Below are 56236 nucleotides of genomic sequence, written 5' to 3' on the forward strand. Positions count from 1 at the left end.
ACCCCACCGTGATCCGCGCCGGCGAGCGCGTGCCTCTCATCGACCTGGAAAAAGCCAGGACAAGAACCGGAGCCTCCGCATGAGCATCATCACCAAGGCAGCTGCAATCGGCGGCGGCGTCATCGGCGCCGGCTGGGTGGCGCGACTGCTCTTGAACGGCATCGACGTGTCGATTTTCGATCCCGACCCCGAAGCCGCGCGCAAGGTCGGCGAAGTGATGAAAGGCGCGCGCCGCGCCTACAAGCAGATGCTGCCCGACGGCCTGCCAAAAGAAGGCAAATTGACCTTTGCCAAGACCATTGCCGACGCCGTCGCCGATGCCGATTTCATCCAGGAAAGCGTGCCGGAACGGCTCGACCTGAAACACCGCGTGCTGGCCGAGATCGACCTCTATGCGCCGGCCAATGCCATCGTCGGCTCCTCGACCTCCGGCATCAAGCCGACCGACATGCAGGTGGCGATGAAGAAGCATCCGGAACGGCTGGTCGTCGGCCATCCATTCAACCCGGTCTATTTGCTGCCGCTGGTCGAGATCGTCGGCGGCGAGCAGACCTTTCCCGAGGCGATCGAGGTCGCCAAGGAGATGTACGCCTCGATCGGCATGAAACCGGTGGTGATCCGCAAGGAGATCGAGGCGTTCGTCGGCGACCGCCTGCTGGAGGCGGCATGGCGCGAGGCGCTGTGGCTGATCAAGGACGGCATCTGCACGGTCGAGGAACTCGACGACATCATGCGCTATGGCTTCGGCCTGCGCTGGGCGCAGATGGGCATGTTCCAGGTCTACCGCGTCGCCGGCGGCGAGGCCGGCATGCGCCATTTCATGGCGCAGTTCGGGCCGTGCCTGAAATGGCCGTGGACCAAGCTGATGGATGTGCCGGAGTTCAACGACGAACTGGTCGACCTGATCGCCACGCAGTCGGACGATCAGGCGGATGGCCTGTCGATCCGCGAGCTCGAAAAGATCCGCGACGACAATCTGGTCGCCATCATGGATGCGCTCTCGAAGCAGAACAAAGGCAGGGGCTGGGGCGCCGGCGCCTTGCACAAGGACTATACCAAGCAGCTCGCCAAGCTTGCGGCGAAGAAGCCCACCGCCTCCAAGGCGGCCGAGAAGGCCAAGGCCGATAAGCCGAAGAAAAAGAAGAAAGGCTGAGACCATGGATTTTGGCCTCTCCGAGGAACAGAAACTGATCGTCGAGACGACGCGCGCCTTCGTCGAGAACGAGCTTTACCCGCATGAGCGCGAGGTCGAGCGCACCGGCGTGCTGCGCCGCGAGCTGATCGAGGAGATCAAGGCCAAGGCGATCGAAGCCGGGCTCTATGCCGCCAACATGCCTGCGGAGGTCGGTGGCGCCGGCCTCGATACGGTGACCTGGCTGCTTTACGAGAAGGAACTCGGCCGCGCCAATTACGCACTGCACTGGACCTGCGTGGCGCGGCCATCCAACATCCTCTTGGCCGGCACGCCGGAGCAGCGCGAAAAGTATCTCTATCCCTGCATTCGCGGCGAGAAGTGGGATTGCCTGGCGATGACCGAGCCGGGTGCCGGCTCCGATCTGCGCGGCATGAAGGCGACCGCGGTTCAGGATGGCGACGACTGGGTGCTGAACGGCACCAAACACTTCATCAGCCATGCCGATCTTGCCGATTTCGCCATCGTCTTCATGGCTTCGGGCGAAGAGGAGACGCCGCGTGGAAAACGCAAGAAGATCACCGCCTTCTTCGTCGACAAGGGCACCAAGGGTTTTACGGTGCGTGACGGCTACCGCAACGTCTCGCACCGCGGTTACACCAACGCCATCCTCGAATTCGACGATTGCCGGCTGCCCGGAGCCCAGGTTCTGGGCGAGGTCCACAAGGGTTTCGACGTCGCCAATTCATGGCTTGGTGCAACCCGCCTACAGGTCGGCGCCACCTGTCTCGGCCGGGCCGAGCGGGCGGTTGGCCATGCGATCGAATACGCCGCGCAGCGCCAGCAGTTCGGCCAGCAGATCGGCAAGTTCCAAGGCGTTTCGTTCAAGCTTGCCGATATGGCGACCGAACTGAAAGCGGCCGACCTGATGGTGTTCGAAGCCGGCTGGAAGTACGATCAGGGCACCGTCACCGATCAGGACATGGCCATGGCCAAGCTGAAGGCCACCGAGATGCTTGCCTTCGTCGCCGACGAGGCGATCCAGATCCATGGCGGCATGGGGCTGATGGATGATCTGCCGCTGGAGCGCATCTGGCGCGACGCCCGCGTCGAGCGCATCTGGGAAGGCACGTCGGAAATCCAGCGCCACATCATTTCACGGGCGCTGCTGCGCCCGTTTGGGGGCTGATAAATGCACAAACTTGAGCGCCTCTTGCGCCCGCGAACGATCGCCGTGTTCGGCGGCGCGCAGGCCGCCGCCGTCGTCGCGCAGTCGATCAAGATGGGCTTTGCCGGCGCGATCTGGCCGGTGCACCCGACCAAGGACGATGTCGCCGGCCGCAAGGCCTACCGCTCGGTGGCCGACCTGCCCGGCGCCCCCGACGCCGCCTTTGTCGGCGTCAACCGGCATTCGACCATCGAGGTGGTCAAGGCGCTGGCCGAGCGCGGTGCCGGCGGCGCCGTCTGCTTTGCCGCCGGCTTTCTCGAGACCGAGGCTTATGACGAGCATGGCGAGCGATTGCAGGCGGAACTGGTCGCTGCGGCGGGCCAGATGCCGATCATCGGGCCGAACTGCTACGGGCTGATCAATTATGCCGATGGCGCGCTTTTATGGCCCGACCAGCATGGCGGCATCAGGCTGGCCGAGGGTGGCCGCGGGGTCGCCATCATCACCCAGTCGTCGAACATCGCCATCAACATGACGATGCAGAAGCGCGGCCTGCCGATCGCCTTTCTGATGACCGCCGGCAACCAGGCACAGACCGGCCTTTCGGAAATGGCGCTCGGCCTGATCGAGGACGATCGGGTCACTTCGCTCGGCCTGCATATCGAGGCGTTCGATTCGGTAGCCGGCTTCGAAAGGCTGGCCGCGCGGGCGCGAGAGCTGAAGAAACCGATCATCGCCATGAAGGTCGGCCGCTCCGAGCAGGCGCGGCAAGCGACGGTGTCGCATACCGCGTCGCTGGCCGGCTCGGACGCTGCCTCGGGCGCCTTCCTGAAGCGGCTCGGCATCGCCCGCGTCGATTCCATCCCTGCCTTCATCGAGGCGCTCAAGCTGCTGCACGTCACCGGGCCCCTGCCCGGCTACCGGCTGTCGTCGATGAGCTGTTCGGGCGGCGAAGCGTCTGTCATGGCCGACAGCGCCGAAGGCCGCTGGGTCAATTTCCCGGCGCTGACCGACATCCACCGCGCCAACGTCAAATCGACGCTCGGGCCGCTGGTTGCGGTGGCCAACCCGCTCGACTACCACACCTTCATCTGGAACAACGAGCCGGCGATGACCGCCACCTTCACCGCCATGGTGTCGGGCGGCTTCGACCTCAACATGCTGGTGCTCGATTTCCCGCGCCCCGACCGCTGCTCCGACACCGACTGGTGGACGACGCTGCGCGCCTTCGAATCGGCGCTGAAGACCAACAAGGCGCAGGGCGCGATCGTCTCCTCGCTGCCGGAAAACCTGCCCGAGGAATACACCGCCGGGCTGATGGGACGCGGCATGGTGCCGTTGTTCGGCATTTCCGAAGCCATGGACGCCGCCCAGGCGGCCGCCTTCATCGGCTGGGCCTGGCGCGAGCCGCAGGCGCAGCCGATCGACACCTCCGCTTCCGGGGCGCCGGCCGGCGACCACGTCACGCCTGATGAGGCCGAGGCGAAAGCGCGGCTGATCGAGGCCGGGCTCCCCGTGCCGAGCGGTGAACGCGCCGGCAATGCGGTCGAGGCGGTCATCTCCTCGATGGCGCTCGGTTTTCCGGTTGCGCTGAAGGCTTTGGGCGTCACCCACAAATCCGAGCTTGACGCGGTTCGGCTCAACCTCAGGGACGCCGAATCCGTCAGCACGGCCGCCCATGATCTCGATGCGCTCGGCACCGGCCTCTATGTCGAGCGCATGGTGCGCGACGGCGTCGCCGAACTGCTCGTCGGCTTCACCCGTGACCCGATGTTCGGCGCGGTGATGACGCTGGGCACCGGCGGCGTGCTGGTCGAGCTGCTGCGCGACAGCGTCACGCTGATGCTGCCGGCGACCCGCGACGACATCGAGGCGGCATTGCGCGGGCTCAAATTGTTCCCGCTGCTCGAAGGCTATCGCGGCCGGCCCAAGGCCGATCTCGCGGCGGCCATCGAGGCGATATCGGGCATCGCCGCCTTCGTGCAGAAAAATGCCGGCGAGATCGAGGAGCTCGACGTCAACCCGCTGATCGTCTGCGCGCAAGGCAAAGGCGCCTGGATCGCCGACGCGCTGCTGGTGCTTGGAGAAAACTAGAATGTCTGACGTCATCACCACCCGCCGCGAGGGCACGATCCTCGAAATCACGCTCGATCGGCCCAAGGCCAACGCTATCGACCTCAACACCTCGCGGCTGATGGGCGAGACCTTCAAGGCGTTCCGTGACGATCCGGATCTGCGGGTCGCCATTGTCAAGACCGCCGGCGACAAGTTCTTCTGCGCCGGCTGGGACCTGAAAGCCGCGGCCGGCGGCGATGCTGTCGACGGCGACTATGGCGTCGGCGGGTTCGGCGGGCTGCAGGAGCTGCGCGATTTCAACAAGCCGGTCATCGCCTGCGTCAACGGCATGGCGGTCGGCGGCGGCTTCGAGCTGGCGCTGTCCTGCGACCTCATCTACGCGTCGGATCACTCCTCCTTTGCGCTGCCGGAAATTCGCGCCGGCACGCTGGCCGATGCAGCGACGATCAAGCTGCCGAAGCGCATTCCCTATCATGTCGCCATGGACCTTTTGTTCACCGGCCGCTGGATGGATGTCGCCGAAGCGCATCGCTGGGGTCTGGTCAACGAGGTTCTGCCCAAGGAGAAGCTCGACGATCGCGTCTGGGAGATCGCACGACTGCTCGCCGGCGGTCCGCCGCTGGTCTTTGCCGCGATCAAGGAGACGGCGCGGGTCGCCGAAGCACTCACCTTCCAGGACGCGATGAACCGGGTGACGCGCCGCCAATTGCCGACGGTTGACGCACTGTACGGCTCGGAGGACAATCTCGAGGGTTTTCGCGCCTTTGCCGAAAAGCGCGACCCAGTGTGGAAGGGGAAGTGAAGGTATTGTTGAAATGACGGCACTCCGTCACACCCCCCTCTGGCCTGCCGGCCATCTCCCCCTCAAGGGGGGAGATCGGATGTCGCTTCGATTTTCGCCAATCTCCAACGTTGCAAGATGGGCTGCAAGGCCGAAGCTGCCAATCTCCCCCCTTGAGGGGGAGATGCCAAATTCTGTCAAACAGGGCAGGCCAGAGGGGGGTGTCCAGGCGAATTCGTTGCGATCCGGTCAGCGTCCATGACCGACTACAAAAAACTGATCGACGCCGAGACCTGGGCCTTCATCGAGCGGACCAATTCCTACTATCCGCCTGATGCGATCGACTACACGATCGATCAGCAGCGCGACATCTACGACCGCATGTGCCGTGAATTCTCTGCCGGCCACCCAGACAACGTTACGGCGGAGACCACCGCCATTGCCACGCCTTCGCATCCCATCCCGATCCGCATCTACCGCACACCCGCGCCGGAAGCGGCGGCGATGGTGCTTTATTTCCATGGCGGCGGTTATATCCTCGGCGGGCTCGACAGCCATGACGACCTCTGCGCCGAGCTTTGCAGCCGCACCGGCTATGAGGTGGTTTCGGTCGATTACCGGCTGGCGCCGGAACATCTGCATCCGGCCGGCTTCGACGATGCCATCAGCGCCTTCGAATGGGCGGCGACGACCTACAAGCGCCCGATCCTGCTTTGCGGCGACAGCGCCGGCGGCAATCTTGCCGCCGCGGTCAGCCATGCGACGCGCGGCCATGCACGAAGGCCGATCGGCCAGGTGCTGATCTATCCCGGCCTTGGCGGCGACCGCTCGCAAGGCTCTTACGTGACCCATGCCGAGGCGCCGATGCTGACGGTCCGCGACCTCGATTTCTACACGAATATCAGGACCGGCGGCGAAGACCGCACCGGCGATCTCACGCTGTCGCCGCTGGCCGATGCCGATTTTGCCAATCTGCCGCCGACTGTGCTGATCACCGCCCAATGCGACCCGCTGTCGTCAGACGGCGAGGCCTATCGCGACCGCCTCGTCGCGGAGGAGGGTCACGCCTACTGGTTCGAAGAGCCGGGGCTGGTGCATGGCTATCTCAGAGGCCGGCACACGGTCGGTCGTGCGCGCTCGAGCTTTACCCGGATCGTCGACGCGGTATCGGCTCTGGGACGCGGCGAATGGATCTGGTGAGGGTCCTACCCCACTGCCCGCGACGCCGCCCGGCCGGCGCTGCGGCCTGAAAAAATGCAGCCGCCAAGAAACGTCCCTTCCAGCGCCGCATAGCCATGCATACCGCCGCCGCCGAAACCGGCGACTTCGCCAACCGCGTACAATCCTTCGACCGGTTGGCCATCGGTACCCAGGACGCGGCTGTCGAGATCGGTCTGCAAACCGCCCAGCGTCTTGCGGGTCAGGATGTTGAGCCTGACCGCGATCAGCGGCCCATTGGCAGGGTCGAGCATCTTGTGCGGCTTGGCCGTGCGGATCAGCCGGTCGCCGAGATAGGCTCGGGCGCCGCGCAAGGCGGTGATCTGCATATCCTTGGAGAACGGATTGTCGAGCTGCCGGTCACGGGCGCGGATTTCGTGCTCGACCTGCGCCAGTTCGAGCAGCGGCTCGCCGCCGACAAGCGCGTTCATGCGGGCGACCAGCGCCGGCAAATCAGGCTCGACGATGAAATCCTCGCCCTTCTCCATGAACGCCTTTACCGGACCGGGAACGCCCGATGTGGCGCGGCCAAGCACTTGGCGCCAGCTTTTTCCGGTGAGGTCGGGGTTCTGCTCGGAGCCCGACAGCGCGAACTCCTTCTGGATGATCTTTTTGGTCAGGATGAACCAGGAATAATCGAAGCCGGTGCTCATGATGTGGCTGAGCGTGCCCAGCGTGTCGAAGCCGGGATAGAGCGGCACCGGCAGGCGCTTGCCGCGGGCGTCGAGCCACAGCGACGACGGGCCGGGCAGGATGCGGATTGCATGGTCGGTCCAGAGCGGCGCCCAGTTCCTGATGCCTTCGACATAGTGCCACATGCGGTCGCGGTTGATGATGCTGCCGCCGGCCTGTTCGGTGATCGCCAGCATGCGGCCGTCGACATGGTCGGGAACGCCAGAGATCATGCACTTGGGCGGCGTGCCGAGCCGCTGCGGCCAGTTTTTGCGGACAAGCTCGGGATCGCCGCCGATGCCGCCGGAGGCGACGATGACCGCTTGCGCCTTGAGCTCGAAATCGCCGGCGATATCGCGCGAACTCCTGCGGCCGCGCTCGACATCGCTCGGCTCAAGCATGTCGCCGCGCACGCCATTCACGGCGGCGCCTGTCTGCGTCAGTTCGTTGACCCGGTGGCGGAATTTGAATCGGATCAGCCCGCTATTCTCGGCCTCGCGCACGCGCCGTACGAACGGGTCGAGCACGCCCGGCCCGGTGCCCCAGGTGACGTGAAAGCGCGGCACCGAATTGCCGTGGCCGACGGCGTTGCCGCCGCCGCGCTCGGCCCAGCCGACGATTGGGAAGAACTTCATGCCGCGCTGCGTCAGCCAGGAGCGCTTCTCGCCGGCGGCGAAGCCGACATAGGCCTCGGCCCAGCGGCGCGGCCAAAAATCTTCCGCACGGTCGAAGGCGGCGGTGCCAAGCCAGTCCTCGAGCGCCAGATCATGCGAATCGCGGATGCGCATGCGCCGCTGTTCGGGCGAATCGACGAGGAAGATGCCGCCAAGCGACCAGAACGCCTGGCCGCCGAGCGACTGTTCAGGCTCCTGGTCGACAACGATGGTCTTCTTGCCGGCCTCGGCCAGCTCGGCCGCCGCGACGAGCCCGGCAAGGCCGGCGCCGACAATGATCACATCCGCATCGTCAGCCACTTTCTCCCCCCGGCTCTCCTCCCCGGCTGACGATTGTCAGACCGTCTCCCAGCCTTCCTTCTCGCCGGCGCGGAAGATGGCGTCGATGACCTTCTGGTTGAGCACGGACTCTTCCAGCGTGAAGACGCGGTCGGTGCCGCCCTGTGCCGCCCGCGCGAAGGCCTCGACCTCCAGCCGGTATTGCTGCATGCCGGGGAAGCGGAACACTTGCGCCTCGCTGTGGTTCTGGTTGTGCAGCTCGATGCGATGGTGGTCGTAGATGCCGGCGTTGAACGGCGAAAGCACCTCGATGAAGCCCTTCTCGCCGTGGAACACCATCACCTGCCGCGCCGCCATCTGCGTCGACAGATAGAACGACAATTCGAAGTCGCCGAAATCGGCGCGGATCGAGGAGTAGATGTCGGTGCCGAATGTCTTGTCGCGCTCGATCGTCGCCTGGACGCGCAGCGGCTCCTTGCCCGTCGAAAAGCGCGTCGACACCGTCGGGTAGACGCCGATGTCGGGCAGCGCGCCGCCACCGAGGTCGAGCTGGTTGCGCATGTTCTTGGGATCGACATTGTAGTAGGAGAACGCGCCCTGGACATGGCGCAGCCGGCCGATGGCGCCGTTGGCGATCAGCTCGCGCACCTTGACCCATTGCGGGTGGTAGACGACCATGAAGGCTTCGCAGACCAGCACGTTTTTGGCGTCGCGCAGCTTGATCAGCGGCGGAATGTCCCTGGCGTCGAGCGCCAGCGGCTTTTCGACCAGAACATGCTTGCCGGCCTCGATCGCCTTGGCGGTCCATTCGACATGCTGGGCGGTCGGCAGCGGGATGTAGACGCCGTCGACATCCCTGGATGCGAGCAGCTCGTCATAGGAGCCGAAGGCATGGGGGGCGCCGAACCGATCGGCCAGGGCACGGGCTTTCGACAGGTCGCGGCTGGCGATCGCCGACAGCACGCCGTTCTCCGCCTCGACCATTGCAGGCAAAAGATGCTCGCGGCCGATCTTGGCCGTCGACAAAACACCCCATCGGAACATCAGGCTTCTCCCTCTTCAAATTGCAGGCGTGGAGGTTTGCCTGAAATCGGCAAAAAAGCCAATGCGAAGCATGGCAGCGAGCAAGCCGATCGTCTGCGGCTTGTTCGGATGCCGGCGCTGCCCTCCGCAGAGCTTGGGTTCCTCGTCTCCGCAAAGGGGGAGGAAACCAGGTCCTGCAAAGGCTATCCCCTTCTACCTGTATGTGTCATGTCGAAGCCGACGACGCTCCTACAAGCCGGCTTTCTATCTTGAAGAAATCGACAAAGGCTCGCAGCGCCGGCCGCATCTGGCGGCGGCTCGGGTAGTAGGCGAAGAAACCGTCGAAGGGCGGGCACCAGTCTTCCAGCACGCGAATGAGCCGGCCGGTGGCCAACGCCTCGCGGACATAGTCCTCGAACAGGAAGGCAAGCCCAGCGCCGTCGGCCGCCGCATTGGCGATCAGATGGTCCTCGTCGAGGATCAGCGGCCCTTGCACCGCCAGTTCGATCTCCTCGCCGTCCTTCTCGAATTCCCAGCGGTAGAGGATGCCGCTGGAGAAACGGAAGCGGATGCAACGGTGACCGACGAGATCGTGTGGATGGCGCGGCCTGGGCATGGTCGCGAAATAGGATGGCGCGCCGACGACGGCGCCGCGAAGGTTTGGACCGATGCGCACAGCGATCATGTCGCGTTGCAGGCTCTCGCCGAGCCGGACGCCGGCGTCGAAGCCGCCTTCGACCACATCGGTGAAGCGGTCTTCGATGACGATCTCCAGCACGATGTCGGGATAGGCCGATGCAAAGGCACCGAGCCGCGGCGTCAGCGCCAGGTGGGCGGCGGTGCGCGGCACGGTCAGCCGGAGATTGCCAGCCGGCCGGTCGCGCGCCTCGACCGCCGATTCCAGCGCCAGATCGATTTCCGACAGCGCCGGCCTCAGCCGCTCGAGCAGCTGCGCGCCTTCCTCGGTCGGGGCGACGCTGCGCGTGCTGCGCGCCAGGAGCCGCACGCCAAGACGCGCCTCCAGGCTGGAAACCGCATGGCTGACTGCGGAGGGCGCTATGCCAAGCTCCTTGGCCGCACCGCGAAAGCTGCCGCACTGGGCGACGGTTGCCAGCACCGCAAGTTGGGAGAGATGCGTTCGGTTCATTGATCTATCTTTTAGAACAGCCCGTGCGAGTAAGAGCCGATTATAGAACGCGGTGCAAGGCGCTATCTCTGTCGCATCACAACAAGGAGACGCGTGATGCAAACCCGCAAGCTTGGAAATGAACTTGACGTCTATCCGGTCGGCCTCGGCTGCATGGGGATGAGCTTCGGCTATGGCGGCCAGCCGGAGGTGGACGCGATCGCCACACTGCGCCGCGCCGTCGATATCGGCGTCAATTTCTTCGACACGGCCGAGGTCTATGGCCCGTACGAGAATGAGATCCTGCTCGGCAAGGCGCTGAAGCCGGTGCGTGACCAAGTGACGATCGCGACGAAATTCGGTTTCAAAATCCTTGAAGAAGGCAACGGCGTCGAGCGCATGGCGGGTGTCGACAGCCGCCCCGAACACGTCAAGGCGGTGTTCGAAGCGTCATTGAAGCGGCTGGGCACCGAGGTGATCGACCTGTACTACCAGCATCGCGTCGATCCCAATGTGCCGATCGAGGATACGGTCGGCGCCATGGCCGAGCTGGTGCGCGAGGGCAAGGTGCGCGCGCTCGGCCTGTCGGAGGCGAGCGCGGTGACCATTCGCCGGGCGCATGCGGTGCATCCGATATCAGCCGTGCAGAGCGAATATTCGCTGTGGAGCCGCGATCCGGAGGAAGAGGTGTTCGCCGTCTGCCGCGAACTCGGCATCGGCTTTGTCCCCTACAGCCCGCTCGGCCGCGGCCTGCTGACGGGAACGATCGCCAAGCCAGAGGTGCTCTGTGCCGATGACTGGCGGCGTGGACCACCGCGCTTCCAGGCCGACGCCATGGCCGCCAATGCGGCCGTTGTCGCCACGCTGGAGACAATGGCGGCGGACAAGGGCGTGACGCCGGCGCAGCTGGCGCTCGCCTGGGTGCTGCATCAGGGCGATTTCATCGTGCCGATCCCCGGTGCGCGAAAAATCCGCCATCTCGAGCAGAATGCGGCAGCAGCACAGATTGCGCTGAGCCAGGCGGAGGTGGCGGCCATTGGCGACGCCCTGTCGCCGGAGAAGGTCGTCGGCAAGCGCTACACCGAAGAAATGCTGGCGCTGGTCAATGGATAAACGGTGATCTACGGAGTAATCGAAACGGGGCGTTTCGATGCGCCTTTTTCGAGCCCCGCGTAACAATTGCGAGACGTGGGCGCGAGACACCCCCCTCTGTCCTGCCGGACATCTCCCCCTCAAGTGGGGAGATTGGATCTCTCCCACTTTCGCCAACTGCCAACGCCGTAAGATGGCGGGACGGCGAAACAGCCATCTTCACTCCTGTCGGAGGAGATGTCCGACAGGACAGAGAGGGCGCTGTCCCCCCAACTTCTGCGGAGAATACTCGGCTCACCACGGCACGACAGTGATCGCCATGTGTTCGCAGCGTCAGGCTCTGAGCACGCCACCAGTCTGCTTATGCACATTCTCGACGATGCGCTTGGCCAGCGCCTCGAAATCCTCGTCGGTCAGCGTCCTTTCGACCGGCTGGATCGACACTTCAATGGCGATCGATTTCTTGGCGCCGCCGAGTGACGTCCCTTCGAACACGTCGAAGACCGAAACGTTGGTGATCAGCTTCCTGTCAGCCGCAAGGGCTGCGCGGGTCAGCGTGCCGGCTTCGACCGCCTTGTCGACGACGAAGGCGAAATCGCGCTTGACCGCCTGGAACCCGGACAGTTCCAGTCTCGGTTTCGTCCGGGTCGGCTTGGCCTTCGGCTCGGGCACGGCATCGATGAAAACCTCGAAGCCGCAGAGCGGCCCGGAGACGTCGAGTTCCTCCAGCGTCTTCGGGTGGAACTCGCCGAACGTGCCCAAAATGACCTTCGGCCCGAGCTTGATCGTGCCGGAGCGGCCGGGATGATACCAGGCCGGGCCGCCGGCCTCGATCTGCAGCCGCTCGACCGGCGCGCCGCAGGCTTCAAGTGCTGCGATCGCGTCGGCCTTGGCGTCGAACACGCCGACCGGACCGGCATTGCCGGCCCAGTGGCGGCCGGAACCGTCGAGCTTGGCCGTGCCGCGCCGCACGCCGGCGGCGACGCGCCGCTGCTGGTCGGCCGCATCGCCCTCATAGGTGCCGGACACTTCGAACAGCGCGACATCGCCGATGCCCCTGTCGGCATTGCGCTGCGCGGCGGCGATCAGGCCCGGCAGCAGCGACGGCCGCATATCGGACATGTCGGCAGCGATCGGGTTGGCGAGCTTCAGTGCGGTCTGGCCGCCGCCGAACAGTTCGGCATGTTTTGCCGGAATGAACGACCAGGTGACCGCCTCCATCATGCCGCGCACCGCCAGCGCCCGCTTGGCGGCGCGGGTGCGGACCTGCAGGACAGTCAGGATCTTGGCGTTGACGGCATCGTGCGCGCCGAGCGGCTGCGGCGCGATGTTGTCGACGCCATGGATGCGCATGACCTCCTCGACCAGATCGGCCTTGCCGTCGACATCCGGCCGCCAGGACGGCACTGCCACATCGACGACATCGCCCGCGCCTTCCGGCTTGAAGCCGAGGCGCGAAAGAATGGCGAGGCTCTCCTCCATGGGCACCTCTGTGCCGGTCAGCCGCCTCACTTCCGACAGCGGGAAGGAAACGATCTTCGGCGCGTGACCGGCATAGCCGACGACCTCGGTTTCGGTCGGCGTCCCGCCGCAGAAGTCCAGCACCAGCTTGGTCGCCAACTCCACGCCGGGCACCATGAATTCCGGGTCGACGCCGCGCTCGAAGCGGTAGCGCGCATCGCTGATGATGCCGAGCGTGCGGCCGGTGCGGGCCGTGGTGATCGGATCCCACAGCGCCGATTCGATCAGCACGTCGGTGGTGTTCTCGTCGCAGCCGGAATGTTCGCCGCCCATGATGCCGGCGATCGATTCGACGCCGTCCTGGTCTGCTATCACGCACATGTCAGGCGTCAGCGTGTATTCGCGGCCGTCAAGCGCCAGCACCTTTTCACCGTCACGCGCCCGGCGCACGGTAAGGTTGCCGGCGACCTTGTTCGCGTCGAACACATGCAGCGGCCGGCCGCGATCGAAGGTGACGAAATTCGTGATATCGACCAGCGCGCTGATCGGCCGAAGCCCAATGGCGATCAGCCGCTGCTGCAGCCATTTCGGCGACGGACCGTTGTTCACGCCTTTCACCAATCTCAGGGCGAAGGCGGGGCAGAGCTCCGGGGCTTCGATCGTCACCTTCACCGGGCACATGCCGCTGCCGGCATGCGGCATGATCGCGCCGCCGACGAGGCGGCCGAGCCCGCTCGCCGCCAGATCGCGGGCAATGCCGTAGACGCTGGTCGCGTCCGGACGGTTCGGCGTCAAATTGATCTCTATGACCGGATCGTCGAGATGCGCATAGGCGGCGAAGCTGGTGCCGACCGGCGCATCGGCCGGCAGATCGATGATGCCGTCATGCTCTTCGGAAAGCTCAAGCTCGCGCTCGGAGCACATCATGCCGTGGCTTTCGACGCCCCTGATCTTGCCGACCGTCAGCGTCACGTCGATGCCCGGAATATAGGTGCCGGGTGCTGCAAAGGCGCCTATCAGGCCCGCGCGGGCGTTCGGCGCTCCGCACACAACCTGCACGGGTGCCTTGCCGTCGCCGGTATCGACCGTCAGCACGCGCAACCGATCGGCATCGGGGTGCTGCACCGCCGCCAGCACCTTGGCGATGACGAAGGGTTTTAGGCTCGATCTGTCGTCGACATGCTCGACTTCGAGGCCGATCGAGGTCAGCCGCTCGACGATCTCGTTGAGCGAGGCGTCGGTCTCGAGGTGGTCCTTGAGCCAGGAGAGGGTGAATTTCATGACTGTGTTCCGTCTGGTCTGGGCACGCTGGTCTTCAGATGTCTCGGCAAGTCATCCGGCATGTGCACGAAGGGAAGCTGCTCGCGCACATGGGCGTGGTGCGTCGGCTTGAAATAGGCCGGCATGTCCATGGCGCCGAGCATGAAGTAGATGTGGTCGGCCAGCCGCTCATCGACATAGGCGATCGGCGAGCCGCAGATGCCGCAAAAGGAGCGCGTCACCGGCCCGTTCTCGAACATCTTCAGCGCCTTACCCGTGAAGGCGACCTGCTCGGTGATGAAGCCGACGAAGGCCGATACCGGCGCGCCGCTGGCCCGCCGGCAATCGCCGCAATGGCAATAGCTGACATGGTGCGGTTCGGCCGAAGCCTCGAACCGCACGGCGCCGCAGCGGCAGCCGCCGGTGTGGGCCGCTGTCATGTGCTCAAGCCTGCGAACAGCGTCGGCATGTCGAGCGGCCGGAAGCCGTAATGCGACAGCCAGCGCACATCGGCGTCGAAGAAGGCGCGCAGGTCCGGCATGCCGTATTTCAGCATGGCGATGCGATCGATGCCCATGCCCCAGGCAAAGCCCTGATATTCGTCGGGATCGAGCCCGCCATATCTCAGCACATTGGGGTGGACCATGCCGCAGCCGAGGATCTCCATCCAGTCGGAGCCTTCGCCAAAGCGCACCTCGCCCGGCCGCGAACGGTCGCACTGGATGTCGACCTCCATGCTGGGTTCGGTGAACGGGAAGAAGCTCGGCCGGAAGCGCATCTTGACCTGGCGTACCTCAAAGAAGGCCTTGCAGAACTCCTCCAGCACCCATTTCATGTTGGCGACGTTGGCTGATCTGTCGATCACCAGCCCTTCGACCTGATGGAACATCGGCGAGTGCGTGGCATCGGAATCCTGGCGGTAGGTTTTTCCGGGAATGACGATTCGGATCGGCGGCTTCTGCACCTCCATGGTGCGGATCTGCACCGGCGAGGTGTGGGTGCGCAAAAGCTTGCGCTCGCCCTTCTCGTCCGGCTGGAAAAAGAAGGTGTCATGCATCTCGCGCGCCGGATGGCCTTCCGGGAAGTTCAGCGCGGTGAAATTGTAGTAATCGGTCTCGATATCGGGACCTTCGGCGATGGCAAAGCCGAGGTCGCCGAAGATCGCGGCAATCTCGTCGCTGACCTGGCTGATCGGATGGATGCGGCCGCGCTCGGCCGGCGATTGCCGCACCGGCAGTGTGACGTCGACCTTTTCCGCCGCGAGCCGTGCCGCGATCGCTGCGTCCTTGAGTTCGGCGCGGCGCACGGTAAGCGCCTCGGTGATGCGGTTCTTGAGACCGTTGATCGCCGGGCCTTTTATCTGGCGCTCTTCTGCGCTCATCGAGCCGAGCGTCTTCAGCATTTCGGAGACCGAGCCCTTCTTGCCGAGCGCTGAAACACGCACGGCTTCGATCGCCTGCTCGTCGGCGGCCGACGAAATGTCGCTCATCAGGGAATTTTCGAGAGTTTCCATGTCACTCATGTTTCAGACTCGATTGAAGGCAAAGAAAAACCCGCGCCAGCCCTGCCAGCGCGGGTTTCCCAAATCAAGTGTCGATGTGCTTGGGAAGGCGCTGGTTAGGCTACAGCGCTTTCAAAAGCGTTCGGCGTGGTGTTCTTGAGGTACTCGAGCGCGACCTTGGCCTTGGCCACAAGGGCGGCAAATGCCTGCGGCTCGTGGATGGCCATGTCCGACAGGACCTTGCGATCGATCTCGATGCCGGCCTTGTTGAGACCGTCGATGAACCGGCCATAGGTCAGGCCATGCTCGTGGGTCGCGGCATTGATGCGCTGGATCCACAGAGCGCGGAACGAACGCTTACGGTTCTTGCGGTCGCGGTAGGCATACTGCAGCGACTTCTCCACCGCCTGCTTGGCGATGCGAATGGTGTTCTTGCGGCGGCCGTAGAAACCCTTGGCGGCTTTCAGGACCTTTTTGTGCTTGGCGTGCGAGGTGACGCCTCTTTTTACGCGTGCCATGTCATGATCTCCTTAAAACTTGTCCAGACCGAATGCCTTAGAGGCCGTTCGGCAGAAAATTCTTGATGACCTTCTTGCCATCCGGTTCAGCCAGAACCATCGTGCCGCGGGCATTTCGAATGAACTTGTTGGAACGCTTGATCATGCCGTGACGCTTGCCGGCCGCAGCCGACAGGACTTTTCCCGTACCTGTGATCTTGAACCGCTTCTTGGCGGCTGACTTGGTCTTCATCTTGGGCATTTTGCTACTCCGTTTATGTGCGCATCATCGCGCTTTTTGTTCGCTTCAGGCCGACCAAAGCCCGAAAAGCAAATGAAACCGCCACGGCATGCCCTGCCGGGCGGTTTTTGGGAACGGCGGTGCTATACGTCAAAGCGGGCCGGCGTGCAACACCTCGTGCCGACACACAATGGGCCTATGGGAAACGGAACAGCACCGGCAGTATGCCCGATTGCTGGGCGGCGTCGATCGATTCGAAAAACGGCATGGCAACGAGGAACACCAGTCCGTCCAGCAGCGTCGTCCGCAGCAGGCGCGGCTTGAAGCTGCCGGTGTTGCCTTCCTGATACAGCGAAAGCTTCGGGAAGAAGCGCGGCACTCGCGCCATATAGGCCTGGAATGGCGTTCCGAAGGCCTCCTTCAGGAACGTCTCTTCGCGCAGGATGACGACGTGAAAGGCGGCGGCGCAAATCACCGCGAAGCCGATCGCCGCAGTGATCGAGCCCATCTGCGCGCCGACGCCGGCGGCAGCTATCGAGGAGAAGACATAGAGCGGATTGCGGGTGATCGAATAGGGTCCGCCGGTAACCACCTCGGAGGATTTGCGTCCGCCGATATAGAGCGTCGACCACAAGCGCCCGACAATGCCAAGAAAGATCAGCAGGACGCCGACCATTTCGATCGTTTCGTGCGGCACGCTTTCGGGAGGAAAAGCAGACTGGCCAAACAGCAGCGCTGCGAACATGACGACCACGAGGGCGGCAAGCACCATCCTGCGCGCGTGCTGATACCTGCCCAGCGCACGCCTGGCCTGCGCTTGTTCGGCCTGCGCCGATTTTACTTCATTGAGCATGTCGGGAATCCAATCGTCGAGGAACTTGCCGGCGATCGCGGCATCCGCAGTTCAATACAGCCAGAAGAGGACGGGAATTACACCGCTTTCCTGTCCGGACTCGATGAGTTCGAAAAACGGTACGGAAGCCACGAACATCAAGCCGTCGCGCAGCGTGTGATTAAAAATGCGCGGTGTGAAGGTGACCTCGGCCTGATCGCGATAAAGCCGGGGATTGGGAAAAAACCGCGGCACCCGTGCGATGTAGTCCTTGTACGGCGCCCCGAGCACGGTCGTCAAATGCCGTTCCTCGCGCAGCGTGACGATGTAGAACGCGGCCGCGCACAAAACCGCCGACGCCACCGAGACGATCACGCTGCCGGTCTGGGCGCCGATGCCGGCGGCCCCTATGGTGGAGAAAAAATACAGCGGGTTGCGCATCACCGAATATGGGCCGGTAGCAACCAGTTCGGCCGACTTGCGGCCGCCGATATAGAGGATCGACCAGAGCCGGCCGCCAATCCCGATCAGTATCAGGGCGATGCCGTACTGCCCCTCTATGCGTTCGTGGCCTAGTTCATCGTGGGTGGAGCCGCCGAAGATCAGCAAAGCGCAAAAAGCACCGATCAGCAGCGCCAGCAGGACGCGCCGGCGCCGCTGATAGCGGCCCATTTCGTCGAACGATCTTTCAATCGGGGAACGTGCCGCAGCGGCCATGGACAATCCTTTCGCCGCGAGGACCGGCAACCGGAATCCTTGTCGATGCAACTTGCGGAGAAATCATGGCGAAGACAAAAACAAACAAAAGGCCGCCGAAGCGGCCTTTGCTTTGACGGGACCCGCTTTAGCGGAATCGCCTAGCGGGGCGCCAGCACCATCATCATCTGGCGGCCTTCGAGCTTCGGTTCGGCTTCGACCTTGGCGATCGGTGCAACTTCCTCGCGAACCTTGTTCAAAAGCTGCATGCCGAGTTCCATATGCGCCATCTCGCGGCCGCGAAAGCGCAATGTCAGCTTGACCTTGTCACCTTCCTCGAAAAACCGCCGGACCGCTTTCATCTTGGTCTCGTAGTCATGGCTGTCGATGTTCGGGCGCATCTTGATCTCTTTGATCTCGATGACCTTCTGGTTCTTGCGCGCCTCGGCCGCCTTCTTCTGGTTGGCGTATTTCAGCTTGCCGAGATCGAGAATTTTTACGACGGGCGGCGCTGCGTTGGGCGATATCTCGACCAGATCGAGCCCAGCCTCTTCGGCGAGCAGCAATGCGTCGTTGATGGAGACATCGCCATGGTTGTGGCCTTCGGCGTCGATAAGCTGGACCCGGGGAACCCGGATGTCACGGTTGGAGCGCGGGCCCTCCTTGGTGGGCGCCGTTGCTTTGAAAGGTCTGCGAATGGTCGTGGTCTCCTTGAGCCGTTTCGTTCGGGGTTTTCAATTCAGAATTGCGAACGCGCCAATGTGGTGAGCGCGCGGCCGGAGTCAATAGCACAGCGCTCACAGGAAATCACCTGTTCCCTGACTTCTGCCTGCACCAAACGAAGAAAGTTGCCGAGCACTTTTCGTTGAGCCGTCCGCCGTGTCAAAAGACCTGCGTGAGGAGTGAGCCATGACCGCACCGGTTTTTCTCGACGTCGACGGAACCAGCATCGCTGTCAGGCGCGCTGCGGGTGCCGAGCCAGGCATTGTCTGGCTCGGCGGCTACAAGTCGGACATGCTGGGCACCAAGGCCGAGAAGCTGGCGGAATGGGCGAGCGGGCAAGGCCGGGCTTTCCTGCGTCACGACTATTCCGGTCACGGCGAATCGGGCGGCGCCTTTGCGGACGGCACCGTCTCGAACTGGCTTTCGCAAAGTCTCGCCGTCTTCAATCATTTCACGCAAGGCAGGCAAATCCTGGTCGGCTCCTCGATGGGCGCATGGATCGCGCTGCGCATGGTCCAGGTATTGCGCCAGGAATTGCACACGCCAGGCGAGAACCGCATCGCCGGTCTGGTGCTTCTAGCGCCGGCGCCGGATTTCACCGCCGAGTTGGTCGAGCCGGCGCTGACCAAAGCGCAGAAGCGCGATCTTGCCAAAAAAGGTTTTTTCGAGGAGCCGTCGGACTATTCGGCCGAGCCTTACATCTACACCCGAGCGCTGATCGAGGACGGCCGCAACAACCGGGTGCTGACCGGGCCGATCGACACCCACTGCCCCGTCCACATATTGCAAGGGCTGGCCGATGCCGACGTGCCGCCGAGCCATGCGCTGAAACTGGTCGGCCTGCTGCCGGCCGACGACGTCACGCTGTCGCTGATCCCCGACGGCGACCATCGCCTGTCGCGGCCTCAGGATCTCGACATGCTGGTGCGGGCGGTCAATGCCATCGTGCGGCAGGCAGGCTAGGACATGCGCATTTCCATTCCGGTATCCGCCTTCGTTGCAGCGATTGTCGGCTTCGGCGGCACGTTGGCCATCGTCATCGCCGCCGCCAAGGCAGTCGGCGCGACGCAAGTCGAAACCGCGAGCTGGGTGACGGCGATCTGCCTCGCGATGGCGATCGAGAGCCTGTGGCTGTCGTGGCGCACCAGGATGCCGGTCATCGCCGCATGGTCGACGCCGGGGGTGGCGCTGATCGCGGCATCGAGTGGCTTTTCGATCAACGAGGCCGTCGGCGCCTTCATCGTCACCGGGATTTTGCTGATTGCCACCGGCCTGTTCAGGCCCTTGACCAAGCTGATCGCCAGGATACCGGCCTCGGTCGCGTCGGGGATGCTCGCCGGCATCGTCGTCACCTTCGCCGTCAATGCGGTGAAGGCGATTCCCGTCGACCCGTGGCTGATCCTGCCGCTGATCGCCGCCTTCTTTGTCATCCGCCTGTTCAATCCGGCGCTCTCGGTGCTGGCGGTGCTGATCGGCGGCGGCGCTGCCGCGTTCCTCACCGGCCGGGTCGGTGGTCTGCCGACCCCGGAACTTTCGACATTGACGCTGATTGCGCCGCAGTTCACCGTCACAGCGATCATCGGCCTGGCGCTGCCGCTTTATCTCGTCACCATGGCCTCGCAGAACCTGTCCGGCCTCGCCGTGCTGAGGGCGGCGGGCTACCACCCGGAACCCGGCCCGCTGATCGGCGTCACCGGCCTGCTTTCGTTGCTGTCGGCGCCATTCGGGGCCTCGACCACCAACCTGGCGGCGATCTCGGCGGCGATCTGCACCGGCCCCGACGTGCATCCCGATCCGGGCGAGCGCTGGAAGACCGGTCCCTTCTACGCGCTTGCCTACCTCGTCTTCGCCATTTTCGGCGCCTCGCTGGTGGCGATCTTTGCCGTGCTGCCGCAGAGCCTGATCGTGCTTGTCGCCGGACTGGCGCTGATGGCGCCGCTCGCCAACGCGCTGTCGATCGCCTTGAAGGAAGACGGCGAACGCATGGCCGCTACCGTCACCTTTGCCGTCACCGCCTCGGGGCTGACGCTATTCGGCGTCGGTGCGGCGTTCTGGGGCCTGATTGCGGGCCTGGTCGTCCTTTTCCTTGAAACGCTCAAAAAGCGATAATCATTTCAAACGCTTGTCCGGTTTTGGCCGACACTGTCTTGAATCGCCGTTTTTCTCATCCCATTTCGATTCCACGCAGCCGGGATTGGCTGTCTCCAACTGAAGGATTGGGAGAAAATGAACACATCTGCATTGATCCGTCCGGCCTGGATGCCGGCGACCATCGCTCTGATGGTGATCGGTTTTATGGTGTTCTGGCCGCTCGGCCTCGCCATGCTCGCCTACATCATTTGGGGCGACCGGCTTGACGGCTTCAAGCGCGACGTCAACCGCGCGACCGACGGCATCTTCGCCGGCTGCCGCCGCGGTTCCGACAAAGCGGCGCGCTGGGGCCACGGCTCTGCCCGCACCGGCAACGTCGCTTTCGACGACTGGCGCGAAAAAGAACTCGAGCGGCTCAATGAAGAGCGCCGCAAGCTCGACGAGATGCTGAGCGAGTTCGACGAATACGCCAGGGAATTGCGTCGCGCCAAGGACCAGGAAGAGTTCGACCGCTTCATGGCGAACCGCAACAAGTCGACGTCGCCCACAACCGGCGGGCCCACAACCGGCGGTGGCAAATCCACGCCAGGCCTGCTTGACGAGTAAGGCACTTGCCTCGACATAAATAATAATCAAAAACGGCGTCGCGTCAGCGGCGCCGTTTCTTTTTTGTTCTATTCGTTTTCCTCGAATCACGTATCGTCCTGGCCATGTCATTCGGCTTCTTCCGCAACCTGACCAAACCCAGGCCCGCCCCCGTCGTGGAGCGGGAGCATTGTGTTGCCGGCCGCACGCTGCCGCTCAAGATCGTCGAGAGCGACCGGGCGCGGCGATTGACGCTGCGCATCGATTCCGGTGGCCGGGGCCTACGCATCACCGTGCCACCGGGCCTGCGGCGAGGCGAGGTGGAAAAATTCCTTGACCGCCATCAGGACTGGCTGGAGCAGCGGCTGGCCAAAGTGCCCAACCGGCCGCAGGTGCGGCCCGGTATCAAAATTCCGGTGCGCGGCGTGCCGCATCGCATCGTTCATGAGCCCTCGAAACGCGGTACCGTCACGCTGTCGTGCGACGAACGCGGTCCGCTGATGATCGTGCATGGCGAGCGCGTGCACCTGCCGCGCCGCATCGCCGATTTCCTCAAGCGCGAGGCCAAGCGCGAGATCGAGCGGTTGGTGGTCAGGCACACTGGGACGATCGGCAAGCGCGCCAAGGCAATCCGCTTCAAGGACACGTCGAGCCGCTGGGGGTCATGCACGTCGGACGGCAACCTGTCGTTCTCCTGGCGCATCATGATGGCGCCGCGACCGGTCATAAACTATCTCGTCGCGCATGAGGTGGCGCATCTCAAGGAGATGAACCACGGCCCGAAATTCTGGAAGCTGTGCGAGCAGCTCTGCCCCGACACCGAGCGCTGCAAGGACTGGCTCAAGCGCAATGGCGGCGCGCTACAAGCGATCATGTTCGAATAGATCGCCCGGTCAATCATCATTCGCCGCGTTCAACTCCTCTGGGCGCAGCCCCTCGTCGGTATGGCGCGGCCATGGCAGGAAGTCCTTCTTGAAGGCGTTGCTGCCGAAATAGTCGAGCGCGCGGTGTGCCTCGGCGCCGTTGAAGGCGGCCTTGTCCATCAGATGGGCGATGACCTCGCGAGCCTGCGCGACTTTTTGCCTGAGTTGGGCGACGGTATCGTCTGCCATGCTTGTTTGCTCCCGTCGGTATTATCTTTAGTAAGTAGCCCGTTCCGCTCTCTTGTCTTAGGAAGGTAGCGCGTTCCGCGCCGGTGGCAAACATGCGCTTTTTCTCGACTCTTTTGCCGTTTCGTGCCAATCCCCGCGTCATGGCGCTCGACATCAAGATATGCGGACTGAAGACCGACAAGGCATTGGCCGCGGCATTGGCCGGCGGCGCCAGTCATGTCGGCTTTATTTTCTTTGCCAAAAGCCCGCGCTATGTCGAGCCGGCGGAAGCCGGCCGCTTGCGCGAAGCGGCAATCGGCAAGGCCAGGGCGGTTGCCGTGACAGTCGACGCCGGCGATGCGTTTCTGGATGAAATCGTCGAAAAAATGCAGCCCAACATGCTGCAGCTGCATGGCTCGGAAACGCCGGAGCGGGTGGCCGAGATCAAGGCCCGCTATGGCCTGCCGGTGATGAAGGCGCTGCCGGTCAGCGAGGCTGCCGACCTGGAGCGGACAAGACCGTTCGTCGGCATTGCCGACCGTTTCCTGTTCGACGCCAAGCCGCCGAAGGGTTCGCAACTGCCGGGCGGCAACGGCGTTGCCTTCGACTGGCGCGTTCTGGCCGGCCTTGACGCAGGCGTCGATTACATGCTTTCCGGTGGGCTCAACGCCGCCAACATCGGCGATGCCTTTCGGCTTGCCAACCCGCCCGGACTAGACATTTCCTCGGGCGTGGAAAGCGCGCCGGGCGTCAAGGATCCGGCGCTGATCGAACAGTTTTTCCGGGCCGTCAGGGCAGCACACGCCAACCGCGCCGCCTGACCGTGCTTCAAACCACAAGCTAGGAGATCGGCGATGAACAAGCCGGCGATACCCAATTCCTTCCGCACCGGACCCGATGAGCAGGGCATGTTCGGCATCTTCGGCGGTCGTTTCGTTGCCGAAACGTTGATGCCGCTGATCCTCGACCTTGAACGGCACTGGAACGAGGTCAAGGACGATGCGGATTTCAAGGCCGAACTGACTGACCTTTCGACCCACTATGCCGGGCGGCCGTCGAAGCTTTATTTCGCCGAAGGTCTGACCAGGCATCTTCGCGAGGCTTCCGCGGCGAAAGGCGTTGGGGGCGGCGCAAAGGTCTATTTCAAGCGCGAGGATCTGAACCACACCGGCTCGCACAAGATCAACAACTGCCTCGGCCAGATCCTGCTGGCCAAGCGCATGGGCAAGAAGCGCATCATCGCCGAGACCGGCGCCGGCCAGCACGGCGTGGCGTCGGCCACCGTGGCGGCGCGTTTCGGCTTTCCGTGCGTCGTCTATATGGGCGCCACCGACGTCGCCCGGCAAAGCCCGAACGTCTTCCGCATGAAGCTGCTCGGCGCCGAGGTGCGGCCGGTGACTGCCGGCCACGGCACGTTGAAGGACGCCATGAACGAAGCTCTTCGGGATTGGGTGACCAATGTCGAGGACACCTACTACCTGATCGGCACCGCCGCCGGCCCGCACCCCTATCCGGAGCTGGTGCGCGACTTCCAGTCGGTGATCGGCATCGAGGCGCGCGCCCAGATCCTCGAGCAGGAAGGCCGGCTGCCGGACACCATCATCGCCGCCGTCGGCGGCGGCTCCAACGCCATCGGCCTTTTTCACCCGTTCCTCGACGACCGCAGCGTAAAGATCATCGGCATCGAGGCCGGTGGCCGCGGCCTCGACGGCATCGAGCATTGCGCCTCAATGAACGCCGGCGCGCCCGGCGTGCTGCACGGCAACCGCACCTATCTCCTGCAGAACGCCGACGGGCAGATCATGGACGGGCATTCGATTTCGGCCGGCCTCGACTATCCCGGCGTCGGGCCGGAGCATTCCTGGCTGCGCGACAGTGGCCGCGTCGACTATGTGCCTGTTCTCGACGACGAGGCGCTGGAGGCGTTTCAGTTGACGACACGCGTCGAAGGCATCATTCCGGCGCTCGAATCCGCCCATGCCATCGCGCATGCGGTGAAGATCGTGCCCGCCATGGACAAGGACCAGATCGTCATCGTCAACCTGTCCGGCCGCGGCGACAAGGACGTGCATACGGTGGCCAATATGCTGGGCATGGAGATCTGATCATGACCACCCGCATCGACCGCCGTATGGCCAAACTGAAGGCCGAAGGGCGCCCGGCACTCGTCACCTATTTCATGGGCGGCGACCCGGACTACGACACCTCCCTGTCGATCATGAAGGCGCTGCCCGGCGCCGGCAGCGACATCATCGAGCTCGGCATGCCGTTTTCCGATCCGATGGCCGACGGCCCGGCGATCCAGGCGGCCGGCCTGCGCGCGCTGAAAGGCGGGCAGACGCTGGTCAAGACGCTGAAGATGGCTTCGGAATTTCGTGCCACCGACAATGAAACGCCGATCGTTTTGATGGGCTACTACAATCCGATCTACATCCACGGCGTCGACCGCTTCCTCGGGGATGCGCTGGCCAGCGGCATAGACGGGCTGATCGTCGTCGACCTGCCGCCGGAAATGGATGAGGAGCTTTGCATTCCAGCGCTGAGGGCCGGCATCAATTTCATCCGGCTGGCGACGCCGACCACCGACGACAAGCGCCTGCCCAAGGTGCTGCAGAACACCTCCGGCTTCGTCTATTACGTGTCGATGACCGGCATCACCGGCTCAGCACTTGCCGACACCGGCAAGGTGGCGGCGGCGGTCGGGCGCATCAAGGGCCATACCGACCTGCCGGTCTGCGTCGGCTTCGGCGTCAAGACCGCCGAGCAGGCGCGCATCATCGGAGCGTCGGCCGACGGCGTCGTCGTCGGCACTGCGATCGTCAATGCGGTCGCCAATGTTCTGGGGCCGAAGGGCGAAAAGACCGCCGACCCGGCCGAGGCGGTCGCCACGCTGGTCAGCGGGCTTTCGCAAGGCGTGCGCGCGGCCCGCCTTGCTGCCGCCGAATAGTCTTGATCTTCTGGTTGACCATGATCTCCACCGAAAACCGGTTTCCACTTTTCGGGATCATGGTCTAACTCTTCGTCAGGACAGGAGCCGAAGCGATGAACTGGATCACCAACTACGTTCGACCGAAGATCAATTCGATGCTCGGCCGGCGCACCGACATGCCTGAAAACCTCTGGATCAAGGATCCGGAGACCGGCGAGATGGTCTTCCACAAGGATCTGGAGCAGAACCAGTTCGTCATCCCGTCCTCCGGACATCACATGAAGATCTCGGCCAGGGAGCGGCTGAGATTCTTCATGGACGACGGCAAGTACGAGATGCTCGAAAACCCCAAGGTGGTGCAGGATCCGCTGAAATTCCGCGACGAGAAGCGCTACACCGACCGGCTGAAGGACGCCAAGGCCAAGACCGGGCTGGAGGACGCGATCATCAATGCGCTGGGCACCGTCGAAGGCCTGCCGGTGGTGGTGACCGTGCAGGACTTCGCCTTCATGGGCGGCTCGCTTGGCATGGCCGCCGGCGACGCCATCGTTCGTGGCTTCGAGGTCGCAGTGCAACGCAAGCGGCCGCTGATCCTGTTCGCGGCCTCCGGCGGCGCCCGCATGCAGGAGGGCATCCTGTCGCTCATGCAATTGCCGAGAACCACGATCGGCGTCGATCGGCTGAAGGAAGCCGGTCTTCCCTATATCGTCGTTCTGACCAATCCGACTACCGGCGGCGTCACTGCCTCCTACGCCATGCTGGGCGACGTGCACATCGCCGAGCCCGGCGCGCTGATCGGCTTTGCCGGGCCGCGCGTCATCGAGCAGACGATCAGGGAAAAGCTGCCCGACGGCTTCCAGCGCTCCGAGTATCTGATGGAGCACGGCATGGTCGACATGGTGGTGTCGCGGCTGGAGATGCGCCAGACGATCGCACGGCTCCTGAAAATGCTGCTCAAGCTGCCGGAAGAAGAAAAGCCGCTGGAACCGGAAATCCTGCCGCCGGTGGCGGTCCCGGCGGAAGCACGCCCGCAAGCCTGACGCGACATCCGTCGTCGCGAACCGCGATTGCGCGCCATCTGTGGCGCTGTAGCATCTTGATTCACGCATGATTCCTTTCCGAAAATCGATTTCGATTTTTCGGGGTCATGCGCTAGGATTCTCCCATGAGCACGCTTGCCGCCGACCGCGAAATCGAAAGCCTGATGTCGCTTCATCCGAAGGGCTTTGATCTTTCGCTCGACCGTATTTCGCGGCTGCTGGAGCGGCTTGGCAATCCGCAGGACCATCTGCCGCCGGTCATCCACATCGCCGGCACCAACGGCAAGGGCTCCTGCGCCGCGTTTTCGCGGGCGCTGCTCGAAGCGGCCGGCCACCGCGTCCATGTCCACACATCGCCACATCTGGTGAACTGGCATGAGCGCTACCGGCTGGCCGCCGACGGCGGCGGCAGGCTGGTCGAGGACGAGGTCTTCGCCGATGCCATCGCCCGCGTCGCCAAGGCCAATGAAGGCCAGAAGATCACCGTCTTCGAGATCCTCACCGCCGTCACCTTCCTGCTGTTTTCCGAACATCCGGCAGATGCCGTCATCATCGAGGTCGGCCTTGGCGGCCGCTTTGATGCCACCAATGTCATCACCGAGCCGGCGGTGTCGGTGATCATGCCGGTCTCGCTCGACCACGAATCCTTTCTCGGCGACCGTGTCGAACTGATCGCAGCCGAAAAGGCCGGCATCATCAAGAGCGGTTGCCCGGTGGTCATTGGCGCGCAGGAAAGCGAAACGGCGCTTCAGGTGCTTATCGAAACCGCCGAGCGGCTCGACTGTCCCGCCTTCGTCTATGGCCAGGATTTCCTCGCCTTCGAGGAAAACGGCCGGATGGTCTATCAGGACGAAGACGGGCTGATGGACCTGTCGCCACCGCGCCTGCCAGGGCGCCACCAGTTCGCCAATGCGGCGGCGGCGATTGCGGCGGTCAAGTCGGCAGGTTTCGAGATCAGCCATCGCGTCGCCGACAAGGCGATGGCCAATGTCACCTGGCCGGGGCGGATGCAGAAATTGCCGCAAGGCACGCTGACGGAACTGGCGCCAAAGGGCGCCGACATCTGGCTCGACGGCGGCCACAATCCCGGCGCCGGCGTGGTCGTCGCCGAGGCATTGGCCGAGCAGGAGGAAAAAAACCCGCGGCCGCTGTTCTTGATTTGCGGCATGATCAACACCAAGGACCAGAGCGGCTATTTCCGCGCCTTTAAGGGCCTGGTGCGGCATGTCTACACGGTGCCGGTGAGCCTCAGCGAGGCCAGTGTGCCGAATGACGAACTGGCGATCCGCGCCGTCGAGGCCGGCCTGTCGGCCGAACCGGTGAGCTCCGTCGCCAATGCGCTGATGCTGCTACGCGACACGTGGGACGGACCGCCGCCGCGCATCCTGATCAGCGGCTCGCTCTATCTGGCCGGCGCGGTGCTGGCCGAAAACGGCACGCCGCCGGTTTGAGGCGCGTGTTCACCAGGGCACGATGACGCCGGACTTCGTCAGATCACCGCGAGGAGCCAGCCATGATCAAGGTAAAGCAGCTCGCTCACGTTTGCATCTTCGCAGATGATCTCGAAGTGACGCGAAGCTTCTATCGGGACGTCCTCTGCATGGACACCCAGTTCAACTTCCTGCGCGACGGCAAGATTTTCGGTTTCTACCTCAATTGCGGCAGCCGCAGCCACGTCGAGGTGTTCCAGAAAGACGGGGCCAGCTATAGCGACCTGAACCAGATCAACCACTTCTGCCTTGAAGTGGAAAACCTTGACGCCGCGATCGCCGACGTAAGAGCGAAAGGCGTTGAAGTCACGTCAAAGAAACACGCATGCGATGATACCTACCAGGCCTGGATTCGCGATCCTAACAACGTGAAGATAGAACTGTTTGAATACACAGAGAAAAGTGCGCAGTTCGTCGGAGGCGATCGCATCGCGGATTGGTGATCGCCTCACGCCTATGGCGGAGACGGCCTCGGTGGGGACTACTTCAGCTCAATCTCGATGAAGGCATACTCGCCCTCATTGGCATTGATGACGTCATGCTCCACGCCCTCCTTGCGGAAATAGGGCGCCCCCTTCTTCATTTCGGCGAAGGATTCGCCGTCCTTGGTCAGGAGCTTGAGCTTGCCGTCCATCAGCGGCACGACGACATAATCATGGCCATGGCGGTGCCAGCCGGTATTGTCGCCCGGCGCGAAGCGGTATTCGGTGACGATGACGCGCTCATTGTCGATGAAGACGGTGGCCTTGGCGGATCCGGTCATGTCGTTCTCCTGCTTTAAGTCAGACAAGAACATGGGCCGGCAAGTGGCGAGTGCCACGGCGGACCAGCCGCATGACCCAGAAAATCCCGATCCGATCTTCGGTCAGATCAAGTGCAGCAGCGTCCTTCGCGCGTCCAGGGGGACGCGCAGTACATTAGATGACGCAGCAAAAAGCCCGGCGCGAGGGCCGGGCTTGTCTCCGGATTTCCGCCGGATCAGGCGAGATTGCCGTTGATCCAGTGCGACAGCGCCGTCTTCGGCGCGGCGCCGACCTTCATGTCGGCCATTTCGCCGCCCTTGAAGATCATCAGCGTCGGGATCGAGCGCACGCCGAACTGCGCGGCCAGCTCGGGATTCTCGTCGATGTTGAGCTTGGCGATCTTGACCTTGCCGCCGAGTTCGATGGCGATGTCTTCCAGCGCCGGCGCGATCATCTTGCACGGGCCGCACCATTCCGCCCAGAAATCGACGACGACCGGTTCCTTGGCGTCAAGCACATCGGTCTGGAAATTGCTCTTGTCGACCTTGACGGTGGCCATGCGAAAATCCTTTCGAGAGTTATTGTCGCACCAAATGTGGTGGTGATCGCGCCCTTCTTCAAGCAGCTGTTGTGTCACGCTCCCGTGAGTCGGGCAAGGGCGTCGTCCATCGCCGCCGGCGGCAGCTCGATCAATCGCGGCGCTTCAGTGAACAGCAGCGCCGCCGAGACCTCATGCCCGGGATAAAGCGGCTGGAGCAGCGAGCGATAGAGCGCGAGCTGCAGGACATAGGCCGGTGGAACGTCCGCCAGCGCTGCAGGCGCCGGCCGGTTGGTCTTGTAGTCGACTATCGACACCTTGCCTGATGTGATCGCCAGCCGGTCGATCTTGCCGGAGATCGAGCGCAGCTTGCCCTTGACCTCCAGGCTGCCCATGACCGCGACCTCAGCGCGTGAGTTCGGCGCAAACAGCTGATCGAAGCGGCTGTCGGCAAGGATCGCCGCCACTGAAGCCAAGGCCTTGTCGCGCTCGGTTTCAGGCCATTGCGCGCCAGCGCGCTTGAGGTAGCGCTCCGCGGCATCGCGGCGTTCGGTCTCGGCGATGCCGGGCAGCATCTGCAGCAATTTGTGCAGCGCCAGGCCCCGCATCACCGCAAAGCCAGGTTCTGCCTCGGTGTCCAGCACCGGCGAGCCGGTGTCGACTACGGCTTGCCTGGCCTCATCGATCAGCGCCGAGGCGCCGGACGGCGACAGCGGCCGCGGCAGATCCTCGAAGGGCGGCAAGGGCTGGAACAGGCTCTTCGGCAACGGCTCGAACTGTTGCGCCTGCCGCGCCGCTTCGGCGGCCGCCTGTGCGACCGGCGGCAATTTTGTCACGTGAAAGCGATGCACGGTCTCGCCGGTGGCGGGATGCTGCCGCTCGATGCTTTCGGGCGCGCCGACCAGCGCGCGGCTGACGATCGAGTGCCAGGTGCCGGCATTCGGCACCCGCTTGCCGTGATAGCCGCAGACGATCAGCCGGTCCTCGGCGCGGGTCATGCCGACATAGAGCAGCCGGCGGTATTCGTCGTCGGCCAGCTCGCGCGCGCGGACCGAAGCGGCCCGCGAAAAGCCATTGGCGACATCGCCGGCCGAACGCCAGAGATAGCCCTTGCCGTCCCAGTGTTGGCCCGAGCCATCGAACGGCATCAGTCGCGGCAGATGCTGATCGCTGAACGGCGCCGAGCCACCATCGGCCAGGAACACGACGGGCGCCTCGAGGCCCTTGGCGGCATGCACGGTCATGACGCGAACCTCGTCGCGGGTCTGGTCCATTTCGCGCTTGATCTCGGGGCCGGCATTCTCCAGCGTCGACAGGAAGGATTCCAGCCCCGGCAGGCCGGTCCGCTCCTCGGCCAGGCAGAAGCTCAGGAATTCGTCGAGGATGTCGCCGGCTTCCGGCCCGAGCCGCGCGACCATTTTCTTGCGCAAGCCGTCGCGGGCGAGAGCCCCGGCATAGAATTCGAACACCGGCCTGAATGCGGCTTCATCGGACCATGTGTCGAGCTGGGCAGCGATTGCGGCCAAGGCGGCGCTTTCGCCGGCTTGCTGCCTGAGCGAAGCGATCAACGAGAGGCCGGACGGCCGCTCGCCGGCGAGCGCGAAAAGCGTCTCTTCCGAAACACCGAAAATCGGGCTGCGCAGCACGGCGGCAAGCGACAGATCGTCCTCAGGCTGGACAAGAAAGTGGCCGAGCGCGATCAGGTCCTTGACCGCGATATGACCGGGCAGGCTGAGGCGGTCGGCACCGGCGACCGGGATGTCGCGGCGCTTCAGTGCGCGCGTCAGCGCATGGACGAAACGATCGCGCTTGCGCACCAGCACCAGCACGTCGCCGGGCCGAAGCTTCTTGCCGCGGCCTTCAATGATCTCGCCGGCGCCGATCCAGCCGGCAATGGTTGCCGCCACGTTTTCGGCAATACGCACCGCCGGCGCATGGGCGTGGTCGACGGCTTGCGTCCAGTCGTCGGGTTCGTCGACGACGTCGGCGCCGATCGACGGCCAGACCTCGACATAGCCCGGCGCATCGCTGCGGATCGCCTTGTGGGTCAGCGGGTCGGGATCGTGGCTGATGCCGCGCCGCACGAGCGGGTCGGCAAAGACACGGTCCACCGCCGCAAGCACGTCTTCGGTCGAGCGGAACGACCAGGTCAGCTTGAGATCGGCGAAGGCGGCTTTGGCGTCGCGCACTTTTGCGGAAAACAGCAGCCTTGAGTCGGCGAAGGAGTCGGGCGCCGCTCCTTGAAAGGAATAGATCGACTGTTTTTCGTCGCCGACAGCGAACACCGTGCGGTGAACATTGTCGCGTGCGCCGAGCCCGGCAAAGAATTCCTCGGCCAGTCGCTTCACCACCTCCCACTGGTCGGGACTGGTGTCCTGCGCCTCGTCGAGCAGGATATGGTCGATGCCCTGGTCGAGCTTGTATTGCACCCAGGGGCCGGCGTCGGGCCGCGCCAGGAGATTGACCGTTCGGGTGATGAGGTCGTTGAAATCGAGGAAGCCGCGGGCGCGCTTCAAGTGCTCGTAGCGGGCGATCAGCCAGTCGGCGATGGTCAGCGCCGCACGTGTGCCCTCCAGCATCCTGAACAAGGCCAATCGGTCGGAGATTTCGAGAATGGCATCGACCGCTGACAGATAGCGCTCGGCAAGATCCGGCAGCCGGTCGAGCAACGCCTTCTTGAACATTGCCGGCTCATAAGGCTCGCCATCGCCTCGCAGGAAGGCTTTTGCCAGCAGATGCAGCCGGCGAACCGGATCATCCTCGGCGAAGGCAAGGCGCGCATAGGGCAGAAGGTTGTTGAGTACGGTGCGGGCATCGGCGGCTTCTGCAGCACGGGCGAAGGTGATGAAATAGTCCGGCAGGAAGCCCGGCAGCGGCCAGACGGACGCCGCCAGGCCATCGGCGGTCTGGCCGGCGGGAAACCTGAACTCGTCGAACAGCGCCTGAAAACCATCGCCGCCAGCCGCGCTGATGAAGGCGCGCAGACCTTCGCGCTTGCGCACGATCTCGGCCAGCAAGGCGTCAAGCCCGTGTTCGCCGCCGCGTTCCAGAATGGTGGCGAAAGCCTCGGCCAGCTCCGCATCGCCGGCCGCCGTGCCCGAGATCATGTCGCGGCGGGCGGCGGCGAAGAGCGACGCCTCCATCTGCGGATCGAGCATTTCGAAATGGGCCGGTATGTTGGCTTCCAGCGGGAACTGGTGCAGCACCGATTCGCAGAAGGCGTGGATGGTCTGGATCTTCAGCCCGCCGGGCGTCTCCAGCGCCTCGGCGAACAGGCGGCGGGCGCGGCGCATGGCTTCGCGATTGGGCTGGCGACCGTCCAGCGCCTCTATCCTTGTCGCCAGTTCTGCGTCGCCAAGCGCCGTCCATTCCGACAATGTCGAAAACACCCTGTTCGACATGTTGGCGGCGGCGGCGCGGGTGTAGGTCAGGCACAGGATCTTCGACGGATCGGTGCCACGCAGCAGAAGACGGATGACACGCTGGGCCAGCACATGGGTCTTGCCCGATCCGGCGTTGGCCGACACCCAGGCGGAATTTTGCGGATCTGAGGCGCTTGCCTGGCTGACGGCGGTATCGGTCGGGATGGGATAGGCCTTCTTCATGCCTCCCCTCCCTCGTCGTCGGCGTCGCCGCCGGCAGACCATTCGAGCACGCGGGCGAGATGGTCGTAGTCGCCGTCGGTCTCGCCCTCGCGGAACGGCAACGCCCGCGACAGGTATCCGGTCGCCGGGTTGGCATAGTGGATCAGCAGTTTTTCGAGCCGCGCCCAGGCTTCCTCGGCGAGGTCTGCGGCGGTTCGCGGCTTGCGGTTGTATTCGAGGATGGATTCCTCGAACACCTCGCCATTCGGCTTCAGCCTGATGAAGGCCAACTGCGACGGCTCGCGCGCGCCTAGCCCCTTGAAGGCGCCGCGCCTGAGCAGCGCGCCCTCGAGCGCAAGTTGCGGCGAAAGCAGCGTATGGGCCTGCGCCTTCGACGGCGAAGAGCCGGTCTTGTAATCCAGGATGTCGGCCATGCCGCCGGCCAGGAGATCGACACGATCGGCATAGCCGGACAGCGTCACGCCGGACTGGCCGACGCCTGTTTTCTCGGCGTGCTCCTCGGCATGCCGCATTGTCACGGCGAAGGCGCGGCCGCGCTCCCATTCGATGATGCCGGCGGCGAGCTTTTCGAAGCGCGGCCACCACACCGCCTCGACATCGGGAGGAAGGGCCGCCTCGGCAAAGCATTCGCGGCCGGCGGCAATGAGACCGTCCAGCGCCTCCGGCACAAGCGGATCGGCCACGGTCCGCGAAAAGAGATGCAGGATGGCGTGAAACAGCGTGCCGCGTTCGGCAGCACCCGGGTCGCGGATGACCGGGTCGAGCGGCATCAGGCGGAGGATCCTCCTGGCATAGATCTCGTAAGGGTCGCGGCGCAGCGTTTCGATCTCGGTGACCGAGAAATGTTGCGGCCGCACATCCAGCGGTGGCTTCGGCTGCGGCCGCGGCGCGAAGTCTCTTCGTTCGCCGGCATCGAGCGCACGGGCCCAGGACAGGAATTCATCACCACGCCGGCGAAGCACCGCCGCATGGTCCTTGCCTATGAAGGTCAGGAGGCGCTGCAGCCAGCGCGACGGCACCGCCGGTGCGTCGCCGGAGCGGGCGGAGCGCGCCAGCACCACTTTCTTCGCCCCCATCGCCATCTGGAAATCATGGGCGGCCAGGCCGATGCGCCGCTCGGGCGGCTCGAGGTCGATGCCGGTCTTCATCAGCCGGGACATGAAGCGGTCGCTTTCCGGCTTGCGCGGCCACACGCCTTCGTTGAGCCCGCCGACGACCAGCGTGTCGACGTTCTGCAACCGGGCTTCCAGCGCACCCCAGATGGCGATGTTCCTGCCGGTGCCTTGTGCCGGCTTGACCGTCTCGGGTGCGATCAGCGCCTCCATCACATCGGGCCATTCGTCGGCTCCGAAGGAGAACGACGCCGAGGCAGCGACCAGCCCGCGCAAGAGCTCAGCGAGCTTTTCACCGGCATCGCCGGCATAGAGTTCGCTCAGATTGCCATCCGCGGCGCGGCCGAGACTTTCGAGCGCGACGACGCTGGCCCGCACAAGCGTGGCAAGATCGGCATTCTCCTCGTCGCGATAGGCAACAAGCGGCGCAAGCGCGGCGGTTAACCGGATCAGCAGGTCTCGGGCTTCTTCGATGCGCCTGACCGAAAGCCGCGATCGCCAGAAGGGCGGGCGGCGATTGCCGCGATCGTCGAATTCGAGGAGCCGGGCCTCGAAGAGCTCCGGCAGCGAGGCGGCGTCGGGGCGGCCGGTGCCGCCGCGCAGCGCCACCAGTTCGACGATCTCCACCGCGCGACGGACGCTTGTGCGTTCCAGACCGAGGCCAAGCAGCGGGTGCTTGAGCAGCGACAGCAGGGCCACGGGATCGCCGGGGCGGAACGCCGCCTGAAGCGCCAGTCTGAGCAGGCCGGCGGCTGGCGTGTTGATGAGCGGTGTGCCGCCCGAATCGTCGGCAACGACACCAAAGCGCAACAGCTCGACCGAGACGCGCCGCGCCAGGGCGCGGTCGCCGGTGACGAGCGCGGCGCGCTGGCCGGGCTGTTCGACGGCGCGTTTCAGCGCGACGGCGATCGCCACCGCTTCGTCGCGCTCGCCGGCGGCTTCGAGCAGCGTCACGTCGGCGAAGGCCTCGGTGATATCGCCGGCCGTAAAGCGGGCGCGCGTCTCGACCCACAGTTCGGTGGTCTCCGCCGGCCGCAGCGCCTCGCCGACAAGTGCGGCGCGCAGCGCGAGCGGCCTTTCGGCAACGGCGATCTCCTCGACATCGCCGCGCAGCACGCCAATCTTGCCGATCAGTTTTGCCAGGCCGTATTGCGGGTGGCCAAGCAAGGCCGGCCGCGCGCCGGGCACCGCAATTGCCTGGAATGACGGCTCATCCAGCATCAGGTCGAGGCCGGGCAGCACGACCGCGCCGCTGGGCAGGCCGGCGATCACCGCAAGCAATTCAGCGGTGGCGGGAATGGACCCGGTGGAGCCGGCGGCGATCACCGGCCCGGTCGGCGGATTGCGCTTCAGCCGCGCTGCTTCCAGCCTTATCAGCGCATTGCGATGCGCAGCCGGGTTGGAGCGATTGCGTTCTTCGAGGAGATTCGGCCAGTTTTCGGTGACGATGCTCAGGAAGTCGAGCGTCACTTGCCACCAGCCGGCGAGGTTGCCGGTCACCAGATCGGCGAGCCTGGTCCAGTCCGTGCCTTCCGTCTCGATCTCGTCCATCAGCCGGGCCAGGTCGCGCGCCAGCCAGATGGCATCGGCGGCCGACGCCGGCACAACGATCTCCTCGTCGAAAAGTGCCGCGACATGCGCCGGCAGGCGGCGTTTCCAGGCGCGCACCAGCGGCGCCAGCAGCAGCAGGCGCTCGATCGCGGCGATCGGCGGCGCGAGGTCGATGGCGGCCGATGCGTCGGCCTCGAACGCGGCCTCGTCCTCGTCGAACTCGCCGAGCGGGCGGATGACCGGCAGTATCGCCGAGCGGCCACCCAGACAGTCGACGAAGACGCCGCGCAGCGCCCGCGCGGCGCGGCGCGTCGGCACGTAGATGGTGGCGTCGGCCAGCGCCAGCGGGTCGCCGTCGAAGCGGAAACCGGAAACGAGGCGCCCTGACAGCAGGGCCTCGGCCAGCGTCGGCAGAAACGGCGCTCCGGGCGGGATCGAGAAAACGCGGCGGGAGCCGCTCATTTCAACTCGGTGAGAGCGCTGGTCAACTCGGTAAGAGTGCCGGGCGACTCAGCAAGAGCGGTGGCAACGACCGCTTCCGCAAGCGGAATGGCGTCGGGCGTGCCAACGGTGATCCAATGGCCGTGCATCACCATGCCGTACAGGCGGCCGGCTGCGATGGCCGCATCGAAATAGGCGTTGAGCGAGTGTGGGCCGGCCGGCGCATCCTTGAAAAGCCTGGGATGGACGATCGCCGCGCCGGCATAGATCAGGCCTGTCGGGTCGCCTTTCGAACGCCGCAAGGCGCCGTCAGGCGCCATCAGGAAATCGGTGCCGCCGCTGTGTCCGGTTGCTGACTGGGAATCCGCGAGCATCAGCAGAATATCCATTTTCGCCGCGTCCCATGCAAGGGCGAGGCGGGCAAGGTTGGGCACGCTGCTGTCGATCCAGAAGGTGTCGGCGTTGACGATGTAAAAGGGAGCCCCTCCCAGTTCCGGCAAAGCATGGACGATACCGCCGGCGGAATCGAGCAGTCTTTGGCTTTCGTCGGAAATGACGACGCGCGGCGCGCGGCGCGCGGCGACGTGGGCGACGATCTGCTCGGGAAAGTAATGGACGTTGACGATGGCCTTGTCGACGCCGGCACGGGCCAGGCTGTCCAGGCTCCAGTCGAGCAACGTCTTGCCTGATATTCTGACCAGCGGTTTCGGCATTGTGTCGGTGATTGGCCGCATGCGCTTTCCCAGCCCGGCGGCAAGCACCATTGCGGTTTTGGGGCGTGTCGTCACAGCGGCCGCTCCTCCAGCAGCCCGTGGGCGGTGTAGAAATCCCGCAGGCCGGCCAGTGCCGGATGCGCCAGCGCCCGCCGAAGATAATCGCGGATGCGCGGCAGGTGTTTCAGATAATAGGGCTTGCCGTCGCGCTTTTCGAGCCGGACGAAAATGCCGAGGATCTTCGAATTGCGCTGCGCCGCCATGATCGCATAGGCCTCGACGAATTCGTCTTCGTTAAAAGCGCCAGCCTTATGGCGCGCAGCGATATAGGCATCGAGCGTCCGTCGCTCGATCTCAGGCGAGATTGTAACCCGGGCATCCATGGCGAGCGAGGCGAGATCATAGGCCGAGGGGCCGATCAGCGCGTCCTGGACATCGACGATGCCAAGGCGATCGTGACCGGAACGATTGCCGCGCCAGATGACGTTGGGCGAATGAAAGTCGCGCAGCATGAGCGTGTATTCGCGCCCCTCCAGCCGGTCGAGAGCCGCGTTCCATTGCTTGGTATAGCCGGCGCGCAAGGCATCGCTTGCCGGGCCGCCTGTGATCGCCGGCACATACCAGTCGAGCAGCAATTCGGCTTCGATCATCATGGCGTCGCGGTCGAAAGGCGGCACGTCGTGAAAGACGCCGGGCGCGGCCTCGATGCGATCGGGCCACGTCTTGCCGTGCATCATCGCAAGCAGTTCGGCCGCCGCCGCGTAGCGCTCCGCCAGCGGCTGACCGTGCTGGCCGAGAAATCCCTCCGAGCCGAGATGCTCCATGAGAAGAAAGCCCTGGTCCAGGTCCTGCGCGTGGATTTCCGGGGCGCAGACGCCGCCGGCCCGCAATGCCCGATCGATGGCGACGAAGGCCGCGACGGATTGTGCGGTGTGGGCGATCACCGCATAGGGCTTGCCGTCGCGGACCGGCGGCCCGAGCACCAGCCGCGGCGAGTTCATCAACACGCGCGGCGGCAGGCCGGCCAGCGAGACGACCTCATAGGAGCGGGCCGAGGCGTCGCCGATAAAATAGCGTCTCTGCGCTTCACCCCAGCCGGCTCTTTCAAGAAAATTGCGCATGGCCAGCGAGCGCGCCGCGCGCTCGAAGGCAACGCCTTGTCCCGACAATCTCGCCAGGCGTCCGTCGTCCTGATGGACGAGTTCGATCAGCACCGAAGTCTTTGGCAAATAGGCCTCTGCCCGCTCCGGCCATTCGACCAGGGCAGCGCCTTGCGCCAGCGCCTCGTCGAAACCCAGTTCGTCCAGTTCGGACGCCGCGGACAGGCGATAGAGGTCGAAATGATGGACGGGGACACGCGCCTCATAGCTCTGGACGAGCGTGAAGGTCGGGCTCGGCACGTCGAGACCGGCATCGTCGGTCATTGCCCTGATCAGCGCCCGCGCCAAACTCGACTTGCCGGCGCCGAGATCGCCTCTGAGAGCCAGCACGTCGCCGGGGCGCAGCGACATGGCCAGATCCTCGCCCAGCCTTGCGGTCGCAGCCTCGTCGGCGAGAAAACGCTCCAGCACCATGCCTGCCATCGAACGCGCTACTCGGCCGCCGCGCGGATGCCGGACGGCGTGTCGGGAAAGGCACAAATGACGGTGGTGCCCATGTCCTTGCCGGTTTCGATGCGGACACTGCCGCCATGCAGCTCGACAAAGCTCTTGACGATCGACAGGCCGAGGCCGGGGCCGCGCCGGCGGCCGCCATTGGTGCGCGGTTCGAAACGGCGGAACACGGAATCGAGCAGGTCCGGCGGCATGCCGGGACCATCGTCGTGAACGGAGAATTCCACGCCTTCGGCAAGCGAGCGGCAGGCGAGCGTGATGGTGCTCGCCTCCGGTGCGTAGTTCGCGGCATTGCTCAGCAGGTTGTAGAGGATCTGGCGGATGCGGATTTCGTCGCCGTGGAACGTCTTTGGCGCAGTGGCCGCATCGATCTTGAGCCTGATCGCATGCTCCTCCAGCCGGTCGGCAACAAGCTCGGCAGCGGCAGCGATGGTCCGGTCGACGTGAACTTCGGAGATATCGAGTTCCATGATGCCGGCATCCACGGTCGCCAGGTCGAGGATGTCGTTGACGATGGTGAGCAGGACCGAGGAAGACGAGCTGACATGCTCGACATATTCGCTCTGCTTCTGGTTCAATGGCCCGGTCGAGGGCAGCGAAAGCAGCTCGGTGAAGCCGATGATGTTGGTCAGCGGCGAGCGCAGCTCGTAGGAGACATGCTGCACAAACTCGTTCTTGAGCTGGTCGGATTTTTCCAGTGCCTCATTCTTGTCCTTCAGCGCCCGCTCGACATTGACGCTGTCGGTGACGTCGACGAAGGTCATCATCACCTGACCGTTGGGCAGCGGGATCATCGCGTAGCGCAGCACGGTGCCGTTGTTCAGCTCAGTCTGGCCGTGGCGGTCGCGGCGCTCGTCGTCGAAACCGGTGACGGCGGCAACGAACCCGCGCCAGGGGCTGTCGGCGGCCCGCCGGTCGCACAGATCACGGATCGTGGAGACGTGAACGTTGGGCTTGGCGGCGTCGGCGTCGAGCCCCCAAAGTGCTGCGAATGCCGGGTTCGACAATCTGAGCCTGCCGTCGGGGCCGAACACGGCTACGCCTTCGGCAAGATTGTCGAGCGTTTCGCCCTGGACCCGCACCGCGGTCTGGTAGCGGCTTTCAAGGTCCATCTTCTCGGTCAGGTTCTCGAACACCCAGGTGACGCCACCTTTGGGCTGCGGATTGGCGACGACGCGGATGGTCTTGCCGTCCGGCAAATGCCACCAATGTTCCTGCGACTCGACCGCGCGATAGGCGCCAAGCAGGCTTTCCTTCCAGCGCCGCCATTCGGGCTGCTCGGCGATCTTGCCTTCGCTGCGCAGCCGGTCGAGCAACAAGGCGTTGTCCGGAGCGCTGTGCAGGAAGCCGCTGTCGAGACCCCATAGTTTCTGAAACGCCTGGTTGAAAAACCGCAGTTTTTCGTCGGTATCGAAAATCGCCACGGCGGTGTTGAGCTGGTCGAGCGTGTCGGCATGGCTGCGCACGGTCCGCTCATATTCGCTACGGATCGTTTCGATGGCGCTGGTGTCGTAGGCGAGACCCGCCGAGCCGTCCGCGCCGGCGAAGTCGGTCACGGCGAACATGCGGCGGTCGCCTTCGATCACGGTGGAAAGCGCCTGCTCGAAGACGGGATGCGACTTGTGCTGCGCAGCGATTGCATCGCGCGCCTGGCCGCCCAGGAACTCCTTCGCGTCGCGAACCGCAGCTTCGGCGTTTTCCGCCTCGACCGCCCTGGCATAGGCGCGGTTGACCCATTTCAGCCGCCCGTCCGCCGAGCGCAGCCAGGCTGGCATGCTGAGTGCGTTGAAAAGACCGAGCATGGTGTCATAGTCGGCGGCAAGGCGCTGGTTCTCAATTCTTAGCCTGGCCTCGCTTCGCTGCGTTTCAGAAAGCGAGACGAAGCGGACGAGCACGTGTGCTGCGCTCTTGCGGCCGTGCACTTCGAGCGGCGCCCCCGCCTGCGATTCGATGACGAGATCGAACGGCTTCGCCTTTTCCCGCAGTCCCGCCACGGCATTCTCGAGCGCCGCCGCCGAGCGCGGCATCAGCCAACGGCCAAAGGCGAGGAAGGCGGCACGGTCTTCCGGAGCCCCGCTTTCAACCGGCAATGTCCCGACGAGCTCGGGCTTTTTGTTTTCCGATGCCCACACGACGACACGCTGGCCGCGCAGGTTGAGCAGCGCCTCGGAGCGCTGCAGCGCAGCGTTGACGTCGGCCAGGCGGGCTCTGAGTTCGCCATTCTGGGCCGAGGTGCGCGCCCGTTCGCGGATCAGGAAAATGGCCGAGACAAGTGCCGCGCCCATGACGCCGACAAACATGGCGAGTTGCATGACCTCGACCGTGCTGACCGACAGCCCGGCTTTGGGCGCAGCCGCGTGGGATGCAGCAGCCGGTCCAGCGTGTGCCGAAAGGCCAAGCAGCGGGCCGGCGAGCGCGGAAGAAGCAAGCAATTTTCCGACGCGGGCGCCAGCGCGCCATAAGAGGCTTCCGCCTCTGGCAGCGGAACCCGTGGTCGCCATATCGTTGTGGCCGCCGGAAACGGCCTGTCCCGCGCAAGGCGGGTAATCCCCCGGCATGTCCTGGTCCTCTTCGCCGCCTGAATGCAAGACCGCCCTGATGCGGGCCTCGGCCCTCGTCCCCGGGCCCGCGAATCAGCACCATAGCGCTTGCGCGAATCGGCGTGAAGAATCAATCAGCGCAAAAATAAAGCCGGGCGAAAGTCAATCGCCCGGCCTCAATATCTAGTGGTAATTTCCGCTGTGGTTAATAGCGGTAGTGTTCCGGCTTGAACGGTCCCTGCGGGGTCACGCCGATATAGGCGGCCTGTTCGCCGGACAGTTCGGTAAGCCGGGCGCCGAGCTTGTCGAGATGCAGGCGCGCGACCTTTTCATCGAGATGCTTCGGCAGGACATAGACCTGGTTCTGATACTGGCCGGGCTTGCTGTACAGCTCGATCTGGGCCAGCACCTGGTTTGTGAAGGACGCCGACATAACGAAGCTCGGGTGGCCGGTGGCGTTGCCGAGATTGAGCAGGCGGCCTTCCGACAAAAGGATCATCCGCTTGCCGTCCGGGAAGGTGATCATGTCGACCTGCGGCTTGATGTTGGTCCACTTCAGATTGCGCAGCGACGCCACCTGGATCTCGTTGTCGAAGTGGCCGATATTGCCGACGATCACCATGTCCTTCATCGCCCGCATATGGTCGATGGTGACGACATCCTTGTTGCCGGTGGTGGTGATGATGATGTCGGCGGTCGGGGCGGCATCTTCGAGGGTGACGACTTCGAAGCCGTCCATTGCCGCCTGCAATGCGCAGATCGGATCGACCTCGGTGACCTTGACGCGGGCGCCGGCGCCCTTGAGCGACGCCGAAGAGCCCTTGCCGACGTCGCCATAGCCGCAGACGACCGCAACCTTGCCGGCCATCATCGTGTCGGTGCCGCGGCGAATGCCGTCGACCAGCGATTCCTTGCAGCCATATTTATTGTCGAATTTCGACTTGGTCACGCTGTCGTTGACGTTGATCGCCGGGAACGGCAGCAGGCCCTTCTTCTGCAACTGATAGAGCCGGTTGACGCCGGTCGTCGTCTCTTCGGTGACGCCGCGGATCGCCTCCTTCTGCTTGGCGAAGAAGCCGGGCGATGCCGCCATACGCTTCTTGATCTGGGCAAACAGGATTTCTTCCTCCTCGCTGCCCGGATTGGAGAGCACATCCTCGCCGGCTTCGGCGCGCGCGCCGATCAGGATGTACATGGTGGCGTCGCCGCCATCGTCGAGGATCATATTGGAGGTGCCGCCATCGGCCCACTGGAATATCTTGTCGGTGTAGACCCAGTAGTCCTCGAGCGACTCGCCCTTGACGGCGAAGACCGGAATGCCGGCCTCGGCGATGGCCGCGGCCGCATGGTCCTGGGTCGAGAAGATGTTGCAGGAGGCCCAGCGGATCTCGGCGCCGAGCGCCTTCAGCGTTTCGATCAGCACCGCCGTCTGGATGGTCATGTGCAGCGAGCCGGTGATGCGCGCGCCCTTGAGCGGCTGCGCCTTGCCGAATTCTTCGCGGCAGGCCATCAGGCCCGGCATTTCGGTTTCGGCGATCTCGATCTCCTTGCGGCCCCAGCCGGCAAGCGAGATGTCGGCGACCACATAGTCATTGCTACCCGTCATGGCAGTGCTCCGATCAAGAATTGTCTTCGGGATGCGCCCGCGCCGGAAGGCGTGTCGAAGGGCGCGAGTTGCCGGCCTGACTAGCAGATCGTCGGTCGGACGACAATGGGATATAAAGAAATCTTTATCCGTGCATGTCTTCGCAGGCGCACCGGCGCGAGATCGGGTTCAGCCGCGACGCGCTCCAGGCGTCAGGACTCTTCGCCGAAGCGGGAGGCGACCAGTTGCTCCAGCGCGTCGATCACCTGCTCGGCCTCCGGGCCGCTGGCGGTGACGCGGATCGAATAGCCGGGGCTTGCCGCCAGCATCATGAGGCCCATGATCGAGGTGCCACCAACCGTGACGCCGTCCTTCTCGACCTGGACGGAGGCGTCGAAGCCGCTGGCAACCTGAACGAATTTTGCCGAGGCGCGGGCATGCAGGCCACGCTGGTTGACGATTGGAAATTCCCGGACGATGTCACCCTTGTTGGCCGACAGCGCGCTCATTTGCTGCTCAGAAGCTGGCTGGCGACATTGATGTATTTGCGGCCGGCCGCCTGCGCCTCGTCCAGCGCTGCGCTCATATTGTCGCCCTTGCGAATGCTGGACAGCTTGATCAGCATCGGCAGGTTCATGCCAGCAATGACCTCGGTACGACCGGATTCCATCACCGAAATTGCAAGATTGGAAGGCGTGCCGCCGAACATGTCTGTCAAGACGATGACGCCCGCCCCCGTGTCGACACGGGCAACGGCGTCGACGATGTCGCTGCGGCGCTGCTCCATATCGTCGTCGGCGCCGATCGCCACGGTCTCGAAATTGTCTTGTGGCCCGACGACATGTTCCACGGCATGGCGGAACTCGGCGGCCAGTTGACCGTGCGTTACAAGCACGAGTCCGATCATTCTTTGGTGGCTCCCGTCATCGCCGCTTCACAGCCGCATTTTATGCTCGCCGGCCATTCCAGGCGGCGGGAGCGCTATCTTGTCGACGCGAGACGCGTTGACAAGCCCAAAATTGCACAGGCCCAGGCCATTTTGACGCATTGCAGCAAAAAACCGGAACCGGATCATAAAAAGGGCGCGATCGACAGCCGCGCCATCACCGCCGGCAAGGCCGTGGCGGCGTTGCGCTCGGCAAGGTCGATACGCCACACCGGACAGCCTGCCACCGGCTCGCTGATTTCCTCCTGGAAACGGGCCATTTCTGCCTTCGGCACCAGCCGGACATGCAGGTCGATCACTCCACCCGGCTCGAACGGCAGCGGGCGCGGCATGAAGCCAGGCACTTCGGCGAGACCGGCGATGGTCGCCGGCACGCGACAGACCAGCCGCCCGGCGTGGGCCGTGGCGAGCAGCCTGTCGTCGCCGATAAGCCGCGAAAACAGCCCGCGCGCGCGGCAATGATCCAGGAGTGTCAGCGCCAGCGTCGTCTTGCCGGCGCCGGACGGTCCGGTGATGAGGACGCCGCGCTCGCCGATCAGCAGCGCCGTTCCATGAATGTTTTCAGCACGCACAGATCAGCCTTCCGCCGGCAGTGTCACGACGAAACGCGCGCCCTTGATCTCGCCGGGTTTGGTGCCCGGGATGTTCTCGGCGGTCAGCGTGCCGCCATGGGCTTCGACGATCTGCCTGCTGATCGACAGGCCAAGACCCGAGTTCTGGCCGAACGCCTCGCCGGCCGGCCGGTCGGTATAGAAGCGCTCGAAGATGCGGTCGATGTTGTCGGCCCTTATACCGGGACCATTGTCGTCGACGGTGATGATGTTGACCTTGCCGGCGCGCGCCAGCGATATGGCGATGTGGCCGCGCTCCTCAGGAACGAAGGAGCGGGCATTCTCGATCAGGTTGGTGATGACCTGGCCGATCCTCAGGTCATGGCCGGCGACAAAATAGCCTTTGACGCCCTGCGGCAGTTTGGCGACCTTGAACTCGATGTCGACCGTCTTCTTGTTGCGCGTGGCCGTGCGCGAAACGTCGACCAGATCCGTGATGAATTTCTTGAGATCCACGGTTCCTGCGTCTTCGCGCGCGAGCTCGGCGTCAAGGCGGGAGGCATCGGAAATGTCGGTGATGAGACGGTCCAGCCGCCTGACGTCGTGCTGGATGATCTCCATCAGCCGGGCGCGCGACGCCTCGTTCTTGGCCAGAGGCAGGGTCTCTACCGCGCTGCGCAGCGAGGTCAGCGGGTTCTTCAACTCGTGCGATACGTCGGCCGCGAAACTTTCGATCGCCTCGATGCGGGCGTAGAGCGCATTGGTCATGTCGCGCACGGCGATCGACAGATTGCCGATCTCGTCCTGCCGATCGGAGAAGTCCGGGATTTCCTCGCGATTCTTGACACCGCGCCGCACCCTGACCGCCGCCGCCGACAGCCGGCGCAGCGGGTTGGCGATGGTCGAGGCAAGCAGCATCGACAGGATGGCGGTGACAAGGGCGGCGATGCCGAAGACGCGCAGGATCGCCTTGCGCTCGGCCGCGACGATCTTGTCGATGTCGCCGCCTTCCGTCGACAGCATCAGCACGCCGAGGACGGCGCGGAAGCGCTGGATCGGCACGGCGACCGAAACAATCTGCTCGCCCTGTTCGGAGATCCGCACGATGGTCGACGGGCTGCCGGTAAGCGCCTTGACCACCTCCGGAAATGCAGCGCCGTTGCCGCCCGGCTGCTCATGGTAGACCGGCAGCGCGGTGTTGCGGAAAAAGTCGAAGACGAATTTCTGGATTCGCTCGAGAAGATCGGGCTCTTCCTTGTCGGTCGGCGGCAGATCGTAGCGAAGGATCTGGCCGCGCGAATAGAGGTGGCGCGAATCGAGCAGCAGATTGGCGTCGCGGTCATAGATCCGGGCGCGCGTCCGCGTCGGCGAAATCAAGCGCCTGAGCACCGGCGCGACGCGCTCAGGATTGATCGGAAAGTCCAGATTGTCGAGCTGATCGGAGCCGGGGCCCAGGCTTTCGCCGGCCTGCAGTTCAAGCAGCTTTTCCGGATCGATGCTGATCGAATCGGTCTCGACCGTCGCCGATGCGGCGATCGCGCCGGCGATGATCTCGCCCTGGGTCATCAGGCTCTCGACGCGGGCATCGATGAGCCCGTCGCGAAACGTGTTGAGGTAGAGAATGCCGGTGACCAGGACGGCCAGGCCGGCGAGGTTGAGGAAGAGAATGCGCCGCGTCAGGCTGGAAAAGATGTGGTGGCCAAGGAAGCGGCGCATCGGCACCGTGATCCTCGACAGGAAGGCGGGCAGAATCCGCGATGGGCGCCGGGCGCCCGTCCGTCTCACTCGCTCTACGTCCACTGCCATCGAATAGCAGCCCCCGCTTAGTAATTAGTGAGTAGACAGTAGGGAATAGAGAAATGGTTGGCTGAGGTCGCGGCGATGCTGAGTGGCCGTTCGCACCATTCAAAACTGACTACCGACTATTCCCTACTGCCTATTGCCTATTTACGCTTCGCGAAACCGATATCCGACTCCGTAAAGGGTTTCGATCATCTCGAAGTCATCATCGACGGCCTTGAACTTCTTGCGAAGCCGCTTGATGTGACTGTCGATGGTGCGGTCATCGACATAGACCTGCTCATCATAGGCCGAATCCATCAGCGCATCACGGCTTTTTACCACACCGGGGCGTTGGGCCAGAGAATGCAGGATCAGGAATTCGGTGACGGTAAGCGTCACCGGCTCGCCTTTCCAGGTGCAGGTGTGGCGCTCCTGGTCCATGACAAGCTGGCCGCGCTCAAGCGAACGGGCCTGCTGGCTGGGCGTCTTGGCCGACGCCTCGCGGGCGCTGGCACGGCGCAGCACGGCGCGAACCCGCTCGACCAGAAGACGCTGCGAGAAGGGTTTGCGGATAAAGTCGTCGGCGCCCATCTTGAGGCCGAAAAGCTCATCGATCTCGTCGTCCTTGGACGTCAGGAAGATCACCGGCAGGTCGGATTTCTGGCGCATCCGGCGCAGAAGCTCCATGCCGTCCATGCGCGGCATCTTGATGTCGAGGATGGCGAGATTCGGCGGGCGCGCCGCCAGACCTTCCAGCGCCGACGCCCCATCCGTATAGGTTTCGACGCGATACCCCTCCGATTCGAGGGCGATCGACACCGAAGTCAGAATATTGCGGTCGTCGTCGACAAGCGCGATTGTTGCCATTTCAAGTGGCTCCCTCATGAGCTGTCCCTTCTTTGGTCGAGAAGGGGCTTTTGCAGGACAAATTAGGTACAAAATGTGGCACAGGCTTCGTCCGCTGTCACGAGCGGCATGCCGGCGGCCACAATCTCACCTCAACATGGATTGGACCGATACAGACCGCCAATCCTTTGGGCACCCGCCTGATTTTTCGCACATATAAACGATTTAAACAACTTTCAAAATATTTAAATCGATTAAATATTTGATATCATTTGGCTTTTCTGGTTCTGACCGTTACAGTCTCCATCGTTGGGGGCTCCGGAAGTTCGCCGGCCAGGATGCTGCAATCGAAGAAGGAACCCCTCATGTCGGAAGCCGGCAAACGCAATCCCGCATGGGCGATCGACCGGATCGGCCTGAAAACCACCGGCGCGGTGCGCTATAATTTCGGCGAGGCCGTCCTTTACGAGGAAGCGATCCGCCGCGGCGAGGCCCGGCTCACCGCGCATGGCGCGCTGGTCGCCGAGACCGGACAGCACACCGGCCGCTCGCCCAAGGACAAATTCGTCGTCCGCGACGAGACCACCGGGCCGCATGTATGGTGGGACAACAACAAGGCGATTTCGCCGGCCCAGTTCGATACACTGCTCGCCGATTTTCGCGCCCACGCGGCGGACAAGGATCTTTATGTGCAGGACCTGGTCGGCGGCGCCGATGAGGACTTGAAGCTGACGACCCGGGTCGTCACCGAGCTTGCCTGGCACTCCTTGTTCATCCGCAATCTGCTCATTCGCCCGCAAGCCGCCGAGCTCGAGCATTTTGTGCCCGAGTTGACGATCATCGACCTGCCGTCGTTCCGTGCCGATCCCGTCCGCCACGGCACCCGAACCGGAACGGTGATCGCCGTCGATCTGACGCGCATGATCGTGCTGATCGGCGGCACCTCCTATGCCGGCGAAATGAAAAAATCGGTGTTCACCGTGCTCAACTATCAGTTGCCGGCGAAGGGCGTGATGCCGATGCACTGCTCGGCCAATGAAGGCGCCGGCGGAGACGCGGCCATCTTCTTCGGCCTCTCGGGAACCGGCAAGACGACGCTGTCGGCCGATCCGTCGCGCACGCTGGTCGGCGACGACGAGCACGGCTGGGGCCCGCATGGCATCTTCAACTTCGAAGGAGGCTGCTATGCCAAGACGATAAAGCTCTCGGCCGAAGCCGAGCCGGAGATCTTCGCAACCACTCAACGCTTCGGCACGGTGCTGGAGAATGTGGTGCTCGACGCCGGCCGCGTGCCGGATTTCAACGACGGCAATCTCACTGAAAACACGCGCTGCGCCTATCCGCTCCACTTCATCCCCAACGCCAGCAAGACAGGCCGCGCCGGTCACCCGAAAAACATCATCATGCTGACCGCCGACGCATTCGGCGTGATGCCGCCGATCGCCCGGCTGACCCCGGCGCAGGCGATGTATCATTTCCTCTCCGGCTACACCGCCAAGGTGGCAGGGACCGAAAAGGGCGTCACCGAACCCGAAGCGACGTTTTCGACCTGTTTCGGCGCACCGTTCATGCCGCGCCATCCGTCGGAATACGGCAATCTGCTGCGCGAGCTGATCGCCCATCACGGTGTCGATTGCTGGCTGGTCAACACCGGCTGGACCGGCGGCGCCTACGGCACCGGCAAGCGGATGCCGATCAAGGCAACGCGGGCGTTGCTCGCCGCGGCGCTCGACGGCTCGCTGAAAGGGGCCGATTACCGGACCGACGCCAATTTTGGCTTGGAGGTGCCGGTGGCGGTCGCGGGCGTCGACCGTGCCATTCTCGATCCAAGATCGACGTGGGCCGACATCTCAGCCTATGACCTGCAGGCGGCGAGGCTGGTCGGCATGTTCGCCGTCAATTTCGAAAAATTCGAACCGCATGTCGACGCCATCGTGCTCGGCGCCGCGCCGCGCATGCGCGAAGCCGCGGAATAGTCGCCGCTGCATCTCGAGGCCCCGGACCGGGATCGGGAACGCCCGACCCGGGGGAAGGTCCGACCCGGGGATCGGGCCTTTTCTTTTTTCGTTCGCCGCGCCATGACTGCGGCATGAACGCCGACGACAAGATCATCATTGCCGACGATGCGGTGATCCATCCGGATGACCTGCACGAGGACTTCATCCGCTCGTCCGGTCCCGGCGGCCAGAACGTCAACAAGGTGGCGACGGCGGTGCAATTGCGCTTCGATGCGGCGAATGCGCCTGGCCTGTCGGAGCGCGTCCGCGAGCGAACCATTAAGCTGGCCGGCCAGCGCGCCACCAAGGACGGCGTCATCGTCATCGAGGCCGGTCGCTTCCGCACGCAAGAGCAGAACCGGGCGGACGCCCGGGCGCGACTTGCGGAACTGGTCGCCAGGGCCGCCGAACCGCCGCCGCCGCCGCGCAAGAAGACGAGGCCTTCGAAAGGCGCGGTCGAAAGGCGGCTGAAGACCAAGGCTGGGCGCGGCACGATCAAGAAGCTGCGCGGTCGGGTGGACGACGATTGACGCGCGTCCACCCGGACGCAAAGGGTGCGCGCTCGGGCAGCCACGCATGGTGCTTTTCCAAAAATCGATTCCGAGTTCTGGGCCGATGCGGCAGGCGCGACGCCGATCGCGGTCGAGGCCGCTTCCAATTCCAGGTTGCAGGTGGCAAGTTCGGTGTTCGTCACAGCAAGGAGACCGCAGATGGGCATGTTTGATTTCGTCAAGGGCGTCGGCAAGAAGCTCGGCTTCGGCGACGATGAGCCGGAGCCGACCGCCGATACGCTGAAGAAGGAACTCGATTCGCACGCGCTCGGCACCGACAATGTGGAAGTCGACGTCAAGGGCGATACGGCTGTGCTGAAAGGCGTAGTCAAGGATCAGTCGATCTTCGAAAAAGCCATCATCGCCGTCGGCAACACGCTCGGTGTGTCCAAGGTGCAGGCGGATGAATTGCAGGTCGCCGCGCCCGAGGCCGGCACGCCCGCAGCCCCGGCCAAGGAACCGACCTTCTACACGGTCAAGAAAGGCGACAATCTCTGGAAGATCGCCGAAAAGAGCTATGGCAAGGGCAAGGGTGCGAAGAACACGGTCATTTTCGAGGCCAACAAGCCGATGCTGACCGACCCAGACAAGATCTATCCAGGGCAGGTCCTGCGCATCCCGGACCTCGACTAAGGTATGTTGATATTCAGGTGATGCCGGCCTGCAAACGGCGGTTTCCTGCGCTTACTACAGCGCCGCGCGCCTTGTTGGGCGCGCAAAGGACGCTGTAGAACCTTGATTTTGTGCATGACCTTTCCGAAATCGATCCCGATTTCGGGGTCATGCGCGGGCTCACGTACTTAAGTACGCTCCGCTCCGGTTCTCGGAAACCACCATTTTCGGCTCGGCCTGACCTGAATCTCACCACACCTTAAGCTGGCGATTGCCATCCAAGGACAAAAACGGCGGCTTTCGGGTCGCCGTTCTTGTTTGTTGGTGGCATTGTCCGCCAGATGAACCCGATGAAGCGACCAAGCTGATGCTCGTTCTGCCCAGAGGCGTCCGCCACATGCCCGGCTACCTATCCCGCGCGGTGCAGGAAGCGCTGGTCGAGGATGTGAGGCAGGTCGTGCAGGAAGCGCCGCTGTTCGTGCCGGCGATGCCGCGCACCGGCAAGGAGATGAGCGTGCGCATGACCAATTGCGGTTCGCTTGGCTGGGTCACCGACAAGCAGCACGGCTATCGCTACCAGCCGACGCACCCGGTAACCGGAACGCCCTGGCCGCCGATCCCGGACGTGCTGCTGGAGCTGTGGCGCGAGGTGTCTGCCTATCCCCATCCGCCGGAGGCCTGCCTGGTCAATTTCTATTCGCCCGACGCGAAGATGGGCCTTCATCAGGACCGCGACGAGATCGATTTCTCCGCGCCGGTCGTCTCCGTTTCACTGGGCGACGATTGCCTGTTCAGGGTCGGCCAGAGCACGCGCGATGGCGGCACCAAATCGTTCAGGCTGAAAAGCGGCGACGTCGTCGTGCTTGGCGGCGAAGGCCGCCTGTGTTTCCACGGCGTCGACCGTATTTATCCGTCGACCTCGGCACTGCTCAGGAATGGCGGCCGGATCAATCTGACACTGCGGCGGGTGACCTATCCTGGCTAATGCTGTCTCGCAAAAGCGGTGGCCGGCGCAATGCAGGCATATTGATCACCGGCTGCTCCCGACAAATGCTCTGGAATTTGCAATCGAACGATAGTGGGCACTGCCTAAAGCGCCGTAAACCGCTTCGTTACAGCTTCCTGAGCGCCACTTCCTCGACCAGATGATTGGCGCCCTTGCGCAGGATGAGATCGGCGCGGGCTCGCGTCGGCAGGATGTTCTCGCGCAGATTCTTCAGGTTGATGTTGGCCCACAGGCCTTCGGCGATGGCGCGGGCCGCTGCTTGCGAAAGTTGCGAATAGCGGTGGAAGAAGGAGTCCGGATCGCGGAAGGCGGTCTCGCGCAGCCGCATGAAGCGGGCGATGTACCATTGATGGATCAGCTCCTCTTCGGCATCGATATAGATGGCGAAGTCGAAGAAATCCGACAGGAAAGGCACGATCTTGCCGTCCTTTGGCAGCTTGCCCGGCTGCAGGACGTTGATGCCTTCGAAGATCAATATGTCCGGCCGGTCGATGGTCTGGAACGCGCCGGGAACGACGTCGTAGGTCAGGTGCGAATAGACTGGCGCGCGGACATTGCGCTGCCCCGATTTGATGCCCGACAGGAAACGCAGCAGGGCGCCGACATCGTAGCTGTCGGGAAAGCCCTTGCGCTCCATCAAATTGTTGCGGCGCAGGATTTCGTTGGGAAGCAGGAAGCCGTCGGTGGTGATCAGATCGACCTTGGGGCTCGACGGCCAGCGCGCCAGCAATTCCTTGAGGACGCGCGCCGTGGTCGATTTGCCGACCGCGACGGAGCCGGCAATGCCGATGATGAAGGGCGTCTTGACGACATCCACCGCGTTGAAGAAGGCCTGGCGCTGCCTGAACAGCAGTTGGCTGGCCTCGACATGGGCCGACAACAGCCGAGATAGCGAAAGATAGATGCGCTTGACCTCTTCGAGGTCGACCGGATCGTTGAGCGAACGCAGGCGACGAATCTCGTCCTCGCCGAGCGTCATCGGCGTATCGGCGCGGAACTGCGACCATTCTTCCGCCGAGAAAAAACGGAAGGGCGAATATTTCTCGGTGGGGGCGAGCTGGTCCATCGAGTTTCCTGCCCTCCGCAGCGATCAGCCCCGGTCCTGCCGAGACGCCTTTTCGGCGATGCCCGAACGACCGGTGCGGCGCTCTAGTTCGGTCAGGACATCGGCAAGCGGAACGCCGGCGACACCCAGAACGACGAGCCAATGATAGATGAGATCGGCGCTTTCCGAAACGAGGGCTTGTCTGTCACCGCCAACGGCCGCGATCACCGTTTCGACCGCCTCTTCGCCGAGCTTCTGCGCCGCCTTGTCGATGCCGCGCGCGAACAGCTTTGCCGTCCACGAATCCGGATCGCCGGAATGTGCGCGTTCCCTGATGATTGTCTCCAGATCGGAGAGCGAAAACTCAGCCATGGCGCCATCTATCTGCTTGTTTAAGCATGATCTTTTCCGAAACCGGTTCCCCCTTTTGGCTGGCGCACGGACCTTCGGTTCGGGATCATGCTTTAGAGCCGATCCCCTGACGAGTCCAGTCGCATCGGCAGGCCGGCTCGGGCCATGTGCGACTTGGCTTCGGCAATGCTGTACGTGCCGAAATGGAAAATCGATGCCGCCAGTACCGCGCCGGCATGGCCGTCGCGAATGCCCTCGACCAGGTGATCGAGCGTGCCGACGCCGCCGGAGGCGATGACCGGCGCACGCACGGCGTCGGCGACCGCGCGGGTGAGCGCGATGTCGTAGCCGGCCTTGGTGCCGTCGCGGTCCATCGACGTCAGCAGAATCTCGCCGGCGCCGCGATCGACCATCTGCTGAGCAAATTCGACCGCGTCGATGCCGGTCTTCTCGCGGCCGCCATGCGTGAAAATCTCCCAGCGGTCGGCCTCGCCTTCGCCTGACACTATCTTGGCATCGATGGCGACGACGATGCACTGGTTGCCGAACTTGTCGGCCGCCTCGGCGATGAAATCGGGATTCCTCACCGCCGCCGTGTTGATCGACACTTTGTCGGCGCCGGCCAAAAGCAGCTTTCTTATGTCGGCGACCTGGCGCACGCCGCCGCCGACGGTCAGCGGCATGAAGCATTGCTCGGCGGTGCGGGCGACGATGTCGAAGATGGTCTCGCGATTTTCGGACGAGGCGGTGATGTCGAGGAAGCAGAGCTCGTCGGCGCCGGCGGCATCATAGGCCTTGGCCGCTTCGACCGGATCGCCGGCATCGATCAGGTCGACGAAATTGACGCCTTTGACGACGCGGCCGTTCTTGACGTCGAGACAGGGGATGACGCGGGCTTTCAGCATCAGATCCTCGCATGCGCGGCAAGAAAATCGCCAAGCAATTGCCCAACGACAGGCGGAACCTCGCCTTTGGCGTCAAAGGCAGGATCGTAGGCGGATAGGGTGATGCCGACGATCGGGATCGACTTGGCCAGCCCGCAAACCAGTTGCCGCAGCTGTTCCGGGTTTGGACCTCCCGGCAGCGCATAGCGGTTCACTTGCAGCACATCCGGATCGTGAACATCAAGATCAAGATGCAAATGCGCTTGGGCCGCGCCGGCCGCCTTGAGCTTTCCGACATTGTCGAGTGCATCGGTCCACTGGGCGCGAATGATCGGCAATGTTTCGAGAAGCCGCCTTTCATCTGGATCGAGGTCGCGCGCGTCGACCAGCATGCACCGCGACGGGTCGATCGCCTGGAAGCCGGGAATCGCTGACGTCATCGGCCGCCAGCAGAGCCCCAGCGTCGTCGACAGTGCCATGCCGTCAAGAAAGCCGTAGGCGGACGTCTCGGGCGTGTTGAGATCGCCATGCTGATCGATCCAGATGATCGAATCAGCGGCGTCGCCAGCCACCGCACCGGCGGCGGTCAGGCAATTTCCGGCGAGCACGATGGGAAAACGCTCATCGTCGCGCGCCATGTCGACCTTGGTGGCGACTGCCCGACAAACCGCGAAACCTGTCGCGATTTCGCGTCTCTGGGCATCGCCGACCTCGCCGATGTCCTCGACGATGACATCATGGCCGCGCAGGGCAAGTTCGTCGACAAGGCCGCCGGCAATGATGGCGTCGGGGCCCTGGCCAAAGCCGGCATGGTAAAGGCCGCTGTCATAGGGTGCGAGGATGATCGAGAGTTTCATCGCGCCCTCGCCTTCTCCGGTCCGGCCGCCAGGATCGCCAATGCCTCGGCCGGGTCGATACGTCCGTCATAAAGTGCACGCCCTGAGATGGCGCCTTCGAGCTTTTGCGAATCGGGCATCGTCATGCGCACGATGTCGGTGATCGAGGCCAGCCCGCCGGAGGCGATGACCGGGATGGAGACGGCGTCGGCAAGATCGATGGTGGCGTCCCAGTTGATGCCGGTCAGCACACCGTCGCGGTCGATGTCGGTGTAGATGATGGCGGCAACCCCGGCGCCCTCGAACTTCTTCGCCAGTTCGATGACGCCGAGACTAGAGGCCTCGGCCCAGCCCTCGACCGCCACCTTGCCGCCCTTGGCGTCGATGCCGACGGCGATCTTGCCCGGGAATGCCTTGCAGGCCTGCCTGACCAGATCCGGATCGCGCACCGCCACCGTGCCGAGAATGATGCGGGCCAGCCCGCGATCGAGCCAGTCCTCGACCTGCGCCAGGGTGCGGATGCCGCCGCCGAGCTGCACCGGGTTTTTCGTTGCCTTGAGAATGGCGCCGACCGCCGCGCCGTTGACGCTCTGGCCCTTGAAGGCGCCGTTGAGGTCGACGACATGCAGCCATTCAAAGCCCTGTTGCTCGAAAGCCCTGGCCTGCGCGGCCGGGTCGTCATTGTAAATCGTCGCGGTCGCCATATCGCCGTGCTTCAGGCGGACGCACTTGCCGTCCTTGAGGTCGATGGCTGGGAACAGGATCACCGTTCAGGCGCCTTCAACAATGACGAAGTGACCGGTCGAGGCGGCAAGCCTGTACTTCAATGCCTCCCGGTATTCAGGCGATTCGTAGCATTCTATCGCCTTGTCGTAGGACTCGAACTCGACCAGGACGTGGCGGTTGCCTGTCGGCCCTTCCGGGTTCGCATAACGCCCCGCCCGCACGGGAAACTTCGCGCCATATTTCGCAAAAGCCGCCGCGTTCGCCTCGATATACTGCTTGTAGCCCTCGGGATCGCGGACATCGACCATCGCCATCCAGTAGCCTTTCTTGCTCATTTCTTAGGGCCTCCAGCGCAGGAAATTGGTGATCAGCGCCAGGCCAAGCGCCTGGCTCTTTTCGGGATGAAACTGCGTGCCGGCGAGATTGTCGCTGATAACAGCAGCTGCAACCGGACCACCATAGTCGGCAATCGCCAGCACCTCGTCCGGCTTCTGCGCGTCGAGATGGTAGGAATGAACGAAATAGGCGTGCAGCCCCTTGCTGCCGGTCGGAATGCCGGAAAACAGCGGATGCTTGCGCGTGAGCTCGATCGTGTTCCAGCCGATCTGCGGGATTTTTAGCGCAGGATCGGCCGGGGTGATCTCCTTGACGTCGCCGGCGATCCAGCCAAAGCCTTTTGTGACAGTCTTTTCCAGGCCCCGCTCCGACATCAGCTGCATGCCGACGCAGATGCCGAGGAACGGCCGCCGCTTGACGATCGCGACCTCCTCGACCGCCTCCCACATGCCGGCCACGGCGCGCAGCCCGGCCGCGCAATCGGCATAGGCGCCGACGCCGGGCAGGACGATGCGGTCGGCGGTTCTGACACGCTCGGCATCGGCGGTCAGGTCGATGGCGGCGGCGATGCCGGCCTCGTGCGCGGCGCGCTCGAAGGCCTTGGTGGCCGAGCGCAGGTTGCCCGAGCCATAATCGATGATCGCGACCCGCATGTCATGGCCTTCCCGGCGTGTGCGTCAGTCCGAGCACCAAGCCTGTCTGTGCCGGCCGGGCATGGGCAGCGTCCGGAACGATGCGCGGCACTGGCGCTGGCTCATCCGCACGCGCTTCGGCTTCCAGCACATAGCGCGTATCGGCATCGTCGAGCCTGTCGGCCTCGACGACGCCCCATTCGTGCCAGCCACGACGGCGCAGCGCGGCGATCCGCAACGCCTGCCCTTCCAACCCGACATAGAGCGATACCAGCAGCGACAGCAGCGGGCCGGCCAGCCCAAGGCTCAGCCCTTCGGCAAGCATCGAAAGCAGAGCCATGCCGACAAACGCCAGTGCTGCCTCGATCCACAACCGGTGCCAGAGCAGCCACAGTGGCGGCACGAGGAAGCCAAGCCAGGAAAACCCATCACGGACAAAGGCCGTTGTGTCAGGCTTTTCGCCGCGGCCCGGCGGTTCCATCACGACATAGACGGCCATGGCCTATCCCTTCAGAGATCCCTTGGTGGAAGGAACCGCGTCAGGCTGGCGCGGGTCGCTTTCAAGCGCGAAACGCAGCGCACGCGCCACCGCCTTGAAGCAGGTCTCGGCGATGTGGTGATTGTTGGCGCCGTAATGGTTGGTGACATGCAGCGTGATGCCGGCATTCTGCGCCAGGGCCTGGAAGAATTCGCGCACCAGTTCGGTGTCGAACGTGCCGATCTTCGGCGACGAGAACACAACGTTCCAGACAAGGAAAGGACGGCCGGAAACGTCGATCGCCGCGCGCGTCAGCGTCTCGTCCATGGCGAGATCGATCGAGGCATAGCGCATGATGCCGCGCCGCTCGCCTAGTGCCTTGGCCAGCGCCTGACCGAGCGCGATGCCGGTGTCCTCGACCGTGTGGTGATCGTCTATGTGGAGGTCGCCCTTGGCCTTGACCGTCATGTCGATCAGCGAATGGCGCGACAGCTGGTCCAGCATGTGATCGAAGAAGCCGACGCCCGTCGAAATATCG

At 64.0% G+C, this 56236-nt stretch carries 55 protein-coding genes (2 of these 55 only partly in view); 21 read left to right on the forward strand and 34 right to left on the reverse strand.

Features of this window, described 5'->3' with window-relative positions; all coding sequences use genetic code 11:
* The 6 genes from AC0L2M_RS25925 to AC0L2M_RS25950 all read left to right on the forward strand — a co-directional run.
* Positions 1–83, forward strand: the 3' portion of a protein-coding gene (locus AC0L2M_RS25925) for an HD domain-containing protein (RefSeq protein WP_473536270.1). Its footprint begins 547 nt before the window's first position; the window shows 83 of its 630 coding nt (coding positions 548–630); its start codon lies off the left edge, out of view; it ends in the stop codon at positions 81–83.
* Positions 80–1153: a 3-hydroxyacyl-CoA dehydrogenase NAD-binding domain-containing protein gene (locus tag AC0L2M_RS25930; protein ID WP_473536271.1), complete on the forward strand. Its 1074-nt coding sequence runs from the start codon at positions 80–82 to the stop codon at positions 1151–1153. Before AC0L2M_RS25925 ends, AC0L2M_RS25930 begins: the two co-directional genes overlap by 4 nt.
* Before the next feature lie 4 nt (positions 1154–1157).
* The gene (locus AC0L2M_RS25935; protein ID WP_473536272.1) at positions 1158–2321 is read left to right on the forward strand and encodes an acyl-CoA dehydrogenase family protein; all 1164 of its coding nucleotides are present in this window, start codon (positions 1158–1160) and stop codon (positions 2319–2321) included.
* A gap of 3 nt (positions 2322–2324) precedes the next feature.
* The gene (locus AC0L2M_RS25940; protein ID WP_473536273.1) at positions 2325–4394 is read left to right on the forward strand and encodes an acetate--CoA ligase family protein; all 2070 of its coding nucleotides are present in this window, start codon (positions 2325–2327) and stop codon (positions 4392–4394) included.
* A gap of 1 nt (position 4395) precedes the next feature.
* Positions 4396–5178, forward strand: a complete 783-nt coding sequence (locus AC0L2M_RS25945; RefSeq protein ID WP_473536274.1) for a carnitinyl-CoA dehydratase — start codon at positions 4396–4398, stop codon at positions 5176–5178.
* Positions 5179–5415: 237 nt separating this feature from the next.
* Entirely contained in the window at positions 5416–6357 is a 942-nt protein-coding gene (locus tag AC0L2M_RS25950; protein WP_473536275.1) for an alpha/beta hydrolase, read from the forward strand.
* A gap of 5 nt (positions 6358–6362) precedes the next feature.
* On the opposite strand, the gene AC0L2M_RS25955 is transcribed toward AC0L2M_RS25950, so the two are convergent.
* The 3 genes from AC0L2M_RS25955 to AC0L2M_RS25965 form a co-directional block, all read right to left on the reverse strand.
* Positions 6363–8021 (reverse strand): FAD-binding dehydrogenase, encoded by a 1659-nt coding sequence (locus AC0L2M_RS25955; protein ID WP_473536276.1) that lies wholly within the window; start codon positions 8019–8021, stop codon positions 6363–6365.
* Between the two features lie 36 nt (positions 8022–8057).
* Complete coding sequence (locus AC0L2M_RS25960) at positions 8058–9044, reverse strand: Gfo/Idh/MocA family protein (protein WP_091592606.1); 987 nt, start codon at positions 9042–9044, stop codon at positions 8058–8060.
* A gap of 205 nt (positions 9045–9249) precedes the next feature.
* The gene (locus tag AC0L2M_RS25965) at positions 9250–10170 is read right to left on the reverse strand and encodes a LysR family transcriptional regulator (protein WP_023796877.1); all 921 of its coding nucleotides are present in this window, start codon (positions 10168–10170) and stop codon (positions 9250–9252) included.
* 96 nt (positions 10171–10266) lie between these two features.
* Here AC0L2M_RS25965 and AC0L2M_RS25970 point away from each other — a divergent pair, with 96 nt between their 5' ends.
* On the forward strand, positions 10267–11262 hold the full coding sequence (locus AC0L2M_RS25970) for an aldo/keto reductase (protein ID WP_473536277.1): 996 nt from the start codon (positions 10267–10269) through the stop codon (positions 11260–11262).
* 312 nt (positions 11263–11574) lie between these two features.
* Here AC0L2M_RS25970 and pheT read toward each other — a convergent pair whose 3' ends face one another.
* The 8 genes from pheT to infC form a co-directional block, all read right to left on the reverse strand.
* Entirely contained in the window at positions 11575–13983 is a 2409-nt protein-coding gene (gene pheT / locus AC0L2M_RS25975; RefSeq protein WP_473536278.1) for a phenylalanine--tRNA ligase subunit beta, read from the reverse strand.
* On the reverse strand, positions 13980–14402 hold the full coding sequence (locus AC0L2M_RS25980; RefSeq protein ID WP_027152017.1) for a GFA family protein: 423 nt from the start codon (positions 14400–14402) through the stop codon (positions 13980–13982). Before AC0L2M_RS25980 ends, pheT begins: the two co-directional genes overlap by 4 nt.
* Positions 14399–15484, reverse strand: a complete 1086-nt coding sequence (gene pheS / locus AC0L2M_RS25985; protein WP_287226637.1) for a phenylalanine--tRNA ligase subunit alpha — start codon at positions 15482–15484, stop codon at positions 14399–14401. Before pheS ends, AC0L2M_RS25980 begins: the two co-directional genes overlap by 4 nt.
* Before the next feature lie 95 nt (positions 15485–15579).
* Positions 15580–15981, reverse strand: coding sequence for a 50S ribosomal protein L20 (rplT, locus tag AC0L2M_RS25990; protein WP_023796882.1), 402 nt, complete (start codon positions 15979–15981; stop codon positions 15580–15582).
* 37 nt (positions 15982–16018) lie between these two features.
* Positions 16019–16222, reverse strand: coding sequence for a 50S ribosomal protein L35 (gene rpmI / locus AC0L2M_RS25995; RefSeq protein ID WP_006201248.1), 204 nt, complete (start codon positions 16220–16222; stop codon positions 16019–16021).
* 175 nt (positions 16223–16397) lie between these two features.
* Positions 16398–17054 (reverse strand): methyltransferase family protein, encoded by a 657-nt coding sequence (locus tag AC0L2M_RS26000; RefSeq protein ID WP_287171451.1) that lies wholly within the window; start codon positions 17052–17054, stop codon positions 16398–16400.
* Positions 17055–17105: 51 nt separating this feature from the next.
* Positions 17106–17750: a methyltransferase family protein gene (locus tag AC0L2M_RS26005; protein ID WP_023796884.1), complete on the reverse strand. Its 645-nt coding sequence runs from the start codon at positions 17748–17750 to the stop codon at positions 17106–17108.
* Positions 17751–17890: 140 nt separating this feature from the next.
* Positions 17891–18427 (reverse strand): translation initiation factor IF-3, encoded by a 537-nt coding sequence (gene infC, locus AC0L2M_RS26010; protein WP_287220710.1) that lies wholly within the window; start codon positions 18425–18427, stop codon positions 17891–17893.
* 211 nt (positions 18428–18638) lie between these two features.
* On the opposite strand from infC, the gene AC0L2M_RS26015 reads away from it, so the two are divergent.
* The 4 genes from AC0L2M_RS26015 to AC0L2M_RS26030 all read left to right on the forward strand — a co-directional run bounded on the left by AC0L2M_RS26015 (position 18639) and on the right by AC0L2M_RS26030 (position 22012).
* On the forward strand, positions 18639–19415 hold the full coding sequence (locus AC0L2M_RS26015) for an alpha/beta hydrolase (protein ID WP_473536279.1): 777 nt from the start codon (positions 18639–18641) through the stop codon (positions 19413–19415).
* 3 nt (positions 19416–19418) lie between these two features.
* Positions 19419–20561 carry a benzoate/H(+) symporter BenE family transporter gene (locus AC0L2M_RS26020; protein WP_023796887.1) on the forward strand — a complete coding sequence of 381 codons (1143 nt, stop codon included), beginning with the start codon at positions 19419–19421 and terminating at the stop codon, positions 20559–20561.
* 117 nt (positions 20562–20678) lie between these two features.
* Positions 20679–21149 (forward strand): DUF2852 domain-containing protein, encoded by a 471-nt coding sequence (locus tag AC0L2M_RS26025; RefSeq protein WP_473536280.1) that lies wholly within the window; start codon positions 20679–20681, stop codon positions 21147–21149.
* Positions 21150–21253: 104 nt separating this feature from the next.
* Positions 21254–22012: a M48 family metallopeptidase gene (locus tag AC0L2M_RS26030; RefSeq protein WP_027152023.1), complete on the forward strand. Its 759-nt coding sequence runs from the start codon at positions 21254–21256 to the stop codon at positions 22010–22012.
* A 9-nt stretch (positions 22013–22021) separates the two neighbouring features.
* Here the strand turns inward: AC0L2M_RS26030 and AC0L2M_RS26035 are convergent, their stop codons facing one another.
* Positions 22022–22240: a hypothetical protein gene (locus AC0L2M_RS26035; RefSeq protein WP_023796889.1), complete on the reverse strand. Its 219-nt coding sequence runs from the start codon at positions 22238–22240 to the stop codon at positions 22022–22024.
* Positions 22241–22380: 140 nt separating this feature from the next.
* On the opposite strand from AC0L2M_RS26035, the gene AC0L2M_RS26040 reads away from it, so the two are divergent.
* From AC0L2M_RS26040 to AC0L2M_RS26065, 6 genes are all read left to right on the forward strand, one after another.
* The gene (locus AC0L2M_RS26040; protein WP_128168877.1) at positions 22381–23040 is read left to right on the forward strand and encodes a phosphoribosylanthranilate isomerase; all 660 of its coding nucleotides are present in this window, start codon (positions 22381–22383) and stop codon (positions 23038–23040) included.
* 33 nt (positions 23041–23073) lie between these two features.
* Positions 23074–24324: a tryptophan synthase subunit beta gene (gene trpB / locus AC0L2M_RS26045; RefSeq protein WP_128168868.1), complete on the forward strand. Its 1251-nt coding sequence runs from the start codon at positions 23074–23076 to the stop codon at positions 24322–24324.
* Positions 24325–24326: 2 nt separating this feature from the next.
* Positions 24327–25166 carry a tryptophan synthase subunit alpha gene (gene trpA / locus AC0L2M_RS26050; RefSeq protein WP_023796892.1) on the forward strand — a complete coding sequence of 280 codons (840 nt, stop codon included), beginning with the start codon at positions 24327–24329 and terminating at the stop codon, positions 25164–25166.
* 95 nt (positions 25167–25261) lie between these two features.
* Positions 25262–26188, forward strand: a complete 927-nt coding sequence (gene accD / locus AC0L2M_RS26055; protein WP_023796893.1) for an acetyl-CoA carboxylase, carboxyltransferase subunit beta — start codon at positions 25262–25264, stop codon at positions 26186–26188.
* Positions 26189–26313: 125 nt separating this feature from the next.
* Positions 26314–27639, forward strand: coding sequence for a bifunctional folylpolyglutamate synthase/dihydrofolate synthase (locus tag AC0L2M_RS26060; RefSeq protein ID WP_287328157.1), 1326 nt, complete (start codon positions 26314–26316; stop codon positions 27637–27639).
* A 62-nt stretch (positions 27640–27701) separates the two neighbouring features.
* Positions 27702–28121: a VOC family protein gene (locus tag AC0L2M_RS26065; protein ID WP_287258167.1), complete on the forward strand. Its 420-nt coding sequence runs from the start codon at positions 27702–27704 to the stop codon at positions 28119–28121.
* Positions 28122–28159: 38 nt separating this feature from the next.
* On the opposite strand, the gene AC0L2M_RS26070 is transcribed toward AC0L2M_RS26065, so the two are convergent.
* From AC0L2M_RS26070 to AC0L2M_RS26130, 13 genes are all read right to left on the reverse strand, one after another.
* Positions 28160–28441, reverse strand: a complete 282-nt coding sequence (locus tag AC0L2M_RS26070; protein WP_023796896.1) for a cupin domain-containing protein — start codon at positions 28439–28441, stop codon at positions 28160–28162.
* Between the two features lie 215 nt (positions 28442–28656).
* On the reverse strand, positions 28657–28980 hold the full coding sequence (trxA, locus tag AC0L2M_RS26075) for a thioredoxin (RefSeq protein ID WP_091592579.1): 324 nt from the start codon (positions 28978–28980) through the stop codon (positions 28657–28659).
* 74 nt (positions 28981–29054) lie between these two features.
* On the reverse strand, positions 29055–32564 hold the full coding sequence (gene addA, locus AC0L2M_RS26080) for a double-strand break repair helicase AddA (RefSeq protein ID WP_287226616.1): 3510 nt from the start codon (positions 32562–32564) through the stop codon (positions 29055–29057).
* Complete coding sequence (gene addB / locus AC0L2M_RS26085; RefSeq protein ID WP_473536281.1) at positions 32561–35689, reverse strand: double-strand break repair protein AddB; 3129 nt, start codon at positions 35687–35689, stop codon at positions 32561–32563. Before addB ends, addA begins: the two co-directional genes overlap by 4 nt.
* Positions 35686–36456, reverse strand: coding sequence for a nucleotidyltransferase family protein (locus AC0L2M_RS26090; protein WP_023796900.1), 771 nt, complete (start codon positions 36454–36456; stop codon positions 35686–35688). The genes addB and AC0L2M_RS26090 overlap by 4 nt, the downstream gene beginning before the upstream one ends.
* On the reverse strand, positions 36453–37964 hold the full coding sequence (tsaE, locus tag AC0L2M_RS26095) for a tRNA (adenosine(37)-N6)-threonylcarbamoyltransferase complex ATPase subunit type 1 TsaE (RefSeq protein WP_023796901.1): 1512 nt from the start codon (positions 37962–37964) through the stop codon (positions 36453–36455). Before tsaE ends, AC0L2M_RS26090 begins: the two co-directional genes overlap by 4 nt.
* Positions 37965–37972: 8 nt before the next feature.
* On the reverse strand, positions 37973–40552 hold the full coding sequence (locus AC0L2M_RS26100) for a sensor histidine kinase (protein ID WP_023796902.1): 2580 nt from the start codon (positions 40550–40552) through the stop codon (positions 37973–37975).
* 187 nt (positions 40553–40739) lie between these two features.
* On the reverse strand, positions 40740–42140 hold the full coding sequence (gene ahcY / locus AC0L2M_RS26105) for an adenosylhomocysteinase (RefSeq protein WP_128168861.1): 1401 nt from the start codon (positions 42138–42140) through the stop codon (positions 40740–40742).
* A gap of 191 nt (positions 42141–42331) precedes the next feature.
* Positions 42332–42628, reverse strand: a complete 297-nt coding sequence (locus tag AC0L2M_RS26110) for an HPr family phosphocarrier protein (protein ID WP_023796904.1) — start codon at positions 42626–42628, stop codon at positions 42332–42334.
* Positions 42625–43026 carry a PTS sugar transporter subunit IIA gene (locus AC0L2M_RS26115; protein WP_023796905.1) on the reverse strand — a complete coding sequence of 134 codons (402 nt, stop codon included), beginning with the start codon at positions 43024–43026 and terminating at the stop codon, positions 42625–42627. The genes AC0L2M_RS26110 and AC0L2M_RS26115 overlap by 4 nt, the downstream gene beginning before the upstream one ends.
* A 164-nt stretch (positions 43027–43190) precedes the next feature.
* Positions 43191–43637: an HPr kinase/phosphorylase gene (locus AC0L2M_RS26120; RefSeq protein WP_023796907.1), complete on the reverse strand. Its 447-nt coding sequence runs from the start codon at positions 43635–43637 to the stop codon at positions 43191–43193.
* 3 nt (positions 43638–43640) lie between these two features.
* Positions 43641–45422 (reverse strand): sensor histidine kinase, encoded by a 1782-nt coding sequence (locus tag AC0L2M_RS26125; protein WP_023796908.1) that lies wholly within the window; start codon positions 45420–45422, stop codon positions 43641–43643.
* A 141-nt stretch (positions 45423–45563) separates the two neighbouring features.
* Positions 45564–46265, reverse strand: a complete 702-nt coding sequence (locus AC0L2M_RS26130) for a response regulator transcription factor (RefSeq protein ID WP_065011523.1) — start codon at positions 46263–46265, stop codon at positions 45564–45566.
* Between the two features lie 344 nt (positions 46266–46609).
* Between AC0L2M_RS26130 and AC0L2M_RS26135 the strand changes: the two genes are divergently transcribed.
* The 4 genes from AC0L2M_RS26135 (at position 46610) to AC0L2M_RS26150 (ending at position 50389) form a co-directional block, all read left to right on the forward strand.
* Entirely contained in the window at positions 46610–48220 is a 1611-nt protein-coding gene (locus AC0L2M_RS26135; RefSeq protein WP_473536282.1) for a phosphoenolpyruvate carboxykinase, read from the forward strand.
* 113 nt (positions 48221–48333) lie between these two features.
* Positions 48334–48771, forward strand: coding sequence for an alternative ribosome rescue aminoacyl-tRNA hydrolase ArfB (gene arfB / locus AC0L2M_RS26140; protein ID WP_027152041.1), 438 nt, complete (start codon positions 48334–48336; stop codon positions 48769–48771).
* Positions 48772–48951: 180 nt separating this feature from the next.
* The gene (gene lysM / locus AC0L2M_RS26145) at positions 48952–49425 is read left to right on the forward strand and encodes a peptidoglycan-binding protein LysM (protein ID WP_128168876.1); all 474 of its coding nucleotides are present in this window, start codon (positions 48952–48954) and stop codon (positions 49423–49425) included.
* 346 nt (positions 49426–49771) lie between these two features.
* Positions 49772–50389, forward strand: a complete 618-nt coding sequence (locus AC0L2M_RS26150) for an alpha-ketoglutarate-dependent dioxygenase AlkB (RefSeq protein WP_473536283.1) — start codon at positions 49772–49774, stop codon at positions 50387–50389.
* A gap of 127 nt (positions 50390–50516) precedes the next feature.
* Here AC0L2M_RS26150 and coaA read toward each other — a convergent pair whose 3' ends face one another.
* From coaA to hisB, 9 genes are all read right to left on the reverse strand, one after another.
* Positions 50517–51476: a type I pantothenate kinase gene (gene coaA, locus AC0L2M_RS26155; RefSeq protein ID WP_091592562.1), complete on the reverse strand. Its 960-nt coding sequence runs from the start codon at positions 51474–51476 to the stop codon at positions 50517–50519.
* 24 nt (positions 51477–51500) lie between these two features.
* Complete coding sequence (locus AC0L2M_RS26160; protein WP_023796915.1) at positions 51501–51827, reverse strand: phosphoribosyl-ATP diphosphatase; 327 nt, start codon at positions 51825–51827, stop codon at positions 51501–51503.
* Between the two features lie 92 nt (positions 51828–51919).
* The gene (gene hisF / locus AC0L2M_RS26165; protein ID WP_167366398.1) at positions 51920–52714 is read right to left on the reverse strand and encodes an imidazole glycerol phosphate synthase subunit HisF; all 795 of its coding nucleotides are present in this window, start codon (positions 52712–52714) and stop codon (positions 51920–51922) included.
* Positions 52711–53547 carry an arginase family protein gene (locus tag AC0L2M_RS26170; protein WP_473536284.1) on the reverse strand — a complete coding sequence of 279 codons (837 nt, stop codon included), beginning with the start codon at positions 53545–53547 and terminating at the stop codon, positions 52711–52713. Before AC0L2M_RS26170 ends, hisF begins: the two co-directional genes overlap by 4 nt.
* On the reverse strand, positions 53544–54293 hold the full coding sequence (gene hisA / locus AC0L2M_RS26175; RefSeq protein WP_473536285.1) for a 1-(5-phosphoribosyl)-5-[(5-phosphoribosylamino)methylideneamino]imidazole-4-carboxamide isomerase: 750 nt from the start codon (positions 54291–54293) through the stop codon (positions 53544–53546). Before hisA ends, AC0L2M_RS26170 begins: the two co-directional genes overlap by 4 nt.
* Positions 54294–54296: 3 nt before the next feature.
* Positions 54297–54587: a DUF1330 domain-containing protein gene (locus tag AC0L2M_RS26180; protein WP_023796919.1), complete on the reverse strand. Its 291-nt coding sequence runs from the start codon at positions 54585–54587 to the stop codon at positions 54297–54299.
* A gap of 3 nt (positions 54588–54590) precedes the next feature.
* Positions 54591–55241, reverse strand: a complete 651-nt coding sequence (gene hisH / locus AC0L2M_RS26185; protein ID WP_473536286.1) for an imidazole glycerol phosphate synthase subunit HisH — start codon at positions 55239–55241, stop codon at positions 54591–54593.
* A 1-nt stretch (position 55242) separates the two neighbouring features.
* Entirely contained in the window at positions 55243–55719 is a 477-nt protein-coding gene (locus AC0L2M_RS26190; protein ID WP_091592551.1) for a DUF2628 domain-containing protein, read from the reverse strand.
* 3 nt (positions 55720–55722) lie between these two features.
* On the reverse strand, positions 55723–56236 hold the 3' portion of the coding sequence (gene hisB / locus AC0L2M_RS26195) for an imidazoleglycerol-phosphate dehydratase HisB (RefSeq protein ID WP_091592962.1). The gene runs 86 nt beyond the window's last position; only the last 514 of its 600 coding nucleotides appear in the window; its start codon lies off the right edge, out of view; its stop codon occupies positions 55723–55725.

It is taken from the genome of Mesorhizobium sp. WSM4806 (genome assembly GCF_055811635.1).

Bases quoted from the DNA above. Each gene is read 5' to 3' on its own strand.
- AC0L2M_RS26025 (WP_473536280.1), top strand. From the start codon at position 20,679: ATGAACACATCTGCATTGATCCGTCCGGCCTGGATGCCGGCGACCATC.
- rplT (WP_023796882.1), bottom strand. From the start codon at position 15,981: ATGGCACGCGTAAAAAGAGGCGTCACCTCGCACGCCAAGCACAAAAAG.
- AC0L2M_RS25960 (WP_091592606.1), bottom strand. From the start codon at position 9,044: ATGTTCCGATGGGGTGTTTTGTCGACGGCCAAGATCGGCCGCGAGCAT.
- AC0L2M_RS26110 (WP_023796904.1), bottom strand. From the start codon at position 42,628: ATGAGCGCGCTGTCGGCCAACAAGGGTGACATCGTCCGGGAATTTCCA.
- AC0L2M_RS26035 (WP_023796889.1), bottom strand. From the start codon at position 22,240: ATGGCAGACGATACCGTCGCCCAACTCAGGCAAAAAGTCGCGCAGGCT.
- pheS (WP_287226637.1), bottom strand. From the start codon at position 15,484: ATGAGTGACATGGAAACTCTCGAAAATTCCCTGATGAGCGACATTTCG.
- pheT (WP_473536278.1), bottom strand. From the start codon at position 13,983: ATGAAATTCACCCTCTCCTGGCTCAAGGACCACCTCGAGACCGACGCC.
- AC0L2M_RS26005 (WP_023796884.1), bottom strand. From the start codon at position 17,750: ATGGCCGCTGCGGCACGTTCCCCGATTGAAAGATCGTTCGACGAAATG.
- AC0L2M_RS26000 (WP_287171451.1), bottom strand. From the start codon at position 17,054: ATGCTCAATGAAGTAAAATCGGCGCAGGCCGAACAAGCGCAGGCCAGG.
- addA (WP_287226616.1), bottom strand. From the start codon at position 32,564: ATGAAGAAGGCCTATCCCATCCCGACCGATACCGCCGTCAGCCAGGCA.
- AC0L2M_RS26160 (WP_023796915.1), bottom strand. From the start codon at position 51,827: ATGGCTGAGTTTTCGCTCTCCGATCTGGAGACAATCATCAGGGAACGC.
- lysM (WP_128168876.1), top strand. From the start codon at position 48,952: ATGGGCATGTTTGATTTCGTCAAGGGCGTCGGCAAGAAGCTCGGCTTC.
- AC0L2M_RS26030 (WP_027152023.1), top strand. From the start codon at position 21,254: ATGTCATTCGGCTTCTTCCGCAACCTGACCAAACCCAGGCCCGCCCCC.
- AC0L2M_RS26180 (WP_023796919.1), bottom strand. From the start codon at position 54,587: ATGAGCAAGAAAGGCTACTGGATGGCGATGGTCGATGTCCGCGATCCC.
- AC0L2M_RS25970 (WP_473536277.1), top strand. From the start codon at position 10,267: ATGCAAACCCGCAAGCTTGGAAATGAACTTGACGTCTATCCGGTCGGC.
- AC0L2M_RS26070 (WP_023796896.1), bottom strand. From the start codon at position 28,441: ATGACCGGATCCGCCAAGGCCACCGTCTTCATCGACAATGAGCGCGTC.
- AC0L2M_RS25940 (WP_473536273.1), top strand. From the start codon at position 2,325: ATGCACAAACTTGAGCGCCTCTTGCGCCCGCGAACGATCGCCGTGTTC.
- ahcY (WP_128168861.1), bottom strand. From the start codon at position 42,140: ATGACGGGTAGCAATGACTATGTGGTCGCCGACATCTCGCTTGCCGGC.
- AC0L2M_RS26065 (WP_287258167.1), top strand. From the start codon at position 27,702: ATGATCAAGGTAAAGCAGCTCGCTCACGTTTGCATCTTCGCAGATGAT.
- trxA (WP_091592579.1), bottom strand. From the start codon at position 28,980: ATGGCCACCGTCAAGGTCGACAAGAGCAATTTCCAGACCGATGTGCTT.
- rpmI (WP_006201248.1), bottom strand. From the start codon at position 16,222: ATGCCCAAGATGAAGACCAAGTCAGCCGCCAAGAAGCGGTTCAAGATC.
- accD (WP_023796893.1), top strand. From the start codon at position 25,262: ATGAACTGGATCACCAACTACGTTCGACCGAAGATCAATTCGATGCTC.
- AC0L2M_RS25965 (WP_023796877.1), bottom strand. From the start codon at position 10,170: ATGAACCGAACGCATCTCTCCCAACTTGCGGTGCTGGCAACCGTCGCC.
- coaA (WP_091592562.1), bottom strand. From the start codon at position 51,476: ATGGACCAGCTCGCCCCCACCGAGAAATATTCGCCCTTCCGTTTTTTC.
- AC0L2M_RS26020 (WP_023796887.1), top strand. From the start codon at position 19,419: ATGCGCATTTCCATTCCGGTATCCGCCTTCGTTGCAGCGATTGTCGGC.
- AC0L2M_RS26190 (WP_091592551.1), bottom strand. From the start codon at position 55,719: ATGGCCGTCTATGTCGTGATGGAACCGCCGGGCCGCGGCGAAAAGCCT.
- AC0L2M_RS26135 (WP_473536282.1), top strand. From the start codon at position 46,610: ATGTCGGAAGCCGGCAAACGCAATCCCGCATGGGCGATCGACCGGATC.
- AC0L2M_RS26130 (WP_065011523.1), bottom strand. From the start codon at position 46,265: ATGGCAACAATCGCGCTTGTCGACGACGACCGCAATATTCTGACTTCG.
- AC0L2M_RS25935 (WP_473536272.1), top strand. From the start codon at position 1,158: ATGGATTTTGGCCTCTCCGAGGAACAGAAACTGATCGTCGAGACGACG.
- trpB (WP_128168868.1), top strand. From the start codon at position 23,074: ATGAACAAGCCGGCGATACCCAATTCCTTCCGCACCGGACCCGATGAG.
- tsaE (WP_023796901.1), bottom strand. From the start codon at position 37,964: ATGGCAGGCATGGTGCTGGAGCGTTTTCTCGCCGACGAGGCTGCGACC.
- arfB (WP_027152041.1), top strand. From the start codon at position 48,334: ATGAACGCCGACGACAAGATCATCATTGCCGACGATGCGGTGATCCAT.
- hisH (WP_473536286.1), bottom strand. From the start codon at position 55,241: ATGCGGGTCGCGATCATCGATTATGGCTCGGGCAACCTGCGCTCGGCC.
- AC0L2M_RS25980 (WP_027152017.1), bottom strand. From the start codon at position 14,402: ATGACAGCGGCCCACACCGGCGGCTGCCGCTGCGGCGCCGTGCGGTTC.
- AC0L2M_RS25930 (WP_473536271.1), top strand. From the start codon at position 80: ATGAGCATCATCACCAAGGCAGCTGCAATCGGCGGCGGCGTCATCGGC.
- AC0L2M_RS26125 (WP_023796908.1), bottom strand. From the start codon at position 45,422: ATGGCAGTGGACGTAGAGCGAGTGAGACGGACGGGCGCCCGGCGCCCA.
- AC0L2M_RS26040 (WP_128168877.1), top strand. From the start codon at position 22,381: ATGGCGCTCGACATCAAGATATGCGGACTGAAGACCGACAAGGCATTG.
- AC0L2M_RS25950 (WP_473536275.1), top strand. From the start codon at position 5,416: ATGACCGACTACAAAAAACTGATCGACGCCGAGACCTGGGCCTTCATC.
- AC0L2M_RS26115 (WP_023796905.1), bottom strand. From the start codon at position 43,026: ATGATCGGACTCGTGCTTGTAACGCACGGTCAACTGGCCGCCGAGTTC.
- AC0L2M_RS26150 (WP_473536283.1), top strand. From the start codon at position 49,772: ATGCTCGTTCTGCCCAGAGGCGTCCGCCACATGCCCGGCTACCTATCC.
- AC0L2M_RS26100 (WP_023796902.1), bottom strand. From the start codon at position 40,552: ATGCCGGGGGATTACCCGCCTTGCGCGGGACAGGCCGTTTCCGGCGGC.
- AC0L2M_RS26015 (WP_473536279.1), top strand. From the start codon at position 18,639: ATGACCGCACCGGTTTTTCTCGACGTCGACGGAACCAGCATCGCTGTC.
- trpA (WP_023796892.1), top strand. From the start codon at position 24,327: ATGACCACCCGCATCGACCGCCGTATGGCCAAACTGAAGGCCGAAGGG.
- AC0L2M_RS26060 (WP_287328157.1), top strand. From the start codon at position 26,314: ATGAGCACGCTTGCCGCCGACCGCGAAATCGAAAGCCTGATGTCGCTT.
- AC0L2M_RS25945 (WP_473536274.1), top strand. From the start codon at position 4,396: ATGTCTGACGTCATCACCACCCGCCGCGAGGGCACGATCCTCGAAATC.
- AC0L2M_RS26170 (WP_473536284.1), bottom strand. From the start codon at position 53,547: ATGAAACTCTCGATCATCCTCGCACCCTATGACAGCGGCCTTTACCAT.
- addB (WP_473536281.1), bottom strand. From the start codon at position 35,689: ATGAGCGGCTCCCGCCGCGTTTTCTCGATCCCGCCCGGAGCGCCGTTT.